The following is a 56,981-nucleotide window of genomic DNA, read 5'->3' on the forward strand; positions in this document are numbered from 1 at the left end:
CAGTGTGCGCAGTGGCGTCGGTACCGAGGACGAACGGAACGCTGTCGGTGCGCTGGCAGTGTTGATCGGAGTCGACGGAAGTACGGCGAACCGGCGGTCGACTTCCGCGAGCTCTGCCATGTACCGGGCGGGATCACCACCGATGTCGGGGTGGTGTTCTCGGGCCACAGCGCGCCGGGCCGCCTTGTACTCGGCGGCCCGGTCGTGCGCTGAATGCTCGTTCACCTGGTCAGACTCGCACAATTCAGACCCGCACGACATCCTCGACTGTGACGTGCACGGGCCCGTCTACCATTGCCGCGACGGTGCTACGCACTGCCTCGGCGGTCTCCCGTACGGCGTAGCCGAACTGGAGAGTGACGTGTACCTCGGTGCCGTCGTCTGCGATCCGGATGCCGGCGACGCGGCGTCCGGGTAGGTAGGTCGCAGCCTCGCCGAACATGCCGCCGTGCAGCCCGACGACACCGTCGATCGCCTGTACGGCGTCGGCGATGTCCTCGGACTTGTCACGGTCCGTCGGGTTCGGGTCGGTCACTGCACTCGGGTGGAGGCGGTCTCGGTGGTCTCCTCTTCGTCCGAGCCGTCGTCCAGGTAGATGTCGTGAACGACGATGTTGACCTCGGTGACCTCGAGGCCCGTCATGCGCTCGACGGCGTTGATGACGTTGCGACGAATGCCTGCTGCGAGGTCTGCGATCGAGACGCCGTAATCGGCGACGATGTCGATGTCGACCGCTGCCTGACGCTCGCCGACCTCGACCGAGACGCCCTGCGACTGGTTGACGCGGGCGCCCGGGATACGCTCGCGCAGGGCACCGATCGCGCGGCTCGCTCCGCCGCCGACGGCATGTACGCCCTGGACCTCACGGGTGGCGATGCCGGCGATCTTCGAGACGACGGTATCGGCAATGGTGGTGCGGCCCTGCGAGCTGACGAGCACGGAATCCGACTTCGTGGTGATGTCGGTCTTGCCTTCGCCTGCTGCGGATACGGTTGCCTTGGTGTCCGTCGTGGAGCTCATGACTGCCTCTCTTCGCTGAGTAGTGGTGCACAGTGTGTGTCAGGAGTTGGTCGTAGCTCGATCACCGAAACGCACGTACAAATAAAGTGACCTACGTCATAGATTACGTCTGGGGGCCCGATGGAGTGGAGAGATGCGTCGGACCGCGTACTCGTCGGCGCAGCCGCGCTCGGCGAGACGGATGCGTTCGAGGAGATCGTGGGCCGATACGGACCGGAGATGTTTCGGTACGCCCGAAACATGCTGTCCGATCAGGGTGCAGCAGAGGAGGTGGTGCAGGACGCGTTCGTCGCAGCGTGGAAGGGGCTCGACAACTTCCGTGGCGATTCGGCTCTGCGCACCTGGCTGTTCTCGTTGGTCTCGCACAAAGTGATAGATCATCGCCGGCGTCGCAGCGTTCCTCCTGCGGAAGACTGGGTATTCGAGCGCAAGAGCACGGGCGCGGGAAGTGATCCAGAGGCGGACGTCGAAGCAGACAGCTTCATGGCCGAATTGGGTTTGGCACTGGCGGAGTTGCCCTATCGGCAACGGGCCTGCTGGTTGCTTCGGGAGGTCGAGGGCCTGACCCATCCGGAGATCGGCGCGATCATGACGTTGTCCGCAGGAGCAGTACGAGGTCAATTGACCAGAGCACGAGCAACATTGAGCGAAAGGTTGGCGTCATGGCGAACCCGGTAGAACCGAATGCGGTTCTCGCGCGTGCTGCCACCGAGCTTCGGGAGGCACCGCAGGAACCGAACTGGGTGGACATCAGCTCGTCCATCCTTGCGAAAGTGCGCAATACGACGCGCCGCACCTGGCCGATCGACAGCGTCTTCCCGGCGGGTTCAGCGGCCGATCCACGGGACTCACTGCGGATCAGCGATCACATCGTCAAGACGACGTTGCGCCGTGCTCTCGCGGGCGTACACGGTGCACAGCCCACCGAGATCGACCTCGATCTCGAGGATCACGCCTGCACAGGTCTGTTCGTCGCGGTGATCGGCGTGTACGGCGACGATCTGCAGGCGGCAGGCGAAGAACTGGCATCGATCGCCATCGACGTGGTTGCGGACCTGCTCGGCGTCACCCTCGGCAGGGATGCGGTCGAAATCCGCGTCGACGACATCGAGGAGCGCTAGCGGATCGCGATTGCCCGAGGAGCGCTAGCGTGGCCAGCGTAAAAACTCCGTCATGACCGCAGGTCGTGAGCGTAGGAAAGCGTAAGGAACGCGTTTTCGTTCGCTGGTGGGATCCAAGATCGAGCAATGACCGAATTGCTCTGTCTCACGGTGGCCGCGTTCGTCGCGGTCTACCTGTTCGTCGCTCTCCTCGATCCGGAGAGGTTCTGACGGCGCCATGAATCCTGCTCTGCTTGCCGGTCTTCAGATCGGCATCGTGATAGTCGTGTTGGCGGCGGCGTACGTGCCGCTCGGTGACTACATGGCCCGAGTGTTCGGTTCTACCCACGACACTCGCGTCGAGAGTCTGCTCTATCGGGTGGCCCGGGTGAACTCGTCGTCGGAACAGACCTGGGTCGGTTATTCCACCAGCCTGCTGGGGTTCTCGTTCGCCGGGGTCGTATTCCTGTTCGTACTGCAGCGAATTCAGGGTGTGCTCCCGCTGAACGGTGGCCTGTCGGGGGTGAGTCCGGCGATGGCGTTCAACACTGCGGCGTCGTTCGTCACCAACACCAACTGGCAGTCGTACGTTCCCGAGACCACGCTGTCGAATCTGACGCAGCCGCTGGGGCTGGCGGTGCAGAACTTCGTCTCTGCTGCAGTCGGTCTCGCGGTGGCGATCGCCGTCGTGCGCGGCTTCGTTCGGGTGTCGACGGGCGGTGAGCTCGGCAATTTCTGGGTCGACCTCACGCGCGGGACGCTCCGTATTCTGCTGCCGCTCTCTGTGCTCGTCGCGGTGATCATGCTGACTCAGGGCACGGTGATGTCGTTCTCGTCCGGCTTCACCTCCACCGGTCTCGATGGGCAGACGGTCACCAATGCGCTTGCGCCCGTTGCCTCGCAGGAGGCTATCAAGGAGATCGGCACCAACGGTGGTGGCATTCTGGCGGCCAACTCGGCGCACCCGTTCGAGAACCCGACACCACTGACCAACATCGTGCAGATCATCTCGTTGCTGCTGATTCCGGTGGCCCTCACTCGTACGTTCGGCACGATGATCGGCAACCGCAAGCAGGGCCTGACTCTGTTGGCGGTGATGGCGACGCTGTGGGCGACGCTGTTGGCGGTGACGTTGTTCGCCGAATCCGGTACCCGTGGAGTGGCAGCAACGGCTGCGGGCGCGATGATGGAAGGCAAGGAAGTTCGCTTCGGCATCCCGGCGTCTGCGCTGTTCGCGGTGTCGACGACCGGAACATCCACCGGCGCAGTCAATTCGGCCCACGACAGTATGTCTGCGCTGGGCGGCGGAGCGGTGTTGCTGAACATGCTGTTCGGCGAGATCGCGCCGGGTGGCGTCGGCACCGGTCTGTACGGATTGCTGGTGCTCGCGGTCATCGCCGTCTTCGTCGGTGGTCTGCTCGTCGGCCGAACTCCGGAATTCCTCGGCAAGAAGCTGGGTCGACGGGCCATCACGATGGCCGCGCTCTCGGTTCTCGTGATGCCGATCCTCGTGCTCGTCGGCACGTCGATCACGGTGATACTCGAATCGACGACGAGCTATCAAGGCAACCCGGGCATCCACGGCTTCACCGAGGTGCTCTACGCCTACGCATCGGCATCGAACAACAACGGCAGCGCGTTCGGCGGCCTGACCGTGACGAGCGACTGGTTCCAGATCTCCCTCGGTATCGCGATGCTGCTCGGCCGCTTTCTGCCGATCGTCTTCGTGTTGGCCCTGGCCGGTTCGCTTGCGACGACCAAACGCAGCGCGCCCAACGCGGGCACGCTGCCCACCGATGGACCGTTGTTCGGCACGCTGCTGATCGGTACCTCCATCCTGGTCGCGGCCCTCACCTTCTTCCCCGCACTTGCTCTCGGACCCATAGCAGAGGCCATGCAATGAACCTGTCACTGAACACCGCTCTACCCGGCGCGTTTCGCAAACTCGATCCGCGTCACCTGGCCCGCAACCCGGTCATGTTCGTCGTCTTTCTCGGCTCGATCGTCACGACGATCCTGTCGATCGCTCAGCCGTCGGTGTTCGCCTGGTTCGTCACCGGCTGGCTGTGGTTCACGGTGCTGTTCGCGAACCTCGCCGAATCCGTAGCCGAAGGCCGCGGCAAGGCGCAGGCGGCCAGCCTGCGAAAGGTGAAGCAGGACACTACTGCTCGACGACGCACGGCGTCGGGTGCCGAGTTCGTGATCACCGAGGTGGCCGGTGCCGAATTGAAGGTCGGCGACGAGGTCGTCGTCTCGGCCGGTGAGGTCATTCCCGGCGACGGCGATGTCATCGAGGGCATTGCGACCGTCGACGAATCGGCGATCACCGGTGAATCGGCTCCTGTGGTCCGTGAATCCGGAGGCGACCGGTCGGCCGTCACCGGCGGCACAATCGTGCTGTCCGACGAGATCGTCGTGAAGATCACTGCAGCACAGGGCGAGACGTTCGTGGATCGGATGATCGCACTCGTCGAGGGCGCGGCGCGGCAGAAGACGCCGAACGAGATCGCCCTGAACATCCTGCTCGCGTCGCTGACCATCGTGTTTCTCTTCGCTGTCGTCGCCATCGGTCCGATGTCGAATTACGCTGGACAGCAACAGGATCCAATCCAGCTGATTGCCCTGCTCGTCTGCCTGATCCCCACGACCATCGGGGCACTGCTCTCGGCCATCGGTATCGCGGGCATGGACCGGTTGGTGCAGCGCAACGTACTGGCAATGTCCGGCCGGGCAGTGGAGGCGGCAGGCGACATCGACACCCTGCTGATGGACAAGACCGGGACCATCACTTTCGGTAACCGCCGCGCCACCGGCCTGCATCCGGCGACGGGCATCGACGCCGCCGAATTGGCTCGCGCAGCTCGGCTGTCGTCGCTGGCCGACGGCACCCCCGAGGGACGCAGCATCGTCGAACTGGTCGAGCGCGACTTCGACTCCGTCACGGCAGAAGGCGAATCCGAGCGCGGGGAGTTCGTGGCGTTCACGGCGCAAACTCGGATGAGCGGGTTGGATCTACCGGGCATGGAGATCCGCAAGGGTGCAGCGGATTCGGTCTACAGTTGGATTCGCGACGGCGGCGGGACGGCCGATCTGGACGGCACCGTGCACGACATCGCGCAGAACGGCGGCACTCCGCTGGTGGTCGCGGTACGCGAAACCGGTTTTGCTGCTCGCGCTCTCGGTGTCGTCGAACTCTCGGACGTCGTCAAACCCGGCATTGCCGAACGGTTCGCTCAGCTGCGGGCCATGGGCATCCGAACCGTGATGGTCACCGGTGACAATCCGCTGACCGCCAAAGCCATTGCTGCCGAGGCAGGTGTCGACGACTACCTGGCCGAGGCCACTCCCGAGGACAAGCTCACGCTCATCCGGCAGGAGCAGGAAGGCGGCAGGCTCGTTGCGATGACCGGCGACGGCACCAACGACGCCCCGGCTCTCGCGCAGGCCGACGTCGGCGTGGCGATGAACACCGGCACCTCGGCGGCCAAGGAAGCCGGCAACATGGTGGATCTCGATTCCGATCCGACCAAACTGATCGAAATCGTCGAGATCGGTAAGCAGTTGCTCATCACTCGAGGAGCACTGACGACGTTCTCGTTGGCCAACGATTTGGCGAAGTACTTCGCGATTCTGCCGGCGATGTTCTCCACCGTCTATCCCCAGCTGGGCGGGCTCAACATCATGCACCTGGCGACGCCGGAATCGGCCATCCTGTCTGCGGTCATCTTCAACGCGCTGGTCATCGTCGCGCTGATTCCGTTGGCACTCAAAGGTGTTCGATACACCCCGGCGTCCGCAGCTGCGTTGCTGCGGCGGAACCTACTGGTCTATGGCGTCGGCGGCGTCATCAGTCCGTTCGTCGGTATCTGGCTCATCGACCTGCTCGTTCGACTCATTCCAGGGATTGGCTGACCATGCGTTTCGTACAGGGATTTCTCCGTCAGGTCGTTGCAGGCTTCGCAGTGCTGCTGGCGCTCACCGTGATCCTCGGCATCGCGTATCCGGCTGTGGTCTGGGGCATCAGCCGCATCGGCACCGACTCCGCCGAGGGGTCGCCGCTGCGTGACGCACAGGGCTGTGTCGTCGGCAGCTCGCTGATCGGCGTCGATCCGCAGGTGGCTCCGGGAGAGCCGGATCCGTTCTTCCACACCCGCGTCACGGGCTCGGTATCGGACGACGACGCGTTCGCGCCGGGAGATCCGGCCGCAGCGCTACCGACCAATCAGGGCCCGTCGAGCGAGGTACTCGCGTCGTTCGTCGAACAGCGCCGAGCCGCCATCGCAGCCCGGGAGAACGTCGACCCGTCCACGATTCCGGCCGACGCCGTCACCGGCTCCGGATCCGGTATCGATCCCGATATCAGTCCCGCCTACGCGGCCCTCCAGGTCGCCCGGGTGGCCCAGGTCAACGGAGCGTCGGTCGACGATGTCGAGGCTCTGGTCGACAAGTACACCCGCGGCCCGCAGTACGGTGTACTCGGTGCCGAAGCGGTGAATGTCCCGGAGTTGAACCTGGCACTGCGGGACGCATACCGGCCGGGTGAGGAGACAGGCTGTGGCGGACAGGGGTGAGCTGCGGATCTACCTCGGTGCCGCGCCCGGCGTCGGCAAGACCTTCGCCATGCTCGGCGAAGCTCGTCGGCTGCAGGATCGCGGACGTGACGTGGTCGCGGCCGTCGTGGAAACGCACGGCCGGGCGCGAACCATCGAGGCGCTCGAGGGCATCGAAGTCCTGCCGATGGCCACCGTCCGTTATCGCGGATCCTCTGCGCAGGAACTCGATCTCGACGCGGTCCTGACTCGTCGCCCCGAGGTGGTGCTCGTCGACGAGCTGGCGCACACCAACACTCCGGGCAGCGTCCACGACAAGCGGTGGCAGGACGTCGAAGTGCTGCTGGACGCGGGCATCGATGTCATCTCCACCCTCAACGTGCAGCACCTCGAATCTCTGAACGACGTGGTGCAGCAGATCACCGGTGTTCCGCAGCGAGAGACGGTTCCCGACAGCGTGGTTCGGGCCGCCGACGAAGTCGAGCTGGTCGACATCACACCCGAGGCGCTGCGGAGCAGGCTGCGGCACGGCAACGTCTACGCCGCCGACAAGGTGGACGCCGCGCTGAGCAACTACTTCCGCGGCGGCAACCTGACGGCTCTGCGTGAGCTCGCACTGCTGTGGATCGCCGACCAGGTCGACGCCGCATTGGTGAAGTACCGCAAGGACAATCGCATCACCGATACCTGGGAGGCGCGCGAGCGGGTGGTGGTCGCGGTGACGGGCGGCCCCGAGTCGGAAACCCTGCTGCGGCGGGCGAGCCGGATCGCCTCGAAGTCCAGTGCCGAACTGATGGTCCTGCACATCGTTCGCGGAGACGGCCTCATGGGCGTGTCCGCACCGCAGATGGGTTCCGTGCGCAAGCTCGCCGCCGGCCTCGGTGCGAGTGTGCACAGCGTCGTCGGGGACGACGTGCCCACCACCCTGCTCGATTTCGCGCGCGGAGTGAACGCCACGCAGTTGGTGATCGGTACCTCGAGAAGGTCACGGGCCGCCCGCATCCTCGACGAGGGTATCGGTGCGGCCGTGGTGCAGAACTCGGGAAAGATCGACGTGCACATGGTCACTCACGCCGAGCAGGCCCGTCGGCGGAGTCTGCAGGTCGATTCGGGGCGTCGACGGGTGATCGCCTGGCTGGCCGCGGTTCTCGTGCCTTGCTTGGCCGCTGCAGTGCTGAGCACGGTCGGTCCGGACTTCGATTCCAGCGGTGAGAGCGCCCTGTTCTTCATGGTGGTGCTGTGTGTGGCTCTGTTGGGAGGTGTTGCACCGGCGGCACTCTCGGCGCTGATCGCAGGATTTCTGCTGAACTATTTCTTCACCACACCCAGATACAGCCTGACGATCGCCGAGCCGGACAACTTCGTCGTGACAGTCGTACTGCTGCTGGTCGCTGTCGCGGTCGCGGCCCTGGTGGACGCGGCTGCTCGGCGGACGCGTCAGGCACGGCGCGCGACGCAGGAGGCCGAACTGTTGACCCTGTTCGCGGGGTCCGTCCTGCGCGGTGCCGATCTGGGCGCGCTGCTCGAGCGCGCACGGGAGACGTACCGCCAGTCCGGCGTCGCATTGTGGGACAACCAGTCCCGATCCATCGTGGGCAGCTCGGGCGAACACCCGCCGACCGATCGCAACGGGGCCGACACCGAGATCGACGCGGGCGATTTCACGCTGCTGCTCGTCGGCGAACGCACCCGCGCCCACGATCGCCGCGTCCTCGCAGCCGTCGCCAACCAAGCCGCGGGCATGGTGCGCCAAGCCCGTTTGGCCGAGGAAGCCAGCCGCGCCAACGCACTGGCCGAGGCCGACGCGTTGCGTCGAGCATTGCTCTCGGCCGTCAGCCACGATCTTCGGACGCCGCTGTCGGCGGTCAAGGCAGCCTCGTCGTCGCTGCGCAGCACCGACGTTCAGTTCTCGCCCGAGGACACCGACGAACTGCTCGCCACGATCGACGAGTCGGCCGACCAGTTGACGGCATTGGTGACCAATCTGCTCGACTCCTCGCGGCTGCAAGCCGGTGTGGTCCAACCCAGTCTGCGTCCCGTCTTCGTCGACGACGTACTGGCAGGCGCCCTGGTGGGGGTCGACGAGCGCGTGCGGGTCGAGGTGGGCGACGTCGAAGTGCTCGCCGATCCGGGTCTGCTCGAACGAGTGCTCGCGAACCTGGTGGCGAACAGTGCCCGCTACGCCCCCACCGGCGAGATCACCGTGCGCGCCGCAGTGCACGGTGACATGGCCGCCATCTCCGTCGTCGACCACGGCCCCGGCATCACCGTCGGGGCCGAAGCGACCATGTTCGACGCGTTCCAACGCCTCGGCGACCGTGACAACTCGGTGGGGGTCGGACTCGGCCTGTCGGTGGTGCGAGGATTCGTGCGGGCCATGGGCGGTACCGTCACGGCGTCGGACACCGTCGGCGGAGGGCTGACGATGACGGTCGAGTTGAAGGCGGCGAGCAGGTGAAGGTACGGGCGCTCGTCGTCGACGACGAACCTCAGATCGTGCGGGCGCTGCGGATCAATCTGAACGTCCGCGGATTCGAGGTCGTCAGCGCGGCTACGGGTGGGGAAGCGCTGCGGGTGGCCGCGAACTTCCACCCGGACATCGTGATTCTGGACCTCGGTCTGCCCGACATCGACGGTATCGACGTCATAGCAGGTCTGCGCGGATGGACCGATGTGCCGATTCTGGTGCTCTCGGCGCGCACCGACTCGGCCGACACCGTCGAGGCACTCGATGCCGGGGCGGACGACTTCGTGACCAAGCCGTTCGGCATGGACGAGCTGCTGGCGCGACTCCGCGCGGCCCTGCGCCGCGGTCCGCAGTCGGTGCCGGACCCCATCGTCGAGACCGCGGACTTCACGGTCGACCTCGCCGCCAAAACCGTTGTTCGACAGGGCGAGAACGTGCACCTGACGCGCACCGAATGGGGCGTCCTCGAACTGCTCGTCCGCAACGAGGGGAAACTGGTGTCGCAGAAAGAGATTCTGCGTACCGTGTGGGGACCCGGGCACGAACGCGAAACGCATTATCTGCGAATCTATCTCGGCCAACTACGCCAGAAGTTGGAACGAGACCCGGCGGCACCGGTGCATCTGATCACCGAGACCGGCATGGGCTATCGATTCGTGAGCTGAGCGCTACCCGCGCCCGCACCTACCCACCCAGTACCTCACCTTCGCGGCGTGGGTCCGCTCCGCCGATCCAGCCACCGTCGGTGCGTTGCAGCGCGCTCAGCCCGCTCGACTGGTCGGCAACCGAGACCTGGTGGCCCTTCTCGCGCAGCGTCACCACGACCGGATCGTTCTCTCCGGTCACGTTGGGATGTTCGCCGCCGTAGTTGGTGGACGGGGTGTTGGCCGCTCCGAAGTCGACCATCGACACCGCCTGCTGCGGGTCCATTCCCCAATCGAGAAGTCCTACCAGTGTTTTGACGACGAACTGGATGATGACAGACCCGCCGGGTGAGCCTGCGACGAGAACGAGATCTCCGCGTGTGCCGTCGTCGCTGCGATCGAACACCAGGGTCGGGGCCATCGAGCTGCGCGGGCGCTTGCCTGGCTCGACGCGGTTGGCCATGGGAGTTCCGTCCTCGGCCACCGGCGCGGCGGAGAAGTCGGTGAGCTGATTGTTGAGCAGGAAGCCGTCGACCATGTGGAACGAGCCGAAGGCCGACTCGACAGTTGTCGTCATCGAGGCCGCGTTGCCCTCGCCGTCGACGATCGAGATGTGGCTGGTGCCGTGCTCGGGATCGGTGGACGAGGCGAATTGCACGGGCCCGAAGTCGCCCGGTTTCGCGGTACCCATCGACTTGCCCTCGTCGATCAGTCCTGCTCTGCTGCTGAGGTACTCGGGGTCGAGCAGGGCGTCGGGCGAGCCGCCGGGTAGGGGTACGAAATCCGGATCGGCGACGTACTTGTCGCGATCGGCGTACGCCAGACGCTCGGCCTCGGAGATCAGGTGCACGGCCTCGGCGGTCGGCTTGCCGCCGTTGGCGTCCATGTCCGTCGGGGCGTATTGCGCCAGATCGAAGTTGGACAGAATGCCCATCGTCGACGCCACCGCGATGCCGCCGGAGGACGGCCCCGGCATTCCGCAGATGTCGTGATCGCGGTACGGCGTGCACACTGCGGTACGGGTCTTCGGCTCGTAGCCGGCTAGGTCGTCCACCGTGATCTGCCCCGGGGTACGGCCGGCGGTGGTATCTGCTGTCGCGTCGACGATCGCCTGGGCAATGTCGCCGGTGTAGAAGGCATCGGCACCGTCGGTTGCGATGGTGGACAACGTCTTCGACATCGCCGGATTGTTCAGCACCGTGCCGGCGGGCTTACCGGTACCGTCGGGCTGCAGGAAGTAGTCCTTGGACGCTGGGTCGAGTGCGAGCTTCGGTGCCGAGTCCGCGATGGACGAGGCCATGCGCGGGCTGATCTCGATTCCGTTGTCGGCGAGCTCGATCGCGGGTCGGAACAGATCCCCCCACGGCTTGTCACCGTGATCCTCGTGCGCCTGCTCGAGCATGCGCACAACGCCCGGCACGCCGATCGATCGGCCACTGGACCGCGCATCGGGTTGCGGCACAGTGCGGTTGACGTCGTCGATGTACCGCAGATAGTCGCCGGTGGCACTCATCGGCGCGGTCTCGCGGCCGTCGTAGCTCTGCACCTCGCCCGACGCGGCGTCGTAGTACATCAGAAAAGCGCCGCCGCCGATTCCCGACGACTGGGGTTCGACGAGCCCGAGCACGGTCTGCGCCACGATGAGGGCGTCGGCCGCGGTGCCGCCGTCGCGTAGTACCTCGCATGCGGCCTCCGTGGAGACCGGGTTGGCGGTGGAGACCGAGTACGACGGCGTCTCCACCGGAGTCATGTTCGACCGATATCCGGTTGCCACTTCCGGATTGGTGGAGATGTCACCCGAGCCGGTGCTCGGGGCCTTCCCTACCGGGGTGCCGCCACTGGCACCGAGTACGCAACTGTCCGCCGCGGCGGTGTCGGTACCGGCGTCGTCGCTACTGCTGCACGCGACGAGCGGCACCAGCAGGAGAGCACAGGCGAGGGCGGTGTAGCGAACAGGGCGCATTCCGGTTGCAGACACCGCTCGACGCTAACACCGTGGTCACCGTTGCTGCGCGGATTCGAGAAGCCAATGCGCGATGGGGGCGGGCCTGCCGTACAGATAGCCCTGCGCGAAACGGCAGTCGAGTTGCTCGATGATCGCGGCCTGTTCCTCGGTCTCGACCCCCTCGGCGACGGTCGTCACGGAAAGCGCGGACGCCATGGCGGTGATGGCGCGAATCAGCTGGACGTCGGAATCGGAGACGCCGATCTCGTGGACGAAGGACTTGTCGATCTTGAGCAGCGCAATCGGCATCTTGCGCAACCGGTTCAGCGAGGAGTAGCCGATACCGAAATCGTCGAGCACGATGAGTACGCCCATGGCGGCGAGCCGATCGAGCACGGTCTTCGCTGCGCCGATGTCGTCGATCAGAACACTTTCGGTGATCTCGAGCGCCAGGTCCGCACCGGTGACGCCGAAGGTATCGAGCACCCGTTGGACGATGCCCGGCAGCGAGTCGTCGCGCAACTGCATCGGCGAGACGTTGACCGACATGGTGACGTCCTGCCCGTTCGCGCGCAGTGTCACCAGATCGGAGATCGCGGTGCGCAGTACCCACTCACCGATCTCCTCGATGAGATTGGTCGATTCGGCGATCGGGATGAACTCGTTCGGCGTCCGTACTCGGCCCTGCCAGTTCCAGCGCACGAGCGCCTCGTAGACAACGGTCTTGCGGGACTTCGTCGCGACGATCGGTTGGTAGTAGACCTCGAGCTCCCCGCGCCGGATCGCGCCGCGAAGTGCGGTGGCGGTCTCGATCGCCGATGTTGCTCGCGCACGCAAGGACTCGTCGAAGAACGCGTAGCGAGACGCCCCGAGAGATTTCGCGTGATACATCGCGGTGTCGGCCTCGCGGATGGCGTCGTGCAGTCGTTCGGCGTCGGCGATGCCCACCGAGGCCGAGACGTAGGCGGTGGCAGCACTGAGCGGGAACGGCTCGCTCAGTCGTTCGATGATGCGGCGCGCCAACAGTTCCGAACCGGAACGGTCGCGGCGGGTGAGCACCACGAACTCGTCGCCGGCATACCGAACGACGGTGTCGGCGGCACCGACGGCCGCGCGGATGCGACGTGCCGCGGCGACGATCAACTCGTCTCCGACGCGGTGGCCGTACGAATCGTTGACCATCTTGAAGTTGTCGAGGTCGACGAACAGAGTGCAGGTGCGTCCGGGTCGCTGAGCGCGTTCGTGTCGGGCGTACTCCGCGTCGAGCGTCGTGCGGTTCGGCAGGCCGGTGAGCAGATCGTGTGCCGCGAGGTATCGGGCATGCTCCTCGCCGGTCTGCACTCGGGCCAGGGCGCGTTCACCGCGCAGGAAGGCACCCACCAGGATCGAGGCGAGCAACAGCGAGCGGACGATCAGGTCGCCGGTGGAGACCGCCGAACCGAGCAGCGGCACGGTCGCGCAGACCACCAACATCAACACCACGAAGACCACCCGACGGCTGCTGTGGGCGGGCGCGGGGGTCTGCCGGTGCGACACCGTGCGCATCGACGGGTCGAGCGCTGCCATCGCCAGCGACAGGTACGCGAACAGGTAGATGCCGTCGAGCAACCCTGAGGACGGAGCGTCGTCGGTCGTCGCCGCGAAGGCGTAGGACACGTCGCCGACGAATGTCGCCACCAGGGCGAGCAGCGCCCAGAACAGCGCGGCGGAGCGGGGTTTCGAGGAGAAGAGCAGATATGTCGTCAACGTGATCAGCGCCGCGTCGATCGCCGGATAAATCCCGTTCACCACCGTCGACACGGACGAACGCGGCAGGTCGAGGGCCGGAGAGATCAGCAGCAACCACGACAGGAACAGCGTGCCGAGGAAGATCAGGCCTGCATCGACGAGTGGGGTGATGTCGTCGATCGATCGGCGGTCTCGGATCCACCGAGACAGGGCGTATCCCACCAGGGCGTACCCGGTGAGAGTGAACAGATCCGGGAGCAGCGAGAACGATCGATCCAGCGCGTTCGGGTCGCTGCGAAACGAGACTCCGAACATGAACAGCACCGAGGCTCCGAACAGAGCCCACCAGCATCGGGCGTCGGTCGGGCGGTAGCGACGAATTGCCGCAGTGATCGCCACGACCGATCCCACGGCGACGACGGCCAGAACGCCGGCACGCACGTCGGCACTGCCCTGGACGAACACCGTCACCGCGATGACGGCCACCGCAGCCAGGAACGCGGTCCGCACCGACGGCACGGCGAAGGGCACAGAGGCCTTCGCATTCATCGAAGGACCCCACTTCCCCTCGCGTGCGGACTCGCACCGTCCCGACTGACGCCTTCATCGGTGAATATACGTCTTTGCCAGCAAAAACGGTGATCAGGGTCACTATTTGCCCCCGAACAAACTTCGACTCCATCGACCATCGGCACAGAGTCGTCAACCGGGGGTTGACGGCAGGTTGGCGTCAACCTAAAGTTGACGTATGACCGAATCGACGAAGATCACCAATCCAGTCCGACTCGACGACCTGATCGCCGCCATCGAGAAGGTGCACACCGACGCACTCGATCAACTCTCCGACGCGGTGATCGCCGCCGATGCGCTCGGCGACATCGCCGACCATCTGATCGGCCACTTCGTGGATCGAGCGCGTCGGTCCGGTGCGTCCTGGACTGCCATCGGCGCGTCCATGGGCGTCAGCAAGCAGGCGGTACAGAAGCGCTTCGTGGCCAAGGGTGGCGACGACCCGGCCGAACTCGACGCCAGTCAGGGCTTCTCGCGCTTCACTCCACGCGCACGAAATGTGGTGGTGGGGGCCCAGAACGAGGCCCGGGCGACGAGCAACGATCACATCACCACCGGCCATCTGATCCTCGGCCTGCTCGGTGAGCCCGAGGGCTTCGCCGCGAAGCTACTGGGTGCGCAGGGGCTCACCGATGAGCAGATCCGTACCGCGGTGACGGCGACGCTGCCCGAACCGGCCGATCCCCTGCCGGCGCTGATCCCCTTCGACGCCGGTGCCCAGAAGGCACTGGAATTGACCTTCCGTGAAGCGCTTCGGTTGGGGCACAACTACATCGGCACCGAGCACATCCTGTTGGCGCTGCTCGAGAACGAGGATGCCACCCTGGCCGAACTCGGGGTTCGCAAAGACGCCATCGAGAGCGGATTGGCAACCGCGCTGGGAAGCTGATGTCCGACGTCAGGAGGCCATTGCTTCGGCCCGTTCCACGGCGAACCGTACGTCCTCCTCGATGAGGTCACCGTTGATCGCGGCACCGGCCTTCACGCCTGCCGCCGACGCCGCGACGACGGTGTCCATGGGTGCCGCCACGTTGCCGGCCACCCACACCCCCGGCACGGACGTCGCGCCGACCGGGTCGGCCTCGATGTAGGTGCCCAAGACGTGACCGTTCATCACCATCTCGGTCGTCTTGAGTCCCAATGACTCGAGAACGTCTGCGCGGGAAGTGAAGTTGGGGCCGACGACCACGGCGTCGAGCGCGACGGCGACGCCGTTCGCCAACGTGACGCCGACGATGGCGTCGTTCTCGACGTCGACTCGCGTGATCTCTTCTTCGACCACGACGATCCCGCGGGCGCGCATCCGCGTCAGCTCCTCGGGGCTCAATTCCGTTGCGGTGTGGGTGAATACGGTGACGTTCTCCGACAGTTGACGCCACATCTGAGCCTGATGTCCGGACATGACGCTGCCGATGATGCCGATCGCCCGGTCTCGGACTTCCCATCCGTGGCAGTACGGGCAGTGCAGTACGTCGCGGCCCCAGCGCTCGGCGAGCCCGGGGATGCTGGGAAGAATGTCGGTGAGACCGGTGGTGACCAGGAGGCGACGGCCTCGAACGACGGTCCCGTCGGCGAGGGACACCTCGAACCCGGAGTCGGTCCGCGCAGCCGAGGTCGCGTTGCCGTGGACGATGCGGACGCCGTAGTGCTCGGCCTCGATACGGCCGAGACGGACGAGCTCGAGCGGAGATTCGCCGTCGCGCGTCAGGTAGTTGTGGGAATGGGCGGCCGGAGCGTTGCGTGGATCGCCGGCGTCGACGATCGCCACGGATCGGCGGGAGCGTCCGAGAGCCACGGCTGCGCTGAGCCCCGCGACTCCGCCGCCGACGATGATCGCGTCGACGGGGACATTCTCGACGGGGGCTGGGTGTGCGTTGTCTGAAGTCATGTCTGCAGTGTGCGGACAGGACTGCATGGTTGGCAAGGAATATTGCCAGGACAGCAACTTGTCGAAGACGAAAATACCGTTGCTCCGACTCGCGCAGACAAAACGAGGTAGCTGCCCTGTTTGTCCCCGCGTCGGCCGAACCGACGGTTGCCATCGGTGGCAGTAAGCGCGGATCTACCGCTTGAACAGGCCGTTCGGGTGCGGTCTACTGATCGGCAGGAAGAATTTGGGGGCGCAATGGGGAATTTCGAAATCGGGGATACGGTCGTCGCAATCAGAAATCTGGGACGCGTGCGTTGGCGAAGCGGCATTCCGAAGGGAACCGTGGGGATCGTCGTAGGCATCGACTGGCTCGGCGACGCCCGAGTGGACTTCACCGCCGACCCGTCGATGCGAGCGCGCGGAGAAGCGGTGGAGCACATCGTGGCCGACGGTGACGTCCGGACGGTGCGGTCGGCACCTCGCCGCTTGTTCGGCTAGCTGCCGTCGGTTCGCTCGTCGTCAATGGCCGGGCCGGTTTCGATGGCCCCACCCTCGCTGGACCAGTCGTTGGTGTCTGCGTCCGCAGCCGGGTCGGACTGCACGTCCTTGTCGGCGTCGGGGGCAGAGTTCTCGTCGTGCTTCGGATCAGTCATGTGTGCGGTGTACCCGTGCGGTGCCGGACGAACCGTCGGCACCGCACGGATGGCGAACTGCCGGTCCTACAGTCCGAAGGGCAGCGTTCCCGGTGCCAGCTCGAAGCCGCTGCTACCAGCAGAAATGGAGCCGAAGCCGGCCAGGATCGCGTTGATGAAGTTGGTGATCATGCGATGTTCCTTTCCTTCGATGTGTAGACGTACTCGTGGGACAACCCGGTCGAGGTTACCGGCCGCGGTAGCGTCGAGCCTGTGAGGAACCCTGGGATCTACGTCGGGATTGTTGTTGCCGTGAGTCTGCTGGCGGCGTGTTCTTCGCCCAGTGCACCCGACGCCGACGTCCCGGACGTCCCGGCCTCGGCCTCACTGAACTATGTGGCGCTGGGTGATTCGGCGGCGTCGGGGCCACGTATCCCGGAGCAGGTGGGCGTACCGGGTTGTGAGCAGTCCGACTCGAACTACCCGCACGTCGTCGCGGCTCAGCTCGAGGTCGCGTCGTTCGTCGACGTCACGTGCGGCGGGGCCGTGACCGAGAACCTCGTCTCGACGCCCCAGAGCACCTCCAGCGGGGATCAGCCCGTCCAACTCGACGCGGTGACGCCCGAGACCGATCTGGTCACGGTGACGATCGGTGGCAACGACATCGGGCTCGTCTCGACCGCGGTGGGTTGCCTGACGTTCGCGAATTCCTCGACAGGCAACGTCTGCAAGGACCGGCTCACCGCCGGCGGTGTCGACACCGTCGCCGCCGCCATCGCGGACAAGGCTCCGGGTTGGGGCGCGATGCTCGACGCGGTGGCCGAGCGTGCGCCCGACGCGCGGATCCTCGTCGTCGGATACGGAACGTATCTCCCCGACGGTGGCTGCTTCCCGACCCAGCCGGTTCTCCCCGAGGACGCCGACTACATCCAGAGCAGCATCACCGCCATGAACCAGGCGCTGAAGACACAGGCCGAGGAGCACGGGGCCGAGTTCGTCGACACCGAGGCACTCAGCGTCGCCCACGATGTCTGTGCGGCAGTCGATCAACGGTACTTCGAGGGCGTCATCCCGGAGAACCCCGCTGCGCCACTGCACCCGACGGCAGCCGGCATGGCCGCCATCGGTGACGAGGTCGCCTCGATCGTGCGAAGCGAATAGGTGTCCACGGGAAGGTAACTGGCTCTACCCGGGCGTTCGACTATCGGGAAGTGTCGACCGTATGGTCTCGTGGTCCGCAGTATTCGGCGTGTTCGCCGTCGCCCTCGTGTTGGTTCTGACACCGGGTCCCAACATGATCTACCTCGTCTCGCGCAGCATTTCGCAAGGCAGGCGGGCGGGGATGGTGTCCCTCGTAGGTGTGGCTGTCGGCTTTCTGGTCTATCTGACGGCCACCAATCTCGGCCTGGCAGCGGTGTTCACGGCCGTGCCCGCGTTGTACATCGCGGTCAAGCTTGCCGGTGCGGTCTACCTCGGTTGGCTTGCCGTACAGGCGCTACGCGGAACGGCCTCCGCTTTCGAGCCGACTGCGCTGCAACAGGACTCGAACCGTCGACTGTTCGCGATGGGTCTGCTGACCAACCTGCTGAACCCGAAGATCGCGATCATGTACATCTCCGTCATCCCGCAGTTCGTCGATCCTGCGGCCGGCCGCCTTCTGCTGCAGGGCTTCACGCTCGGCGGCGTACAGATCGCCGTGGCCGTGGTGGTCAACCTGGCGATCGTGGTGCTCGCCGGATCGATCGCCCGATTCCTCGCCGTCCGGCCCACCTGGCTGAAGATGCAGCGCTACCTCATGGGCACCGTGCTCGGGCTACTGGCTGTCCGCGTCGCCACCGACGGCAGCAGGCCCGTTCCCGCGTGAGCAGTACGTGCGCCACCCGCCGAATTCGGTGATGTCGGTGCCCTTCTCGGCCGCGTCGTGGGCGCAGCAGAACCCGGTGACCCAGCGTCCGTCCGACAACTCGACCGGACCGAGGCCCATCGGCGCGGGCAACCCGGCGAGAAAGGTGCCGAGCGCGGCAGCGGACATCCGGTACAGCTCTCCGGCAATGGGTGCGCCGTCCCCTTCCCGCCGCACCAGACCGGGCTTGGGCGGTGTGGTGTGCAGATCCACGAGTCGGTAGTCCGCAGATGTGGTCACCTCGCCGTTGAACCGTGCGCCCCGATCGGTCAGCTGGCTGTGCACCGGGAACCCGCGTAGGTGTGCCCCTACGGCCAGCACCTCGATGCCGTCGTCGATCAACGAGGGTGACGGCGCTTCGCTCAGCCGAGCAGCCAGGTCGATGGCGATCTGATCCTCGAACGCAGGCACGACGAACATGACTCCGAACGGGTTGCCCTCGGGCGTCGGGGCACCGGGGACGGCCACCGCGGCCATGTCGAGCAGATTGCAGAAGTTGGTGAACGTGCCGAGTCGGCGATTGATGCCGAGCGGATCTGCCTGCACTGCAGCGATGCTCGGGTGTTCGGTGGTGGTGGGCAGCAGCAGACCGTCGACGTCTCGTAGCAATTCGCGGGCAGCAGTCTTGGCCTGGGTGAGTGTGCCCAGATCGTCCACGTACCGGTGCGCGGACGGGCCGGCTGCAGAGCGGACGATGGCAGCGACCGTGGGATCGGCACCGTCCGGCGCGGCGTCGAGAAATTCTCCGACGGCCGAATAGCGCTGCGCCACAATGGCTCCGTCGTACAGCAGTGTCGCCGCATCGAGCAGCCCCGAGATATCGACCTCGATGTGGGTGAAGCCCTTCTCGGCCAGGCCTGCGACCGTCTCCTCGAATGCCCGACGGTACGCCGGGCTCAGCGACACCAGATCCGCGGCACGCGGAACGGCGACCCGGGGTTCCGGTGACGCGGCCAGTCGAACGTCGGCCGGCCAGGCCCGGCTGCGCGGATCGGTGGTGGTCGGACCGGTCATGACTTTGATTGCTGCCGTGGCTCTGTCGAGATCGTGGGCCAGAACGGTGACGCAGTCGTAGTCGGCGCAGGCGGGAACGACGCCGGTGTTCGGCACGATCCCCAGTGTCGCCTTGATGCCGACGAGTCCGTGGAACGCGGCGGGGACTCGCCCGGATCCGGCTGTGTCGGTGCCGATTCCGATGTCCGCGATCCCCAGTGCCACCGCCACTGCCGAGCCGGAACTGGACCCGCCCGAGACCAGCGTGGGGTCCCAGGCGCAGCGCACTGCTCCGTAGGGGCTGCGGGTGCCGACCAGTCCGGTGGCGAATTGGTCCAGGTTGGTCTTGCCGAGTATCAGAGCGCCCTGGCCCGTCAATCGCTCGACGGCGACGGCGGAGATTGCTGGTGTGTAGGCGAATTCTGGGCACGCCGCAGTAGTGGGCAGACCGGCGACGTCAATATTGTCCTTGACGGCAACCAGCACGCCGGCGAGCGGCAGATCTGCACCGGCCGCGAGCGCCTCGTCCAGCGACACCGCCTCGGCCAGTACGTCGTCCTCGTCGCGCAGGGTGATCCACACCTCGGGTCGGTCGACCTCCGCTATTCGCTTGTAGGCCTGCAGAACTCGTTCTCGTACCTCAGGCAGCATCGATCTTGCCTCTCTTGTCGAATTCTCCGGCTGCCGACCACGCGTCCCGCTCGGCCCCGAAGGCCACGGCCTGAGTCGCGCGGAACTCCGCGATGGATTCGGCGTTGGACTCGAGGAAGTTCTCGTGCTCGGCGAGCGAGAACTCACCGTCGGTGATCTCGACTCCACCGCCTCGGCCTGCCGCGAGATCCGCGCGCAGGTCCATCAGCTCCTCGGGTTCGACCGAGTACCAGGAGATTCGGTCGAAGAACCGCAACAGCCACGGGGTTCCTTCCTCGAACGGGCCTCCGCTGTACGTGGCACTGTGGTTCCACACCTGCGTGGTTCGGCCGACGAACTGGTATCCGCCGGGACCCTCCATGCCGTAGATGCAGAGGTATGCCCCGCCGATGCCGACGGCATTCTCCGGCGTCCACGTGCGTGCCGGGTTGTACTTCGTCGTCACCAGGCGGTGACGCGGATCCAGCGGAGTCGCCACCGGGGCACCGAGGTACACGTCACCAAGCCCGAGCACCATGTAGTCCGCCGCGAAAACGGTATCGAAAACGTCTGCGACGGAACCGAGTCCGTTCATCCGCCTGATGAATTCGATGTTCCAGGGACACCACGGGGCGTCGGCACGCACGCCGTGCATGTACCGCTGAATTGCTTCGCGGGTCGACGGGTCGTCCCACGAGAGCGGGAGCCGAACCTGACGGCTGGGGACCACGAGTTCCGAGGCGGCAGGAAGATCATCCTCGACCTCGGCGAGCAGACCCATCAGCGAATCGATCGACAGCACATCGGGATTCACCTTGACCTGCAGTGAGCGGATGCCGGGGGTCAGATCCAACAGGCCTCGGGGCGCGATGGCTTCGACACGCTGATGCAGCGCGTGCACCCGTGCTCGCAGGGTGAGGTCGAGTTTCATGTCGCCGTATTCGACCAGCACGTTGTCGTCCCCAGATCGCCGGTAGGTGACGCAGGTATCGGCGTCACGCCGAGCGATGACGCCGTCGTCCCCGTCACCGCCGGCGGAGAAGACCGCGGGTAGTGATGCGCGCCGAGCGAGGCCAAGCGATCCCAGCGGCGCGGTGGCTGCAGCCCGGACCGGCACGAATCGGATGGTGTCACCGGGCCGAAGCTGGCCGAGCTTCCAGCGTTCGGCCGCGACAACGGTGACAGGACAGACGAATCCGCCGAGACTCGGGCCGTCGGGGCCGAGCAGGATCGGGGTGTCGCCGGTGAAGTCCAATGCCCCGACGCTGTAGGCGTTGTCGTGGATGTTCGACGGGTGCAATCCGGCCTCGCCGCCGTCGGCGCGAGCCCACTGCGGCTTGGGTCCGATCAGCCGAACTCCGGTGCGATCGGAGTTGAAGTGGACCTCGTAGCGGGTGGCGTAGAGGGTGTCGATGTCGTCGCGGGTGAAGAACTCGGGTGCTCCGTGTGGGCCTTCGGTGACGGCGATGTCCCAGTTGGACGTGAGCACCGGCAGGTGTTCCATCGGGATCGGTCCGAGGACGGCGGAGTTGTCGGAGCGGCCGGCCAGTCCGATGATGTCTCCCTCGCCCAGGATGCCGCCGCGATGTCCGCCGAACTTACCGAGCGTGAATGTCGCTGCGCTGCCGAGGTAGTCGTCGACGTCGAGGCCGCCCTGGATCAGGACATACACCCGCAGACCGTGTCCGGTGGTGGTACCCACGTCCAATGTTGCTCCGGCAGGTACCAGAACCGGTTTCCACTGCGCGGCCGATCGGCCGTCGATGCGCACCGGAACGGAGGCACCGGTCACACAGACGTAAATATCGGCGTCGAACGTCAATGCCGGCCCGGCCATGGTCGATTCGAGTCCCGGTGCACCCTCGGGATTGCCGAGCGCGGTGTTGCCGAGCCGGAACGACAGATCGTCCATCGGACCCGACGGCGGCACGCCCACCTTCCAATATCCGACGCGTCCCGGCCAGTCCTGCACCGTCGTGATCATGCCGGGCCGCTGCACGGTCATCTTGGCGGCCGTACTGTTCACAGCGGTCATGATCGCGTCACGATCATCTGCACCGCGGTGGGGTCGAACCCGTTGCAGGGGTTGTTGATCTGCGGGCAGTTGGACACCAGCACCAGCGTGTCGATCTCGGCGCGCAGCGAGAGCGTCTTGCCGGGGGCCGACAGACCGTCGACGATGCCGAGGGTGCCGTCGGCGTCGACGGGGACGTTCATGAAGAAGTTGATGTTGGGGGCCAGATCTCGCTTGCCCAGTCCCCACTTGGAACCCTCGATGAGGAAATTCTCGACGCACGCGTGCTGGTGCTGGGTGTGATGGCCGTAGCGCAGGGTGTTCGATTCCTTGGAGCACGCACCGCCGACGGTGTCGTGGTTGCCGACCTCATCGTCGATGATCGTCATCAGAGGTGTCGAATCATCGCTGCGGAGAACGGTTCCGGTGGTCAGGAACAGGTTCTGTTGCGCGGTGACGGTCGCGGCCGCGGAGTACCGGAGCGAGTGGTCGTGTGCGGCGTACAGCAGGGTGTCGACGGCCTGATTGCCGTAGAGGTCGACGATGGTCAGGATGTCACCGGCCTCGACGATTGCCGACCAGGGGCCGAACGCGGGAGCGATCTCGTCTCTCACTGTCACCGTGTTCACTGTGCTGGTAGTCATTGCGCTGCCTTCCATGCGTTCTCGGTGTTCTGCACTGCGCGCTGGTATTCCGGCTCGGTGTTGTCGAGTGTGAGCAGCTCTTCCGGTGCGCGCCAGGCCAGTACGTCGAGTGTCGTCGTGTCGTACTCGGGACTGGGGTTCAGTGGGTGAGCGGTGTTGGCGAGCAATACGATCACCGGCAGGTGGATGAGCAGATCCACCGAGCAGCCCGGTCCGGCCGAGCCGGTGCTGACGAGGCTCCCGTCCGCCGCGACGGTGACGCCATGGAAGAACGACAGTGACGGTCCGACGTCGCGCGGCTCGAGTCCGTGCTTGGCCGCGGCAAGGGTGAACAGCTCGCGGCCGGCCGGAGCGGACGAATGCGGTCCGCTCACTCCGTATTTGGCGATGTTCGTCGCCGTGGACGTGGTACCGCACAGCGCGTCGTGGTGACCGGAGGTGTCGGCGACGATGGTCGCCAGCACGCGGCCCTGATCCGAGAGCAGGGGGTGGCCCGCGCTCAGGTACGCCTGCCACGGAACCTTGACGGTGTCCGCGGTGTTGAGGCGCTCCCACGGTGCGTCGACGCGATAGAGCAGCAGGTTGGCGCAGGCGGCACCGTCGACGTCGACGAGGCGCAAGCGGGTTCCGCGAGCCAGAACCTTCGTGGTGTAGCTGCCGCCGGGCACCGATTCTGCCCACGTCAGTTCCGACACGCCCTCCGGTGCTGTGGGGGCCGGTGCGAGGGTCGCCTGGGACCGCGCGTGTTCCTTGGCCGAATGGGTGGTTGCTGTGCTCATGGTGGTTCAGGCTCCGATCGTGACGGGCTTCGGGTGGGCTTTGCCGCGGGGCAGGCAGGCGATGCCCACGACGATCACTGCGAGGACGGTCAGGGGTGCGGCCCAGCGCAGCAGTGGGAATTCGCCGGTGGGGTCGAAGATTTCGGCTCGTGGCCACGAGAGGTTGACCACCATGAGCCCGCCGTAGAGAACTGCGGCGATGTTGACCGGCAGGCCGAGGCGGCCGAGGGTGAAGAGCTTCTCGCCGTCGGCGTCGTGCATGATGCCGCCGTGCGGCCAGCCCTTGAGTCGCTGGATCAGCAGCGGGACGGTCACCATCATGTAGGCGAGGTAGATGAGCACGATGCAGACGCTCGACAGGGTCGTGAAGATCGCGGAGTTCCCGACGTTGACGGCGAGGATGGCTACGCAGGCGAGGCCGATCAGCACCGAGGGTGCGATGGGAGTTCCGGTGCGCGAGTTGACCTTGGCCAGTGCAGCGGATGCCGGCAGTCGTCCGTCGCGGGCCATGGAGAACATCAATCGGGAGGCTGCGGTCTGGATGGCGAGGGTGCAGATGAACACGGCGATGGCGACGTCGACGAGCAGGACCTTGCCCCACGGCGAGGTGAGAATCGAATCGATGACGTACGGAAGTCCCTGCGTCGCAAGCTGACCGTCGGTGAGACTGGGTGCGGCCATCAGTGCGCCGACGATCATCAGGCCACCGCCGAGAGCCGATGCCGAGAGGGCAAGGCGGATGGTGCGCGGTGCGACGCGTCGGGGATTGCGGGTTTCCTCGGCGAGCTCGCCCGCCGAGCCGAAGCCGACCATGACGTAGGCGGCCATCAGACCCGAGACGATCCAGGCCCCGATGTAGCCGGGATCGGCTCCGGCACTGCCGGTGTCGAAGACCACCTGCGGGCCGCGCTCGGCATGGGTGAAGAACACCAGCACGAGAGCGATGACGCCGACGATCTCGCAGGTGACGCCGATGCTGTTGATGCGCGACATCCAGTTCACGCCGATGCAGTTGATGGTGGTCGTGAGTACCAGCAGAATCGATCCCAGCACAACGGCATTGGCTGCTCCGCTCGACGAGGTCAGCGCGGTGTCCTCACCGATGAACTGGAATCCGCCCCAGATGCTGGGCAGCACCACCTGCAACGCGATTGCGGCGGCGGAGGCGGTGACGATCTGCGCGATGATCATGAACCACCCGGCGAACCACCCGACCAGTTCACCGCCCATGCGCCGGGACCAGTGGTAGATGGCCCCCGAGATGGGATAGCGCGCGGCGAGTTCGGCGAAGTTCAAGGCGACCATGAACTGGCCGAGGAACACCAACGGCCAGGTGAGGAAGAAGGCCGGGCCGCCGAAGCTGAAGCCGAGGCCGAAGAGCTGGAAGATGGTGGTGAGGATAGAGACGAACGAGAAGCCGGCGGCGAACGACGCGTACTTGCCGAGGCTACGGTGCAGCTGCTGGTCGTACCCGAGGGCAGCAAGATCCGAATGGTCCGTCGTACGAACCGGTTCCGATCCCGCGCCGGGGGCCGGCAGTGTTGTCGAGCTCATGTTCACTCCTACGGGCGAGGTGGGTGGTGAGTGACCGCCCGCTGCATCGCCGAGGCGGGTTTCTGTCAGTTGATAGTTTTCGGCACCGCCGTTCCCGGGTGGTGTCCGTCGTGAAACAAGCTCGTTTCGTCTATTTCGATCAGATGACAGAAATCTCACCGTCACGTGGACCTGACAAGATGCAGTCATGACCGGCGCAGGCAGACCACGGCTGAGCACAAAGAAGCGGGCAGGAGACACCGCTCGCGAGGAAATACTCGACGCCTCGGCTGAGCTGTTCACCACTCGCGGATTCACCAACACCTCGACCCGCGTCATCGCCGACGCTGTCGGACTGCGTCAGGCCTCGCTCTATCACCACTTCGCCACCAAGGACGACATCCTCGACGCACTGCTCAGTGGCACCGTCGACGCGCCGTTGGCCGTTGCGCAGCGAATCCGCGATTCCGGCGCCGAGGCCCCGACCCAGATGTACGCCCTCGCCTACTTCGACGCCGGGCAGCTGGCTGCGTCCACCTGGAATCTGGGTGCGCTCTACCTGCTGCCCGAGTTGCGCAGTGAGCGTTTCGAGGCCTTTCGAGACCACCGCTACACACTGATGAGCCTGTATGCCGCCATCGCGTCGGACACGGTGGTTCAGCTCGGCTCCGAGCGCCGACCGGGCACGGAAGACCTGCCGTTTCGTCTGGTGGAGACCGTGGTGAACGCGCGTGCCGACCGCGAGAACGGACGGCGCGACCCGACGGTGGATGCGGCGGGGATTGCCGAGGCCGCCCTGCGGGTGCTCGGCTGGACCGCGGATGTCACCGCGTTGCACGAGAGTGCGGAAGCCCTGCTCGAGACGGTCGGCGGAATAGTCGAGGATTCTCGCTCCTTGCATTCGACATGACATCGATAGCAATAGTCGGAGCAGGTGCAGGTCTCGGAGCAGCAGTGGCGCGTAAGTTCGGAGCGCAGGGCTTCTCGGTCGGCCTGATCTCCCGCAACCGGTCCCGTGTCGACGCACTCGCTGATCAGTTGGCGGCCGACGGTGTATCCGCGAAGGGATTCGTCGCCGATGTGCGCGATCCGGCCTCGATCGCCGCAGCGCTCGAGCAGGTCACCGAAACGCTCGGCCCCATCGAGGTGCTGCAGTACAGCCCGCTTCCGCAGAAGGACTTCATGCGGCCCGTGCTCGAGACCACCCCGGCCGACATGGTCGGTCCGGTCGAGTTCTCCATCTACGGACCCATCGCCGCGGTCCACCAGGTGCTGCCGGGAATGCGCTTCCTCGGCGAGAACAAAGGCACGATCCTGTTCGTCAACGGCGGCTCTGCCGTCAAGCCCGGTCGTACCGTCACCGGCACATCCATCGCGTTCGCAGGCCAGGCCGCCTATGCGCAGCTGCTCAACGAGGAGTTGGCCGAAGAGGGAATCCAGGTGTCGCAGTTGATCATCGGTGGTGCCATCGACGGTAGCGATCCGAAGAAGAGCCCGGAGGCTCTCGCCGAGCAGCTGTGGAGCCTGCACACCGTGCGCGACCGGTTCCGGGTTCAGGTCGCCACGGACTGACTAGGCTTGCCGGCATGACATCGTTGCCCGACTGGGCTCAGAGCCTGGACCTTGCACCCCACCCGGAGGGTGGATGGTTCAAGGAGACCTGGCGCAGCGAGGTCACGATTCCACAGGCAGCTCTGCCCGACGGCTATCCCGGTCCCCGCGTGGCAGGGACGGCAATTCTGTTCCTGCTCATGCCCGGTCAGCAGTCGGCCTGGCACACCGTTCGCGGCACCGAGATGTGGCTCTATCACCGGGGCAGTCCGGTGCAACTCGACCTGGGCAGTGATGGAACCCAGCCGGGTGAGGTGACTTCGCTGCTGGTTGCACCCGAATCTCCGCAGCAGATCGTGCCACCGTCGGTGTGGCAGCGGGCGCGTCCGATGGGCGAGGAGCCGAGCCTGGTCAGCTGCACCGTCACCCCGGGATTCGATTTCGAGGACTTCCGGCTCGAGGACTCCCATGGGTAGGAAGCGTGAGTCCGCTGGAGGGCTGAAGCCCGGCCTGTTCGAAATCGACTCGGGCACCTGCGAACTGGTGCGCGATACGTTCTCCGACGACGGCTGGGTCGTCAACGTCAACGACGTCCCGAGCTCGCACATCGACATGAACGACCCCACAGTCCTCGAGTTCGAGTACATGCGGTGGATCTCGGGACTGGTTCGAGCGCAATGGGATTCGAGCTTCCCGCTGCGGGCTCTGCATCTCGGGGGCGGAGCGTGCACACTGGCGCGCTCGTTCACCGCCGAATTCCCCGGTGCGCGTCAGGTGGTCGTGGAGCTCGACGGGAAGCTCTCGGAGCTGGTTCGTGAATGGTTCGACCTCCCTCGGGCACCGCTGCTGCGTATCCGCGTCGGCGAGGCACGGGCCGTCACCGAGACGCTGAGCGAGAACAGCCGAGACCTGATCGTGCGAGATGTGTTCTCCGGAGCCACAACTCCGACCCCGCTGCTCACCGCCGAGTTCACCGAGCATGTTCGACGCGTTCTCTCGCCCGGCGGCATGTATGTCGTCAACTGCGGTGATCGACGCGATCTCTCGCTCGCGAAGCAAGAGGCGTCGACCATCGGAAGTATATTTCCGCACACGGCGATCGTCGCCGATCCGGCGATGCTCAAGGGCAGGCGCTACGGCAACATCATCATTGCCGGCAGTGACGTCCCGATCGGGGACTCCCCGGCTCTGGCGCGGGAGCTTCTCGGCGGAGCAGTCCCGGCGCATGTGTGGTTGACCGAGCAGGTGCGGTCTTTCGCCCGCGACGCGAGAGTGTTGAAAGATTAAGGCGCTGGGATGTTGCTCGCGAGATCTTTCGCCAGGCGTTCCGCGGCCGAGATCAGCAGGGGTACGAACTGCTCTGCCGACTCGAGCGTGACCCGAGCGGTGGGCCCAGCAATGGACATCGCCGTGAGCGTCGGAGCGCCGATCACCGGAACGGCGAAGCAGCGCACTCCCACTTCCTGCTCACCGTCGTCGACGGCGTACCCGCGTTCGCGGATCAGTGCGAGATCCTCGAGCAACGCATCGAGTGTGGTGATGGTGTTGACGGTGCGTGGGGCCATGCCGAGGCGGCCGACGATCGCGCGGACGGCGTCGTCGTCCAACTGCGACAGCAATGCCTTGCCGACGCCCGTGGAATGCGGTAACACGCGCTGACCGACCTCGTTGAACATCCGCATCGCGTGTTCCGATGGGACCTGCGCGACGTACACGGCCATGTCGTCCTCGAGAAATGCCATGTTCGAGGTCTCGTGGGTGATCCGCACCAGCTCGGCGAGATATGGCTTGGCCCATCCACCGATGAGCTTGGACGCGCTGTCACCCAATCGAATCAGTTTGGTGCCCAATGCATATCGGCGTGACGGCAAACGCCTGACGTAGCCGAGGGAGACAAGGGTGCCGATCAGTCGGTGCACCGTCGGCATCGGCAGGTCGGTGCCCTCGGCGAGTTCGCTGATGCCGATGGATCCGCCCGAGGAGGCCATGATGTCGAGCAACTCGAACGCTCGCTCCACGGACTGCACCCCGCCGCCTGCCGCCACAGTCCACCTCGCACCGTCGTAGTCGTACCCGTCCCGAAGAACTCTACTGGTGATGCCGCGTCGCCACCGGCGGTGCAGCGGTCACCACCGAGGGCGAGGGCTTCTGACCCTTCGTGATGACGTTGAACAGGATGTTCAGCACGACGGCCACGATGCTCGCGGCGCTGATGCCCGAGTCGAGCACCACGTGGACCCAGTCGGGGAAGGCCGCGTAGAAGCCCGGCACGGCGATGGGAACGACCCCGAACCCGATCGCCACGGCCACGATGACGAGGTTGAGATTGCCGTCGAACTCGACCTTGGACAGCGTCCGGATACCGCTGGCCGCCACCGAGCCGAACAACACGATGCCCGCGCCGCCGAGTACCGGCAGTGGAACCGATGCCACGACGAGCCCGAGGACGGGGAAGAGGCCGAGGAACAGCAGCACCGAGCCGCCGGCTGCGACGACGTAGCGACTCTTGATGCCGGTGACGGCCACGAGTCCGACGTTCTGGGCGAACGCACTGGCCGGGAAGGTGCCGAACACGGGAGCGATGGTGGTGGCGACCATGTCTGCTCGAAGTCCGTCGCCGACGCGTCGGGCATCGACGTCGGTACCGACGATCTCACCGACGGCCAGGATGTCCGCGGTGGTCTCGGTCATGATCACCAGGATGACGACGACCATCGACATGATGGCTGCCACCTGGAATGTCGGTGCTCCGAACGCGAACGGCTCGGGGAAGCTGAAGATGGCACCGTCACTCACGCCGGAGAAATCGGCCTTGCCGACCAGGACAGCGAACAGGGTGCCGACGATGATGCCGATGAGGATCGACAGGCGCGAGAGCGTGCCCTGTACGAGCCGGCTCACGAGCAGAACCACCACGAGGCTGAACGCCGCGAGACCGATGTTGGACATCGAGCCCCAGTCGGCGGCCTGCTGATCACCGCCCATCGCCCACCGAACCGCAACGGGCAGTAGCGAGATCCCGATGACGGTGATGATCGTGCCGGTCACCACCGGTGGGAAGAAGCGAACGATCTTGCTGAAGAACGGGGTGATGAGGATGCCGATGGCACCGGCGGCGATGATGGCTCCGAACACCGAGTTCAGTCCACCCGGGCCGCTTGCGATTGCCACCATCGTCGACACCGATGCAAACGAAATTCCCTGTACCAGAGGTAGCTTGGCACCGAAGTAGGGCACTCCGAGTGTCTGCAGCAACGTGGCCGCTCCGCTGACGAACAACGCGGCCGAGACCAGCAGCGCGATCTCGGTGCCGGTCAATCCCGCTGCGCCGCCGACGATCAGAGGTGGTGCGATGACGCCGCCGTACATCGTCAGGATGTGTTGCAATCCGTAGACGTACGACCTGCCGATCGACAAACGCTCGTCCTCGGGACGGGCGGGGTCGTGCGGCGCATGGGTCTTGGTCGACGCGCGTTTCGTCAGCTTCATGTCGGCTCGCTCCTAGCAGAATCCGGGCACGGTATCCCAGGCGCGGCCTGCGTCCGGGGCATCGTCGCGTTCCACCGTGGCCTCGATCAGACCGTAGGGGCGATCCGCGACATAGAAGACCTCACCGGGGTTGTCGAGTCCGAACGGCTCCAGATCGACGAGGAAGTGGTGGATGTTGGGCATCGAGAACTTGATCTCGCCGATCTCGGGATGCGCCTCGAGTACCTGCTTGCCCATCTGGAACAGGCTCTGCTGCAACGCAAGAGAGTGAGTCGATGCGAAGGCGTCGAGCATGATCGAACGGACGTCGTCGAAGGTCTTGTCGAAATCGAGATCGGTGGTGAGGTACCGCCAGCGGGCGCTGACCGACGTCGCGAGGATTCGGTCGGTGGTTTCCTTCAGCGTGGTGTAGCGGTCCTTCGGGTAACCCCAGAACTCCGACGCCGTCGAGTTGAGGACCACGAGGTCGCTGATTCCGGAGACGATGGAGATGTTGTCGCCGTCGACCGTGACGATGGTGTTCCGCTTCTCGTCGCCGGCCTTGACGAAGGAATGGTCGTAGCCGTCTTGACCGTTCGCGATACGCGACCACTGGTATTGCTCGATTTCCCAGCGACCGCCGGTGATCCAGTGGAAGTTGCCGGTGAAGTGCGCGCCGAGACGGAGTGCGAAGTCCTCGATAGCGCCGATGCCGTCGCGGGCGAAGGCGTAGACGGTGTTCTTCTGAGTGTCGGTCGCGACGACGTGGGCGTTGTCGCCTTCGATGTGGACGGCGTCGAGGTCGCCGCGCAGCTGCGAGGTGACGCTGACGTCGGTGATGCGGTGGCGAGGAGTCTCGCGGTCGATACGCACGAGCCTGCATTCGGCCTTGCCGTACTGGTTTGCTCCGAGCACGATGGTCATGGGTTCTAGCTCCCTCGATAGGTGGTGAAAGCGAACGGGCTCAACAGAAGTGGGATGTGGTAGTGCTGGTCGGGTGCGGTGATCTCGAAAGTGACGACCACCTCGGGGTGAAAGCATTCGGTGTGCTGGGCCGCGAAATACGCGCCGGTTGCGAAGGTGAGCCGGTAGGTGCCCGGCGTCAGTTCGCTCGGTCCGAGTGAGGAGACTCTGCCCTGTTCGTCGGTGACGGCGTGGGCTGTCTGTGTACCTGTAGCGTCGGCCAGGGAGATCGATATCCCTTGCGCGGGGACGCCGTTCGCAGCATCGAGCACGTGAGCGGTCACGTGGCTCCTCGGGTCAGGCATTGCCGAGGCTTCCCGTTGCGCGAATCTCGGCGATCTCCCGCAGTTCGTGTTCGACGACGGCTGCCTCGGTCTCGGGGTCGTTGCCGAGCCTGGTCTGCAAAGCGTCGAGAACTGCGTCGGCATCCCGGCCGGCGGCCCTGATCAGGAAGACCTGCCCGAAGCGGTTCTCGTAGGCCAGATTTCCCGCTCGTAGCCGCTGCTCGACGCTCGCGTCGGAGACGTCGACGCCGGATTGTTCGGCGCTCGCGTAGTCCGCACTCGCATCGTGATTGACGGGTTTCTCGCCGATGCGCGGATGTACCGCAAGTGCGCGGTGTACTTCGTCGGCTGTCAAGGGTGCGGCAGCGTGATGAACGGCGTGACGCAGGGCCTGCATGTCGGTGAACGGGCGGGCGCTGATAACTCCCTCGACCCAGCGAGGCACGTCGAGGCAGAGCGAGAGCGTGCGTACCGCATCGGCCTCGGAGGCCGTGTTCAGATCGGCAACGGCTCCGTGTGCCTCTGATTCCGTATTACGAAATGTTGATTCCACCAAACGAGCGTGACACCGATCACACCGACTGTCAAGGGTTGATCCATGGCAGTCCATGTCGAGCCCTTCGGTGTTGCTGCACTGCGGAACTCGGCGGTTCGCGAGGGCCGCCTGGGCGTACGGGTCTTGACAGAGCGACGTGGTGCACGCCACACTCGAAACACATTACGGAATCAATATTCCGCATGACGGACTTTAGCTATGAATAGTCGTCCCCTAGGAGGCACCACTTCATGACGGAACTCTTCTGCAACGGTGGCGCAATGCGCGGTGGCAGCCTGCACCACAACGTCTCGTCCCACCCGTTCGTGGGGACAGTGCGCACCACACCCAACTACCGGTTCTTCTCCGTGCGGGACGAATTCCCGGCGCTGCTGCTCGACCACACCGCCGGCGCGGCCATCGAGGGAGAGCTGTACGACATTCCGCTCGACGACATCCGTACGGCATTCCTCCCGGACGAACCGCCGGAGCTCGAGCTCACCGTGGTTGCGCTCGAGGACGGGCGTTCCGTCCTCGGCGTCGGTCTCCGCCCCGGGGTGCTCGACGCGCAACCGGACGAGCTGACCGACATCACCTATGCCGGCAGCTGGCGTCGATACCGCGGACTGCCGCAACCTCAGAACTGAAAGGCACTGCGCATGAATATCTTTGCTGATTCTCGACTCCAGTACACCGTCAACTGTTCGATCCTCTTCACCGATATCCCCCTCCTCGATCGCCCGCAGCGTGCCCGCGACGCCGGCTTCGAGGCCGTCGAATTCTGGTGGCCGTTCTCGAACCCGGTCCCGTCCGATGCCGACGTCGATGCATTCGTGTCGTCCGTCCGCGATGCGGGCGTACAGCTGACCGGCCTGAACTTCGCCGCAGGAGACATGCCGGCCGGTGATCGCGGAATTCTCTCCGATCCGGCGCAGGTACAGGCGTTCCGCGACAACATCGACGTCACCGTCGGCATCGGCGAGCAGCTGGGCACCAAAGGATTTAATGCCCTGTACGGCAACCGCATCGACGGTGTGGATCCGCTGGATCAGGACGAGGTCGCGATCGAGAACCTGGCCGCCGCAGGCAGAGCCGCCGCGAAGATCGGCGGCGTCGTATTGGTGGAGCCGGTCAGCGGCGCACCCGCCTACCCGCTGAAGTCCGCCGCCGGTGCCGTCGCGACCATCAGACGTGTCGCCCGTGAGCAGGACGTACACAACCTCCGCCTGCTTGCAGACCTCTACCACCTCGCCGTCAACGGAGACGACGTTCCCGCATCACTCGAGTCCCACCACGACCTGATCGGGCACGTACAGATCGCCGACTCCCCGGGCCGCGGTGAGCCGGGAACCGGCAGCCTCGATCTCGGCGGGCAGCTCACCGGTCTCGCAGCACGGGGTTACGACGGCTACGTCGGACTCGAATACAAGGCCACCCAGCCGGATCCGTTCGCGTGGCTCGAACTGGCCACCACTACCAAGTAGGGATTTCACATGAGCACCATTGCATTCATCGGCCTCGGAATCATGGGCAGTCCCATGTCCGTTCACCTCGCGAAGGCCGGCCACCAGGTGGTCGGCTACAACCTGACCCCCGATCGCACGGGTCCTCTGGTCGAGGCCGGCGGCACCGCTGCCGATTCGATCGCCAAGGCCGTCCACGACGCCGACATCGTCGCGATCATGGTCCCCGACTCCCCCGATGTGCAGGACGTTCTCGCCGGTGAAGGCGGTGTGTTCGACAATGCTCGACGCGACGCGCTGATCATCGACTTCTCCAGCATCCGTCCCGACGTCACCGCCACACTGGCCGCCGACGCGACTGCGCGCGGCTTCCGGATCCTCGATGCCCCGGTCTCCGGTGGCCAGGCCGGGGCCGAGAACGCGACGCTGTCGATCATGGTCGGTGGCAGCGCGGACGACTTCCACACGGCCAAACCAATTCTCGACGTTGTCGGTAAGACCGTCGTGCACGTGGGTCCGAGCGGATCCGGGCAGACGGTCAAGGCGGCCAACCAGTTGATCGTGGCCGGCAACATTCAGGTGCTCGCGGAGGCGATCGCGTTCCTCGAGGCCTACGGCGTCGATCTGGCTGCGTCGGTAGAGGTTCTCGGCGGCGGCCTGGCTGGTTCGGCCGTGCTGAACCAGAAGGCCCAGAAGATGCTCGACCGGTCGTTCGAGCCCGGGTTCCGCATCGACCTGCACCACAAGGATCTCGGCATCGTCACCTCGGCTGCGCGTGAAGCGGGCGTCGTGATTCCCATGGGTGCAGTGCTGGCGCAGCTGATGGCCTCCGCCCGCGCCAACGGCGATGGTGGACTTGATCATTCGGCGTTGTACCGCGGTGTCGCTCGCCTCTCGGGCTCCCCGATCACAAGCAAGGACAACTGACATGGCCAAGATGCGCGCGGCAGATGCCGCAGTGAAGATTCTCGAACTCGAAGGTGCAACGACCGCATTCGGCCTACCCGGTGCTGCGATCAACCCGTTCTACGCGGCGATGCGCAATCACGGTGGCATCCGCCACGTGTTGGCCCGCCACGTCGAAGGTGCCTCACACATGGCGGAGGGCTTCACCCGGGCCGCACCGGGGAACATCGGCATCTGTATCGGCACCTCCGGTCCGGCCGGTACCGACATGATCACCGGGCTGTATTCGGCCATGGCCGACTCGATTCCGATCCTCGCCATCACCGGCCAGGCCCCGGTCGCGCGGCTGCACAAAGAAGATTTCCAGGCCGTCGACATCGCGTCGATCGCGGCACCCGTCACCAAGATGGCGATGACGGTGCTCGAGCCGGCCCAGGTTCCCGGTGCCTTCGCGCAGGCATTCCATCTGATGCGGTCCGGTCGCCCCGGTCCGGTGTTGATCGATCTGCCTATCGACGTGCAGCTGGCCGAGATCGACTTCGATCCCGACACGTACCAGTCGCTGCCCGTGCACAAGCCCGTCGCCTCGCGTGCTCAGGCCGAGAAGGCCATCGACATGCTCCTGGCTGCCGAGCGCCCGTTGATCGTGGCCGGCGGCGGCATCATCAACGCCGATGCGTCGGACCTGCTCGTGCAGCTCGCCGAGATCCTCGACGTGCCGGTCATCCCGACGCTGATGGGCTGGGGCACCATCCCGGACGATCACCGCCTCGCGGCGGGCATGGTCGGTCTGCAGACCGCGCACCGATACGGCAACGCAACGCTGCTGGCCTCGGACTTCGTGCTCGGCATCGGAAACCGTTGGGCCAACCGGCATACCGGCGGACTCGACACATACCGCAAGGGCCGGAAGTTCGTCCACGTCGACATCGAGCCGACCCAGATCGGACGCGTCTTCGCACCGGACTACGGCATCATCTCCGACGCCAAGGCAGCCCTCGAGCAGTTCGTCGCCGTCGCCGAAGAGCGTCGTGCTGCAGGGTCACTGCGCGATCTGTCCGGTTGGGTGGACGACTGCGCAACCCGCAAGCGCACGATGCATCGGCGCACGCACTTCGACAACGTGCCGATCAAGCCGCAGCGCGTGTACGAGGAGATGAACAAGGTCTTCGATCGCGATACCCGCTACATCAGCACTATCGGGCTCTCGCAGATCGCGGGCGGTCAGTTCCTGCACGTGTACTCCCCTCGAAACTGGATCAACTGCGGGCAGGCCGGCCCACTCGGCTGGACCATTCCCGCGGCACTGGGTGCGGTAGCTGCTGATCCGACTGCGAATGTCGTTGCCCTGTCCGGCGATTACGACTTCCAGTTCATGATCGAGGAGCTGGCTGTCGGTGCGCAGTTCAATCTGCCGTACGTGCATGTGGTGGTGAACAACTCGTACTTGGGGCTGATCCGGCAGGCGCAGCGCGCCTTCGACATGGACTTCTGCGTGCAGTTGGGATTCGACAACATCAACCACCAGGACACGTTGGACACTGAGCCCGGCATCCCCAAGGGCTACGGCGTCGACCACGTGCAGGTGGCAGAAGGGTTGGGCTGCAAAGCGCTCCGTGTTACCGAGCCCGAACTCATCGGTGAGGCACTCGTGCGGGCCAGGACTCTGGCGAACGAGCACAAGGTCCCCGTCGTCGTGGAAATCATCCTGGAGCGAGTCACCAACATCTCGATGGGTACCGAGATCGACAACGTCGGCGAGTTCGAGGAATTGGCCAACACGTCGGCGGACGCGCCCACTGCACTGCTCCTGCTGGACTAGAGATGACGCGAATTCTGCTGGCTCCCGACAAGTTCAAGGGCTCGCTGTCCGCGGCCGAGGTCGCTCGGGCGTTGGCCGAAGGTCTGGTCGCGGGCGATGCGTCCCTCGAGACGGTGTGCCTACCCGTCGCCGATGGGGGTGACGGCACTGTCGACGCAGCCGTTGCCGCCGGCTGGGACCGGATCGCAGTTACGTGCTCGGGACCGACCGGTGAGCCGGTCGAGACGTCGTACGCCCGTCGCGGTGATACCGCCGTCGTCGAACTGGCATCTGCAGTCGGACTCGAGCTCCTGCCGGACGGACGGCCGGATGCGCTGGGAGCCAGCACGTTCGGACTGGGGACTGTCATCGCGCATGCTCTCGGTGCCGGCTCTGTTTCAGGTGCGCGGCGTATCGTCGTCGGGCTCGGCGGCAGCGCATCCACCGACGGCGGTGCCGGAATGCTCGTCGCACTCGGTGCGCGGATCCTCGATGCCGACGGCAACGACGTCGCGCTCGGCGGTGGTCCACTGCGCGGTGCAGTTCACCTCGATCTGTCCGGCCTGGTGCCTTCGGCTCGGAATGCGGTGTTCGAGTTGGCGTGCGATGTCGACAATCCGTTGCTAGGCCCTACCGGAGCAGCAGCGGTATACGGACCACAGAAGGGTTCCGGACCGCAGGAGCTGCTGTATCTGGAACACGGGATGCGGCAGTGGGCGCATCTTGTGCGCAACGCGATCGGCCGGGATGTCAGTGGGCTCGCCGGCACCGGCGCAGCAGGTGGAACTTCGTTCGGTGCCATGGCTGTACTCGGTGCGGTTGCCAAGCCAGGGATCGAGACGGTGCTCGAGCTGATCGACTTCGGCAGCGCTCTGGCGTCGGCCGATCTGGTCGTCACCGGCGAGGGCTCGCTGGACGAGCAGAGCCTCTACGGCAAGGCACCCATCGGAGTCGCGCACGCAGCGCGCGAAGCGGGTGTTCCGGTGATCACCATAGCCGGGCGCAGCGTCATCGGCCTGGACCGGCTGCGCACTCACGGGATCGTTGCCTCCTATGCGTTGGCCGATCTAGAGCCGGACCCTCGAATCTCCATGCGCGACGCGGCCGCGCTGCTCCACGAGGTAGGCAAAACGATGGCCACCACACACATTTCGGAAGGAATATCATGAGTACCACTCATTTCACCTCCCTGACCGATCTCGCATCGCGGGCACTCGGCGGCAGCGTCTCGGCGGCGAACGACGAACTGTTCGCGCAGCGCGAGAACCTGATCAAGCCCGACGCCCCGCTGTTCGATCCGGCGGACTTCGGCCACAAGGGAAAGGTGTACGACGGCTGGGAGACTCGACGCCGACGTGATGAGGGCGGCCACGACTGGGCGATCGTCCGGCTCGGTGCGCCGGGAATCGTCCACGGTGTAGTGGTCGACACCGCACACTTCACCGGAAACTACCCGCCGTTCGTCTCCGTCGAAGCCGCGTCGATCGAGGGCTACCCGTCCATCGACGATGTGCTGAAGGCAGAGTGGCACACCATTGTCGACAAGTCTGCGGCAGTGGGTGATACAGCGAATACCTACGAGGTAGCCGATCGGCACCGGTGGACGCATGTGCGTCTGTCGATCTACCCCGACGGCGGTGTGGCCCGGTTCCGTGTGCACGGTGAGGTTGTGCAGGATCCGCGCTTCCTCGGCGGCACCATCGATCTGCTCGCCGCCGAGAACGGTGCCAGGCTCACCGACTGCTCCGACGCCTTCTACTCTTCCCCCGCCAACATCATCCTGCCCGGGCGGGCACGCAACATGGGTGAGGGATGGGAGAACTCCCGCCGACGTGGCGGCGGAAACGACTTCGCAGTGTTCGAGCTTGCGGCACCTGGCGCTCCGCGCTTCGTCGAGGTCGACACCAGCTACTACGTCGGCAACGCCCCGGGGTGGGTTCGGCTCAGCGCCATAGATTCTCGTCGCCGACACACCTCCGACCCGACGGCGTGGACCGAGATCCTCGAGCGCACCGCGGTGCAACCGGACACGCGTCACCGCTTCCTGCTCAACGCGAACGAGGCCTACACACACCTGCGGCTCGACGTGTATCCCGATGGCGGCTTGTCCCGATTGCGACTGTTCGGCGAACTGGACGCCGATGCCCTCGACGCGGCAGATGTCGCATGGAAATCCGCCGAGCTCCAGAGTGCCTCCAGTGCAGTCTGATCTGGTCATTCGGGCTGCCCGCGCGGTGATCGATGGGCGTGAGGTGGCGGCGACTGTGTCTGTCTCGAACGGCCGGATCGTCGCAATCGACTCCCTGGATGCCGGCGTATCTGCGAAGACGGTGGTCGAGCTCGGGCCGGGCGAGGTGTTGCTGCCCGGGCTGGTCGACACCCACGTGCACGTCAACGATCCGGGCCGAACCGAATGGGAAGGCTTTGCCAGCGCAACCCGAGCTGCGGCCGCGGGAGGGATCACGACCATCGTCGACATGCCGCTCAACAGCATTCCGCCGACGGTCGATGTTGAGGCGTTGGAGATCAAGCGCAGGGTGGCGGTCGAGAAGTCGGTCGTCAACGTCGGATTCTGGGGTGGGGCAGTTCCTGGCAACGTCGAGCAGCTGCGACCGCTGCACGACGCAGGAGTCTTCGGTTTCAAGTGCTTCCTGTTGGCATCGGGCGTGGACGAGTTCCCACCGCTGACGCTGCCGGAACTGGAGAAGGCGCTGATCGAGATCGCGTCGTTCGACGGGCTGATGATCGTGCATGCCGAGAACGCCGAGGTCATAGCCGAGGCTCCGGCGGCAGTGGGCCGTGAGTACTCGGGATTCCTCGAATCGCGTCCTCGGGCGGCCGAGAACCGGGCCATCGAGCAGGTGATCGAGCTATCCCGTCAGACAGGGTGTCGGGTCCACATTCTGCACTTGTCGAGCGCGGATGCCCTGCCGATGATTGCGGCGGCGAAGCGGGACGGCGTGCGGGTGACCGTCGAAACTTGCCCGCACTACCTGTGTTTCGACGCCGAGGGCGTGCCGGCGGGCGCGACTCAGTTCAAATGCTGCCCGCCGATCCGCGAGGCCGGTAATCGCGAGGCGTTGTGGCAGGGTCTTCACGACGGCACGATCGACACGATCGTCACCGACCACTCCCCCTGCACGCCCGACCTCAAGCGATTCGATACCGGTGACTTCGGCGATGCCTGGGGTGGGATTGCGTCGTTGCAGGTCTCGCTTGCTGCGGTGTGGACCGAGGCGCGTGCCCGTGGGTTCGCGCTGACCGACATCGTGCGGTGGATGGCCACGAACACCGCCGATCAGGTGGGCATGACTGATCGCGGACGCATCGAGGTCGGTTGCGCTGCAGACCTTGTGGTGTTCGCGCCCGACGAGACGTTCACCGTCGACGTGGATCGCCTGTACCACCGCAACCCGGTGAGTGCCTACGATCGGCTTGGACTGTCGGGTGTGGTGAGACGGTCGTGGATCGCAGGTTCGGAATTTTCGACGGGTAGATTGCTGTCGCGATAGACCTCTCTTCTTGGTGTGAACCCGTTCAAAATGGTGGAGGCCCTTCGCTATTCGGGTCCGGCACCGGCTCCGGCTCGAGATTGTCGGGTGGGTCGGGATAGGCGATGATGCCGGATCGTCTGGGTTTGGTAGGGATGCAGGGCCGGAGGCCGTTGCCGAGGATAGGTACGGATGTTCCGTTGGCGGACAGAGTGATTCGAGTGTTCTTCGATGTCGATGTCCACAAGATGGCACCGCCGGGGAGCATGACTGCCTTCCAGTAGCCTGCGGTCTTGACGCTGTGGTGGAACTCGCACAGGCATTGAAGGTTGTTGACGGTGGTCCAGCCGCCGCCCAACGGGTTGGCGTGGTCGAACGGGATCACGTGGTCGAGTTGGCAGCGGTCCGCGGGTCGGTGGCAGCCGGGAAAGCGGCAGTGCCGATCGCGCAGGCGTACTGCGGCGGCGGTGAGGGCGTCGGGCCGATAGATCAGGGCGCGGTCGGTGAGTGGGTCGCGTCGGACGGACTTTCCGAGGGCCGGGTCAGCGGCGATGGCGGCTTCGAGGGCCGCGGCGAGGGACGCGTTGCCGAGGTAGATGCCGGAGGGCGTGCGGTTGGCGGGTGCGTGGCCTGCTGCGGGGGTTGTCCGGTTGCTGCGCTGGATCGCGGAGGGCAGATCGAGGGCAGAGCTGTGCCGTGTGCCTTTGCCGACGGGTGTGTGGGTGCAGAACAGGGCTGCAGCGGAGGCCAGCGATGCCTGGCGGCGCTGGTCGGACGACGCAGCTCCCTCATGGCCGGTCTCCGATGTTGCCTCCGCTAGCGGGTCGGTCACCTGTGCCCCTGCGCGTGTTGCTGCGTGCTTCCGTACAGGATCGGCCGCACCTGCGTCGGGAGTCATCGATGGGTCGGCTGCAGGTACGGGTGCGGACTCGTCGGACTCGTTGCTTACCCCAGCATCGCCGAACTCGTCGACATCGTCTGACAGTGCCGGTGATGAAGTGCTGTCTGTTGCAGGGGCAGGTGAACTGGCAGAAGTCGGTTCGGTCGAGGAATCAGCCTGCCTACCCGAATCCGTGGCCGACCGCATTCCCTCATGAGCATCAGCATTTGCAGCCGAGTCCGCGTCCGCGTCTTCGTCGGTTTCCGCCACTGTTCCCGTCTCGGGTCCTGTTGCAGCTCCCGCCTTCTCACTGTTCGATCGTCGTTCCCACTCCCCGGTCTCCGAGTTCTGCACCGCCAGTCCGAGTTTCTCTGCAAGGGTCACTGCTTCGGTGAGCAGGATCTGCCACTGGCTGTTGCGGGCCAACTCTCGTGCCAGATCAGGATCGATGGAACCGTGCCCGGCCAGATACGCAGGATTCGCCAACAGTCCGATGAGAGTGGCGATGTCGACGGTGATCATCGTCAACGGCACCCGACGATCCGGCAATATGGTCTCGGTCTCGGTCTCGGTCTCGGTCTTCGGGCAGTCCGCGCGTTGGCACAGGCATGCCAGCCGGGGTTCTCCGTGCATCCGGGCCATGAACGCATCGCACAGTCGTTCCTGTTTGCCGCGGGGGTCTTTCGGGCAGAGCGTGTCGGCCATTTCCTCCAGGAGCTGCCATGCGGCTGCGGCTTCGGGGGCGGTCAATTCTGCTCGGATCCGGGCCAATTCCCCAGCTGGGGCGTACGAAACATTGCGGAACTTCTTCGCGAACTCCCGCAACGCTGCCGCTTCCTCCGGTGCGACCCGGAGCAGAATGTCCCAGATCTCCTTCTCCAGTGGACCCGGTGACGACCGGCGGGCCGCCTCGACGATCTCGTCCTCGACCGACTTCACGATGTCGTCGGAGAGGTTGTCGAGAATCCGGCACGCCACCCTCACTCGCGGAAGGTCGATCTCCCCGGCCTCGAATTCTCCCCGAAGCTTCGGCAGACGGGTGCGCAGGGCAACCCCGGCAGAGATGTAGGCCTCGGCGACCGTCGCCGAGCATCCCAACGCGACAGCGAGTTCGGTGCGTCCGTACCGGCTGTACTGCCGATGCTTCGCATCCTGCGCGATGCAGGTGAGGTGGAAGTCGTAGCAGGCAGCGATCTTTCGGGCCGCATGCCGATTCTCTTCCCGCGCGGCAGCGGTCAACGCCTCCAGCGACACGGTCGGTACTGCACCCATTTTTCACCCCCCGGTGAGCAACAATTAAGAACATGTGTTCGAACTGGGGAAAGCGTATCTCGACCTACCGACAAGAAACAGATTTGCCTGACTCAGGCCTTTGAGCAGGCGCTCTGTCCGGGCGGAGTGCGTGGGGGTGTGATGTGGGCCTAAGCGTATTCGGCAGTCTCGGCGTCGTGGTGGATCGGGCCGGCGGTGTGCGTCAATGGCAGCGCACTACCCCCGCGTCTGGCCGCGACGAATTCCGCCGCGATGGCCAGCGCAGTTTCCTCGGGCGTTCGGGCTCCCAGGTCCAAGCCGATGGGCGACTTCAATCGTGCGAGCTCCTGCTCGGTCAATCCGACGTCACGCAATCGGGCCGCGCGATCCTCATGGGTCCGACGCGATCCCATTGCCCCTACGAACGCCACCGGCAGGCGCAGGGCCACCTCGAGCAGCGGCACATCGAATTTGGCGTCGTGAGTGAGTACGCAGATCACCGTGCGGGCATCGACAGTCGTACGTGCCAAGTAGCTGTGCGGCCATTCGGTGACCACCTCGTCGGCATCGGGAAATCGTGCAGCAGTGGCGAATACTGGTCGTGCATCACAGACCGTGACGAGGTATCCGAGAAACTTTCCGACACGCGCCAGCGCTGCGGCGTAATCGATGGCTCCGAAGATCAGCAGCCGCGGGGCGGTGGCGTAGGACTGCACGAACACGTCGAGATCCGGCCGACACCGCACCGAGCGGATGCCGGTACCCCCGGACTCCAGCATCGCCAACGCCTCGCCGACGACAACTGCATCGACGTCCGAAAAACCGGTGGTACCCATGGTTGCCGAGGACGAGACCGCAAGCGACTGCCCGGCCCCGGCGAGCATCGTCACCGTCGCCACTGCAGTGTCCGACGCAACGGCTGCCAACACGGCCCGCGGAGGCCCGAGGCGAACGAACACCTCGATCACTCCCCCACAAGTCAGCCCGACCGCAAAAGCGTCGACGTCGCTGTAGCCGAACGACTCTCGCTTGGACTCGCCGGTTTCGAGAACCTCGCGACACAGCTCGTACACAGCGCCTTCGACGCAGCCACCGGAGACACTGCCGACTGCCTCCCCGTCGGCGCACACCGCCATCGCGGCACCCGGAAGCCGAGGGGCACTTCCGGATACCGCGATGACCGTCGCCACCGCGTAGGCAATGCCTGCGTGGTCCCAGGCGGTCAGACGATCGACGATCTCTTTCACGTTACGAGATTCCCAACGCTTCTTCGATGGGATGCAGGGCGAAGTAGACCAGGAAGATTCCCGACATCAGATACAGCAACCAATGCGTCTCGCGTGCTTTGCCTTTGGCGAGCCGGACGACGGTGTACGAGATGACGCCAGCGGCAACTCCCACGGTGATCGAGTACGTGAAGGGCATCAGCACGATCGTCAGGAAGGCAGGAATCGCGATATCGGTGTTCTGCCAATCGATCTTGCGGACGTGCGTCATCATCAGTGCACCGACCAGAACCAGAGCAGGAGCGGCTGCACCCACCGGTACGACCCCCGCCAGTGGCGTGAAGAAGATCAAGCTAGTCAGCATGCCACCGGTCACGATACTGGCGAGACCGGTTCTCGCACCCTCGGTCACACCGGCCGCGGATTCCACCACGGCGGTGTTCGCCGAACCGTTGATCGCACCGCCGACGATGGCTCCGATGCCGTCGACGGTCAGAATGCGGCTCAACCCTGGCATCTTGCCCTGCTTGTCGACCAGGCCCGCTTCTTCCCCGACTCCGAGGATAGTGCCCATGGCGTCGAAGAATCCGGAGAGTACGAGCGTGAACAGGACGACCGAGGCCGTCACGACACCTGCTCGGGCGAACCCGCCGAACAAGTCGACGTTGAACAACAGATCGAATTGTGGTGTGGCGACGACGGAATCGGGCACCTTGGGCACGACCGGCCCCCACGCCTTCGGATCGATGTCGAAGACGGCATTGAGTACGATCGCCAGATTGGTGGCGACGAAGATCCCGATCAGCATCGCACCGGGCACTCGGCGGACGAACAACATGATCATCAGGATCAGACCGACGCAGAACACGAACACGGGCCACCCGGCCAACTTGCCGAACGTGCCGAGAGTGACTGCGGTGGAGGCGGCTTCGTGATGACCGACGAAACCGGCGTCGACCAGTCCGATAAGGGCGATGAACGCACCGATGCCGACCCCGATCGCCTGCTTGAGCACCAGGGGAATTGCGTCCATGATGAGCTGCCGGACCCCGGTGAGTGCGAAGACGACGATGACGACGCCTTCCAGCACCACCAGACCCATCGCCTGCGGCCACGTCATGTACGGCGCTGCCTGGAACACCACGATGGGCGTCACACCGAGTCCGGCTGCCATCGCGAGGGGCGCGTTTCCGACAACTCCCATCAGGATCGTCGTCAGGCCGGCGGACAGAGCGACCATCGTCGACAGTTGTGCCGCATCGAGCGTCGCACCCGTGACGTCACGGGCATCGCCGATGATCAACGGAATGAGAACGATCAGGTACGCCATGGCCACGAATGTGGTCACACCACCGCGGATCTCGCGCGAGATGGTGGAGCCACGTCCCGTGATGTCGAAGAACTTGTCGATCTGGGATCGACCTCGTCCGCTCCGACGGGTGCTGGGTATGTGTACATCGGTCATGATCGGCCCTCCCAGGGCGTGATCAACCTTGCCGGGCGTCGGGCCGGGCCGACGTGCCGGGGGAGTTGGCGTCGGTGCGGTTGTGCCCTGGAAGGTTTCGTCGAATGAATCAGGGGTTGATGATGTGTTCGGGTCGAACAGGAACGCGCGTCAACGCGAGCCCGGTGGCGTTTCGGATGGCAGCGACGACGGCCGGCGTCGACGAGAGGGTGGGTGGCTCGCCCGCACCGCGAAGACCATACGGTGCCAATGGATCCGGATTCTCGAGGATGTCCAGCTTCATGGGCGGCATGTCGAGAATCGTCGGGATGAGGTAGTCGGTGAACGACGGGTTCTTCACCAAACCGTCGACGACGACGATCTCCTCCATCACCGCAAGACCGAGTCCCTGGGCTGTGCCGCCGTGGATCTGGCCTTCGAGCGAGAGTCGGTTGAGGATCTTGCCGACGTCCTGGACGGCGGCCATCTCGACCACCTTCACGAGCCCGAGATCGACGTCGACGTCCACCACGGCGCGATGCACACACAGGGCGAGCTGGGTGTGGCTCGCGCCCTGCCCGGTCACCGGATTCATTCCGCTGGTGGGGCGATGGTGGAATTCGCGCGTCTGCTCGATGACGCGGTCGCCGAGTACATCCTCGATCGTCGCCAGCACGCCGTCGGTGGTCGAGACGATCTTGCCGCCGTCGAGGCTCAGGTCGGCCACAGCACGTCCGAGGTAGAGGCCGGCGAGGACGAATACCGCCTCGCGGACGGCCTCGCACGCGGTCTTGACGGCACCGCCGGTCATGTACGACTGGCGCGATGCCGAGGATGATCCCGCGTTGCCGACCTTGGTGTCGGCCGGGTGGATGACGACCTTCGTGACGCCGAGTTCGGTGCGCGCGATCTGCGCTTCCAGCGTCACGAGTCCCTGGCCCACCTCGGCGGCAGCGGTGTGGACCAATGCTGTTGCCTCACCGCCGATCACCTCCAGTCGAACGCGGGCGGTGGAGTAGTCGTCGTAGTTCTCGGAGAAGCAGATGTTCTTGATGCCGACGCCGTATCCGATCCCGCGCACGACGCCTTCGCCGTGGGTGGTCTGCGATGCCCCACCCGGCAGATTACGGATGTCCGACGCATCCACGGGGGCAGGCAGTTCCATGGCCTCGGCTCGCGCGAGCATCTCGGCCAGTGGGGCTGGTGCTTCGATGACCTGGCCGGTGGCCAGGATCGATCCCTGGCTGACGGCGTTGATCTGCCGGATCGCCACGGGTCCGATGCCGCAGGCCTCACCGAGCTTGTCCATCATCGACTCGTACGCGAAACATGCCTGCACTGCGCCGAATCCGCGCATCGCGCCACACGGCGGGTTGTTGGTGTACACCCCGTACGCGTCGATCTCGATGTTGGGGATGACGTACGGTCCGACGCCCAGCGATGCCGCATTGCCGACGACGTTGAGGGTAGCGGAGGTGTACGCCCCGCCGTCGAGGATGATCTCGACGTCGGCGAACAGGAGCTTGCCGTCACGGGTGGCGCCGTACTCGTAATGCATCTGCGCCGGATGCCGGTGTACGTGCCCGAAGAACGACTCGTAACGGTTGTAGACGATCTTGACGGGCTTGCCGGTGTGCATGGCGAGCATCGCCGCATGGATCTGCATCGAGAGGTCCTCGCGGCCACCGAATGCTCCGCCGACACCGGCGAGCGTCATCCTGATCTTTTCCTCGGGCAGTCCGAGGCACGGGCCGATCTGGGCGAGGTCGTTGTGCATCCACTGGGTCGCGACGTACAGGTCGATTCCGCCGTCCTCGGCCGGAACAGCCAGTCCCGATTCGGGTCCGAGGAATGCCTGATCCTGGATCCCGACGGCGAAGTCGCTGCTGACGATCACATCCGCGCGGGCACGGGCGGTGGCGACGTTGCCGACGCGCACCGGCTGATGGCGCGCCACTCCGCCGCGCTCTTGCACCTTCGGGTAGTTCGGATCCAGAGCGGCGCGGCGAGCATCGGTGAGTGGCTCGAGCACGTCGTAGACCACGACGATCTTTTCCATTGCGCGCCTGGCGGTTTCGGGATGATCGGCCGCAATCAGAGCAATGGGCTCACCCTCGTGCCGTACCTCGTCGAAGGCCAGTACCGGCTGGTCCCACGTGTGGTCGAGTCCGAAGCACTTGCGTCCCGGTACGTCTTCGTGGGTGAGCACCGCCTCGACGCCGGGCGTTGCCAACGCCTTCGAGATGTCGACCGAAACGATCTTCGCACGCGGATGTGGGCTGCGAAGCGTTGCGCCCCAGAGCATGCCGTCGATGAACAGATCCGAGGAATATGCGAACTCGCCCTTGACCTTCAACGTTCCGTCGGGCCGGAGCGGGCTGTCGCCTACGCGACCGCGGCCCGGGGCGGGGATATCGGCGGGTACTTGCCGGGGTGTAGTGGTCGGGGCGCTCACAGCACGTCCTCCGCGAGTTTCATGAGGCGACGGTGCGCATCGGCACCGGCGCGGCCTATTTCGTCCTGCGGGGCGCTGGTCAGAACATCGTTCTCGACGATCGTTCGACCGCCCACCATCAACCGAGCCAGTGGAGGTGTCTGCCCGTACGCGAATGCCACGACGGGATCGTCGACGGCCGAGTAGAACCCGTCGGTGCGCCAGATCGCGATATCGGCCAGCTTGCCGACCTCGAGCGAACCGATCTCGCTCTGACGGCCCAGTACCGTTGCCCCGCCGATAGTTCCGATCTCGAGTGCCTGACGCGCGGTCAGTGCTGTCGGACCGTACTTGGCTCGCTGCATGTACATCGCCTGGCGGACCTCGCCGGCAAGCGGCACCATCTCGGCCGAAGCGGAACCGTCGACACCGAGGCCGACGGGTGCGCCGGCCGCGAGCAGGTCCGAGATCCGCGCGATGCCTGCGCCCAGACGTGCATTGGAACTCGGGCAGTGCGCAGTGCCGGTGCCGGTGGCCGCCATCTTCGCGATGTCGGAGTCGTGCAGGTGGACCGCGTGGGCGAACCACACGTCGTCACCGAGCCAGCCGACCTGCTCCATGTATTCGACCGGGGTGCAGTTCATCTGGGCCAGGCAGTGCTCCTCCTCGTCGAGGGTCTCGGCCAAGTGGGTATGCAGCCGAACACCTTTCGCGCGAGCGAGCCCGGCGGACTCCACAAGTAGCTCTTTGCTGATGGAGAACGGCGAACATGGCGCGACCGCGATGCGCAGCATCGAACCGAAGGAGGCATCGTGATAGGTGTCGATGGCGTCGGAGGTAGCGGTGAGGATGTCGTCGAGCGACTCGACCACCTCGTCCGGCGGCAATCCGCCGTCGGACACACCCCGGTCCATCGAGCCGCGGCACGGTTGGAACCGCACACCGATGCGCTGGGCCGCGTCGATCTCGGCGGCGAACAGGTCGCCTCGTCCCTGGGGGAAGATGTAGTGATGATCGGTACTGGTGGTACAGCCCGATTTCGCGAGCCATCCCAGCCCGGCTGCGGCAGCACCACCGACCACCTCGGCGTCCATCTTGGACCATGGCTTGTATAGTGCGACAAGCCATTCGAAGAGAGTGTTGTCCTTGGCCAGGCCCTGGGACGCCCACTGGTACAGGTGATGGTGAGTGTTCACCAGGCCGGGGGTGACGAGACAGCCGGAGGCGTCGATCGTCTCGGCCCCGGGGATGATCGGTGCCGTGCCCGATCCGATGGCGCTGATCGTGGTGCCCTCGACGACGAGGTAGCCGTTCGGGATTTCGTCACCGACGATGGGTGCGATGTACGCACCCGAGATGACAGTGGTCATTTTGCCTCGGCCTTTCGTGTCGCAGCGAGCCGAACTGCATCCAGAATCTTCTCGTATCCCGTACAGCGGCAGAGGTTTCCGGCGAGAGACTCACGAATCTCGACGTCCGACGGGTTGGGAACACGCTCGATGAGATCGTGCGCCTGGACTACGAGTCCGGGGGTGCAGAAGCCGCACTGGACGGCTCCGCACTCGACGAACGCCTCCTGCATCGGGTCCAGCTTGTCGCCGTCGGCGAGGCCTTCGACGGTACGGATCTCGCGGCCCTCGACCTGTCCGGCGGCCACCAGGCAGGCGCACGCCGGGATACCGTCGAGATAGACCGTGCACGAACCGCATTCCCCTTGTTCGCACGCGTTCTTCGATCCGGGCAGTCCCATGCGCTCGCGCAGTAGGTACAGCAGACTTTCGCCCTCCCAGACGTCGTCGGCTTCCATGTCTCTTCCGTTGATGGTGCAGTTGACTCGCATGTTCAGGCCACCTTCCGTGCGGCTGTCAGGTCTCGCCATGCCCAGCCCAGCGTTCGCCGGGCCATCACGGACAGGGCGTGCTTGCGGTAATCGGCAGTGCCACGTACGTCGTCGATGGGACTTGCTGCCGCACTGACCAACCGACCGAACCCCTCCGATACCCGAGGATCGAGGGCACCGTCCCACTCGAGTTCGGCCGCGAGGTAGTTCTCGGCATCGTAAGCCCGCCGCGGCGTCGGCGCAGCGGAGCCGAGACCGGTGCCGACGCGGCCGTCCTGTGGAAACAGTGCGATGGAGAACGAGCACACGGCGATGACCATCGCGTTACGGGTGCCGATCTTCGAGAAGTATTGCGGCCCAGCAGCCGGCGCAACGTGAAAGGCTCGGATCAACTCGTCCGGCTCGCACGAATTGCGCTTGACGCCGACGTAGAACTCGGTGGCAGGGATCATCCGCACCCCGCGCTCGGCCGATTCCACTTCCACAGTCGCGCCTGCAGCGAGCAGGGGCGCGTGCAGATCGCCTGCCGGTGACGCGCCCCCGAGATTGCCGCCGACGGTGCCACGATTGCGGATCTGCGGAGATCCGACGGTGCGCGACGCCTGCGCTATCCCGGGAAGGCGATCGCCGAGCTCGGCAATGATGCGGACGTACGGCACGCCTGCCCCGACGCGCAGGGTGCCGTCGGCGAGCTCTTCCCATTCGGTGAGTTCGGTGATCGGGTTCAGGTCGAGCAATCCGCCCGGCCGGTGCAGGTCGAAGTTCATCTCGACCATGACGTCGGTGCCGCCCTGAATAGGGACGACGTCGACGTCGTCGGCTTTGGCGGCCAACGCGTCGCTCCAGGTCTGTGGTCGTAGAAATTCCATCGTGCTGCTCTCCGCTCACGTGTCTTTCGGTCGTGTTCACCCAGTACAGCCGCCGGAGGTGCTGCGAACGAGGGACAGGAACGACGAAGTATGACGACGATCACAGTGCTACTTTTGGAGGATCCTACGAAGAGCGAGGTCGATGTCACCGTGCGGTTGCGTGATCTGGCCGATTTGCCCGACCTGATGCTCCAGCCGATCGTCACACCGGATCATTTCGACCCGACGATCCGGTGGGTCGTCACCACCGACATGCTCGATCCGAGTCGGTACCTCAACGGCGGAGAACTGGTGCTGACCGGGTTGATGTGGCGGACCGGGCCCGCGGATTCGCAGACCTTCGTCCGGGCGGTCTCCAAGGCGGGCGTGTCGGCACTGGCGGCCTCCGACGGCGGTGTCGTTCCCGACGACTTGGTCGCCGCATGCCGCGAGCACGGACTGCCGCTGTTCCGGGTCCCGGCCGACATCGCGTTCGCGACGGTCACCGAGAGCGTCGTCCGGCAGCTGTCCACGGCACGAGCATCCGATCTGAGCCTCGTGCTGGATCGGCATCGTCGCCTGGTGGCGAGCGCCGGGCCAGGTGGAGGCCTCGGTCCGCTGCTGGACATGGTGAGTTCGGATCTGGGCATGAAGTGCTGGGTCGTCACGTCGTCGGGACGCGTCCTCGCCGGATCGGACGGCCCACCCGACACCGAGGCGCTCGCGCAGGAGTTCATGACCGCCGCTCGGCTACCGAAATTCAGCCGAGAGCATCGTGTGTCGATCTTTCCGGTCGACGGGGAGGCGTCACCTCGGGTGGTGGACTGGTTCGTCGCCTTCGAAAGTGATTGGCAGACATGGGATGCGCCGAGGATCTCGCTGGCCGGGCAGCTGGCGGCGATCGTCGCGGTCGAACGCAGCCGGGCCGATGACCGTCGCACCGGTTCGGCCATCCTGGCGCAGGAGTTCGTCAAATCGATCGTCGGTGGCGCGTTGCCCACCGACATCGTGGCGCAGATGGGCATCATCGGTCTCGACGTCGAAACTCGGTATGCGGCAATCGCTGCCGCAACATCGGGAGAGACGGTTCGGCTGGGTGAGCTGCGACCGCTGCTCGGCGAAATCGTGGCTCCGCTCGACATCACCGTCGCCACTGTCGACGGTGAGGCGATCGCGCTGATCGACGCCGCAGCCGACCGGACCGAAGCGGTCAGGTCGGCGGTCCGTGCTCTGATGCCAGGGTTGGCCGGAAGCGGCATCTCGATCGGTGTCAGTGCTCCCGCCGCGCCCGGTGATCTGCGGAGCGCGATCGAAGAGGCACGCTACGGCCGCCGCCTCGCCGAGCGTCGGGGCGGCGACTGCGCCGTCGTCGGGCACGACGAACTCGCCACGTTGACAATACTTCTCGCCAACGTCCCCGACGACGTTCGACGCATGTTCACGGCTCGCCTGCTCGCCCCGCTCACCGAGTACGACGCCCAACACCACACCGATCTCATCGCCACGCTGTCGATGTATCTCGACACCAATGGTGCGTGGACACGGTGCGCCGAGCACCTGCACATGCACGTCAACTCGGTCCGATACAGAATCGCGCGCATCGAGGAACTCACCGGACGGGACCTGTCGCGCCTCGAGGACCGGATCGAGTTCTATCTGGCACTGCGATTGAGATGAGTCTGCGACGCGTTCGCGGAGCGGGTCTAGGGTGACGGTATGGCTCTCATTGCACTGTTGGATCTGACGTTCAAGCCCGAATCCCTTGCCGAAGCACGGGCGCTGCTGCGGACCGTTCTCGCGGACACCCGCGCGTTCGAGGGGTGCCTCGGTGTCGAGGTGTGGGTCGACGAAGAGAACGAAGCGCACGTCGTCGCGCACGAGACGTGGGAGTCGGCGGAGGCCGACGCGAAGTACCGCGAGTTCCGCGCCGGACCGGGCAAGATCGTCGAATTGCCGCCGCTGCTCGCCGCAGCACCGTCGTTGACGAAATTCACCGTCGATTCCTCGGTGTAGCGGGTTCGTCGATCCGGCCACCGGCCACGGTGGCCGGTTGTGGTCGACCGGTGAGGAACCCCTGCACCATGTCGGCACCGAGATCGGCCGCCACCCGTAATTCCGCGTCGGTCTCGACACCCTCCATGATCACGCCGGCACCGATCTGTCGGGCGAAGTCGATGATCGCCGTGGCCGCGGCGCGACGGAACGAGTCCCGGTCGATTCCGTGCACGAGTGCGTAATCGATTTTGAGGGTGTCGGGCCTGAGCTCGACGATGTGGCGCATACCGGCGAATCCGGCTCCGACGTCATCGATGGAGATTTGAACCCCCGCGTCGCGCAGATTCTCGATGGCGCGGGTCACCGCACGGTAGTCGTCGACGCGTTCGTGCTCGGTGATCTCGAGGTGGAAGGTTCGGGTTGCCAGATGCGGACGCAACCGGTCGAGTAGGTCGGTCGTGCGGATGGTGTCGGCCGACGCATTGAGCGACACGAACGGCCCCGGTGGCAGCAGGTGAACATCCGCCAGTGCCTGTTCCAGCGCTGCGCGTTCGAGCCGTGGACCGACGCCGGCCTCGGCTGCGTCGCGGTACCACGACAGGGGCGATCCGTGGCCGAACGGGAACCGCGACAGTGCCTCGTAGCCGACGGTCGAACCGGTGACCGTGTCGCAGATGGGCTGGAAGAAAATGTCGGGACCGCCGGATTCGATGAGCGCATCGATTCTGTGCCTGGCCTGTTCGCGGGCATCCGCTGCGGACAGGCCCGTCTCCGGAAACTTTCCCGAGGTCCGTGCTTTGAAGCGATACATCTCGATGTCGGCGAGAGCGATCAACCGTCGTACCAGTACGTGTAGGCCGGTGTCGGCGGGTGGCGTCTCCACGGCCGAGCCCACACTGGTGGTGAACGGCGGGCCGTCGAACGATTCCTCCAGCGATGCGCGAATCCTGTTGTCCGATTCGGCGATCGACTCTCTGGTTCCAACGCTGACGACCACGAACTCGTCGCCGCCGAGTCGTGCGACCGCGGACTTGTCCCCCACCGCATAGGACAGGCGACGGGCGACCTCGACGAGCACGGCGTCACCGGAGGGATGGCCGAACTTGTCGTTGATGTGCTTGAACCGGTCGATGTCGAGGACGGTCACTCCGACCGCTTGCTGTGCGCGATCCTCTGCTGGGGACAGGCGCAACGAGTCGACGGTATCGAGCAGCCCACGTCGGTTCCACAGGCCGGTCAACGGATCTCGTAATGCTCTCGCCGCGCTCGTTCGCAGCTGACCGATGTACGACTTGATCATGAAGGGTGCGGCGTAGAGGGATCCGATGGTGACCATTCGAGAAGTGGTGGACCATGGATCGGCGCCCTCCGAGACAGCCAGAGCGGCGAGGCCCGCAAGGGTGAGTGCGCCGATTGCCAAGTGAATCAACATGACACGGTGCGAGCTCGCGACGACGATGAACGCTGCGACGATCGAGAACATCGCACAGCCCGGCATCGCGTCGAAGTGGGTTTGGAAGGCGAACAGAACGGTCACGATACCGACGTCGGCGTAGAGGATGTAGACGATCGCCATTCTCGGGGATGCCCACGGCCGGAGGTACCAGGCAATCGCCACCGGCACCGTGGTGACGGACGCCAGGAGCACGGCGATCGACATGGGGTTGGAGAACTGACCGGCGGGGACCATCAGGGCCCCGGCGAGGCCGAATGTGAGCGTCATTCCGCTGATGAACAGCCGCACCCAGCGTTCCTCCGCGGTGGGTGCGAAGTCTCCCGGTTCGGAAATGGTGACGCCCTCCGTAGAACCAGCCACTAACCTGCGTGAACGCTAGCACCCACACCTGGTCCCGTAGTGGGGATACAGCCGTTCAGACCATGTCGTGCTTGGTGAGCCAGCGCAACGTCGGCCAGCCGAGAAACACCGGTAACCAGCAGGTCAGTACGCGGTAGAGCAGCACGGACGGGACTGCGATGGAGGCAGGGAGACCGAACGCGGCAAGCCCACCGATGAGGGCTGCTTCCACGGCCCCCACACCGCCCGGCGTCGGGGCGGCCGAGGCCAATGTGCCACCGATCATCGTCACCACTGTCACCGTCACGAACGTCGTTCCGCCGCCGAACGCCTCGACACTCGCCCACAGGGCGAGCGCAGCACCCAAAGTGGTTGCGGCGCAACCCAGGATGATGATCGAGAACCGTTTCGGGTCGCGGGCGAGTTCGCCGAGCTCGGTGAGCACTTCGGCAACCTGGGGCCGGACGGCCACTTTCAGCCACAGTCGCAGCTTGGGCACGAACATGAAGGTCCCGACGACTCCGAATGCGACGCCGGCGATGAGGTACAGCACGGTGTTGCCCGGCACCATGTTGGACAGCCCCGACGACGTTCCGGCGACGACGCTGAAGAAGATCAACAGGCTGACATGGGTGATCACCTGAACCGACTGTTGCAGTGCCACAGCGGCCGTCGCGCGGACGGTACCCAATCCACCCTTTTGCAGAAAGCGAACGCTCAGGGCCAGGCCGCCGACACCCGCAGGTGTCGTGGTCGCGGCAAAAGTATTCGCTACCTGCATGATCGTCAGATTCCTGAAGCTGACCTTGCCGAATGCGCAGGCCCACAATGCGGCACCCGCACCGATGTAGGTCAGTGCGGAAACGGCCAGACCGAGAAGTGCCCACCACCAGTCGACCGAGCCCAATTCGACGACGAACGCGGGAACTGCACTGATGAACGGGTACGCGACGTAGACCAATCCGATCAGCAACACGAGCGAGATGATCTGGTTGCGGCTGAATCGAGTGACCTGCTCGGCCTCGATCCTCGCGGCACCGGTCTGTTCGAGCACTTCGAGCCGGACGGACTTCATCGTCTTTCCGGCATCGGCAACCGACTGACGCACCCGAAGGGGGATGGCGGACTTGGTCAATCGACCGGACGCCGCGATCACGACGTCGATTCCCAGTACCTCGACGGCCGTGGCCACGGCGCGATGGGAGCCGAAAAGGTCTGCGGTGGTGAGTAACAGCTGTGCGACGTCGGATTGCATCTGGGCGTCCGACGCGCCGAGTTCTGCGTGCCCGAACCCACAGAACAGTGCGGCACCGTCGTGGAGCCGCAGTTCACCCCGATGCAGGTCACCGTGCGAGATCTGGTTCTCGTGCAACGTGTTCAGAGCCGACCAGAGAGCTCTGAGCGCGGCATCGTCGAGCTCGGCCTCGATGGGATCGCCGATGGGCTGGCTGTGCGCGTACAACGTCCAGCCGCGGTCGAGTGCTGCTACCGCCAACGGGTCGCTGCCTGCGGCGTTCATACTCTTGATGGCCAGGCCCATCAATGCGCGATGCTCGACGGCACGGCGCATGGACGCGTGCAACGGCGCTGTCTCGCTGCCGCGGCGGGTGATCCATCGCCAGAACTGGCGCAGCGCACCACCACTGCGTTGGTTCTGCCCGTAGAGCTCGACCACCACATCGGCGTCCGGGGTGTGTGCGTTCAACACCAACGGGCCCGGGCCCGCAGGGCGCACGACGGTGAAGCTGCGGACGTCGACGCCCCGGCTGCGGAACAGGCGCACGGCCGCGTCGAGTGGAACCTCCAGTGCCGGAGTGCCGACCAGCAGCACGATGATCGCACCGACGAGCCAACCGACGGCCAGCCCGAGCAGCGAACGGGCCGGGACCACCGTGGACACCACCAGGTGTATCGGTACGAAGGCGAGCAGCAGTGCCCACCATGCTCGACGCCACCGCGCGGGCAGGCCCGGGCCCGACACCGTGAGTGCCGCGGCGAGCATGGCGATCCAGCGCGAATCGTCGAGGAATTGTGACAGGAACGTGTCGAGTCGCTCGGGCACGTCCAGGTCCCACGTCGGAGTCGAGATTCCGGTACCGGTGATGGACAGAGCCAGCGCGGCGATCAGAGCTGCTGCCGCATACCCGGCCAACAGTTTCCATTTGCGTCCGGCGATCAGCCCGATCAACACTCCGAACGGGAGGGCGAGGATCGCGACGCCGTACACGATGTAGACGGCGTTGGACTGATCGGGGCTGAGCACGCCGACGATGTTGGACACCGATTGTTCGAGTGCGTCCCACTGATTTCGGGTGATGAGCGAGCCGGCGATGACCAAGCTCAAGAACACCGAGGCGGCAACGACCCGAATGATGTCACTGGTTCTTCTCACCAGCGGCTGCAGCAGGTTTCCCGCTACGGGAACGTCCCGCCCATCCACGCGCATGGGCTCAACTTACCGTGCGGTACGTCGACGGAGTTCGTTGCGCACGGCGGGCCATTCGGATTCGATGATCGAGAACACGACGGTGTCGCGCAGTGAACCGTCGGCCATGCGTTGGTGATTGCGCAGAATGCCGTCCTGCTTGGCTCCGAGTTTCGCGATGGCCGTCCGCGATTGGAGGTTCATCCAGTGGGTGCGGAATTCCACCGCGATACAACCGAGTTCCTCGAAAGCGTGCGTCAGCAACAGCAGTTTGCTCGACGCGTTGGTACCGGTTCCGTGGGCGGAGCGCGCATTCCAGGTGTACCCGATCTCGACGCGACGGTTGTTCGCATCGACGTTGCAGAAGGTCGTCGCGCCGAGAATCTGCCCGGTATCGTTGCGCCGCAAAGTGAATGGAAGCATGGTTCCCGCGTCGAGCAGTCCCAGCCGGCGATCGATCTCTGCGGCCATGTCTTCCGGTTTCGGAACGCTCGTGTACCAGAGATTCCAGAGCTCGCCGTCGCGGGCGGCATCGCACAGCCCCTCGAGGTGATCGCGGCTCAGCGGCTCGAGGGTCACGAGGTCGTCAGTGAGGGTCACCGGTTGCAGAAAGGACATTGGCCGACGATACGTCCCGGCGTGGTGTTCGCAACAGCGAGAAGATCACCGCCGCGGTCACGACGAGAGCTACGACGACGATCGACACGACCTCGGTGTAGGCGTGTGCGTAGGCGTCGGCAAACCCGGGGCGTCCGGCTGCCGCGGCGTCGGCGTCGGCTCGGTCGGGTAGCTCGCCGCGGACCAGGACGGTCAGCAACCAGGCATATCCGGCCACCATGAGTGCCTCGCTGCCGATGCGAAACAGGTTCAGCACGCCCGCCGCGGTACCGCTGCTGTGCGGCGGCACCGCAGCCAGTGCCTCGCCGTCCACCAAGCCGATCGGGAGTCCGAATCCGAGCCCCAACGCGATCATCGGGACCACGACGGCACCGAGCGGGACACCCGGTTGCAGCGCCAACATGCCCAGATTGCCGAGTACGAGGCAGCCGAGGCTGACCAGCACGACGCGAGTGGGGGTGACGGCGTCGAACATGCGGCTCAGGCGGGCAACGGTCAGCGGAGCGAGCAGAACGGGGATGGTCATGGCCAGCATGAACACTCCGGCAAGCCCCGGCGTCAGCGACGCGACAGCGCTCAGCGCAGCGGGCAGATACGTGAGCAGCGTGACGAATCCGATGGCGCCGGCCACCGGAACGAGGCACAGGGCCAGGAATCTGCGGTTGCGCAGCAGCGAGAAATCGAGCAGGCGCTGCGCCGTCGATTCGGTTCGCAGAACCGGCAGAGCGACAGTTCCGATGG

53 protein-coding genes (2 of these 53 only partly in view) are annotated in these 56,981 nt (G+C 65.3%); 25 read left to right on the top strand and 28 right to left on the bottom strand.

What is annotated here, in order from left to right; genetic code table 11:
- The 3 genes in view from CH268_RS03325 to CH268_RS03335 are tightly spaced (at most 19 nt apart) and all read right to left on the bottom strand, a layout consistent with a single transcriptional unit that may run on beyond the window.
- Positions 1 to 225: the 5' portion of a hypothetical protein gene (locus CH268_RS03325; RefSeq protein ID WP_176457821.1), read on the bottom strand. 60 nt of this gene lie to the left of the window's left edge; 225 of the gene's 285 nt are visible here — the first part of the coding sequence; its start codon is at positions 223 to 225; its stop codon lies beyond the left edge, outside the window.
- Between the two features lie 19 nt (positions 226 to 244).
- Entirely contained in the window at positions 245 to 535 is a 291-nt protein-coding gene (locus tag CH268_RS03330) for an Asp23/Gls24 family envelope stress response protein (RefSeq protein WP_027495127.1), read from the bottom strand.
- Entirely contained in the window at positions 532 to 1,020 is a 489-nt protein-coding gene (locus CH268_RS03335) for an Asp23/Gls24 family envelope stress response protein (RefSeq protein ID WP_027495128.1), read from the bottom strand. Before CH268_RS03335 ends, CH268_RS03330 begins: the two co-directional genes overlap by 4 nt.
- 120 nt (positions 1,021 to 1,140) lie before the next feature.
- Between CH268_RS03335 and CH268_RS03340 the strand changes: the two genes are divergently transcribed.
- From CH268_RS03340 to CH268_RS03375, 8 genes are all read left to right on the top strand, one after another.
- Positions 1,141 to 1,698: an RNA polymerase sigma factor gene (locus CH268_RS03340; RefSeq protein ID WP_094662327.1), complete on the top strand. Its 558-nt coding sequence runs from the start codon at positions 1,141 to 1,143 to the stop codon at positions 1,696 to 1,698.
- Positions 1,683 to 2,141: a hypothetical protein gene (locus tag CH268_RS03345; RefSeq protein WP_032385180.1), complete on the top strand. Its 459-nt coding sequence runs from the start codon at positions 1,683 to 1,685 to the stop codon at positions 2,139 to 2,141. The genes CH268_RS03340 and CH268_RS03345 overlap by 16 nt, the downstream gene beginning before the upstream one ends.
- A 126-nt stretch (positions 2,142 to 2,267) precedes the next feature.
- Positions 2,268 to 2,351 carry a potassium-transporting ATPase subunit F gene (locus tag CH268_RS03350; RefSeq protein WP_072691966.1) on the top strand — a complete coding sequence of 28 codons (84 nt, stop codon included), beginning with the start codon at positions 2,268 to 2,270 and terminating at the stop codon, positions 2,349 to 2,351.
- A 7-nt stretch (positions 2,352 to 2,358) separates the two neighbouring features.
- Positions 2,359 to 4,023, top strand: a complete 1,665-nt coding sequence (gene kdpA, locus CH268_RS03355) for a potassium-transporting ATPase subunit KdpA (protein WP_032367713.1) — start codon at positions 2,359 to 2,361, stop codon at positions 4,021 to 4,023.
- Entirely contained in the window at positions 4,020 to 6,032 is a 2,013-nt protein-coding gene (kdpB, locus tag CH268_RS03360; protein WP_094662325.1) for a potassium-transporting ATPase subunit KdpB, read from the top strand. Before kdpA ends, kdpB begins: the two co-directional genes overlap by 4 nt.
- 2 nt (positions 6,033 to 6,034) lie before the next feature.
- On the top strand, positions 6,035 to 6,691 hold the full coding sequence (locus CH268_RS03365) for a potassium-transporting ATPase subunit C (protein WP_032367715.1): 657 nt from the start codon (positions 6,035 to 6,037) through the stop codon (positions 6,689 to 6,691).
- Positions 6,675 to 9,128 carry a sensor histidine kinase gene (locus CH268_RS03370; protein ID WP_094662323.1) on the top strand — a complete coding sequence of 818 codons (2,454 nt, stop codon included), beginning with the start codon at positions 6,675 to 6,677 and terminating at the stop codon, positions 9,126 to 9,128. The genes CH268_RS03365 and CH268_RS03370 overlap by 17 nt, the downstream gene beginning before the upstream one ends.
- On the top strand, positions 9,125 to 9,802 hold the full coding sequence (locus tag CH268_RS03375; protein WP_032369992.1) for a response regulator: 678 nt from the start codon (positions 9,125 to 9,127) through the stop codon (positions 9,800 to 9,802). The genes CH268_RS03370 and CH268_RS03375 overlap by 4 nt, the downstream gene beginning before the upstream one ends.
- 19 nt (positions 9,803 to 9,821) lie before the next feature.
- Here CH268_RS03375 and ggt read toward each other — a convergent pair whose 3' ends face one another.
- The gene (ggt, locus tag CH268_RS03380) at positions 9,822 to 11,744 is read right to left on the bottom strand and encodes a gamma-glutamyltransferase (protein WP_094662321.1); all 1,923 of its coding nucleotides are present in this window, start codon (positions 11,742 to 11,744) and stop codon (positions 9,822 to 9,824) included.
- A 36-nt stretch (positions 11,745 to 11,780) separates the two neighbouring features.
- On the bottom strand, positions 11,781 to 14,003 hold the full coding sequence (locus CH268_RS03385) for a putative bifunctional diguanylate cyclase/phosphodiesterase (protein WP_094662319.1): 2,223 nt from the start codon (positions 14,001 to 14,003) through the stop codon (positions 11,781 to 11,783).
- 199 nt (positions 14,004 to 14,202) lie between these two features.
- Here CH268_RS03385 and CH268_RS03390 point away from each other — a divergent pair, with 199 nt between their 5' ends.
- On the top strand, positions 14,203 to 14,913 hold the full coding sequence (locus CH268_RS03390) for a Clp protease N-terminal domain-containing protein (RefSeq protein ID WP_176457827.1): 711 nt from the start codon (positions 14,203 to 14,205) through the stop codon (positions 14,911 to 14,913).
- Between the two features lie 9 nt (positions 14,914 to 14,922).
- On the opposite strand, the gene CH268_RS03395 is transcribed toward CH268_RS03390, so the two are convergent.
- Positions 14,923 to 15,912, bottom strand: a complete 990-nt coding sequence (locus tag CH268_RS03395) for an NAD(P)/FAD-dependent oxidoreductase (protein WP_094662455.1) — start codon at positions 15,910 to 15,912, stop codon at positions 14,923 to 14,925.
- 237 nt (positions 15,913 to 16,149) lie between these two features.
- Between CH268_RS03395 and CH268_RS03400 the strand changes: the two genes are divergently transcribed.
- Positions 16,150 to 16,392 carry a hypothetical protein gene (locus CH268_RS03400; protein ID WP_094662317.1) on the top strand — a complete coding sequence of 81 codons (243 nt, stop codon included), beginning with the start codon at positions 16,150 to 16,152 and terminating at the stop codon, positions 16,390 to 16,392.
- Here the strand turns inward: CH268_RS03400 and CH268_RS27720 are convergent.
- Positions 16,389 to 16,547 carry a hypothetical protein gene (locus CH268_RS27720; protein WP_176457826.1) on the bottom strand — a complete coding sequence of 53 codons (159 nt, stop codon included), beginning with the start codon at positions 16,545 to 16,547 and terminating at the stop codon, positions 16,389 to 16,391. The genes CH268_RS03400 and CH268_RS27720 overlap by 4 nt on opposite strands.
- Before the next feature lie 252 nt (positions 16,548 to 16,799).
- Between CH268_RS27720 and CH268_RS03410 the strand changes: the two genes are divergently transcribed.
- Positions 16,800 to 17,687, top strand: coding sequence for an SGNH/GDSL hydrolase family protein (locus CH268_RS03410; RefSeq protein WP_176457825.1), 888 nt, complete (start codon positions 16,800 to 16,802; stop codon positions 17,685 to 17,687).
- A gap of 61 nt (positions 17,688 to 17,748) precedes the next feature.
- Positions 17,749 to 18,390 (top strand): LysE family translocator, encoded by a 642-nt coding sequence (locus CH268_RS03415; protein ID WP_094662313.1) that lies wholly within the window; start codon positions 17,749 to 17,751, stop codon positions 18,388 to 18,390.
- On the opposite strand, the gene atzF is transcribed toward CH268_RS03415, so the two are convergent.
- Genes atzF through CH268_RS03440 form a run of 5 tightly spaced genes read right to left on the bottom strand, consistent with a single transcriptional unit; the run spans position 18,340 to position 25,043 of the window.
- Positions 18,340 to 20,073: an allophanate hydrolase gene (gene atzF / locus CH268_RS03420; RefSeq protein WP_094662311.1), complete on the bottom strand. Its 1,734-nt coding sequence runs from the start codon at positions 20,071 to 20,073 to the stop codon at positions 18,340 to 18,342. The genes CH268_RS03415 and atzF overlap by 51 nt on opposite strands.
- On the bottom strand, positions 20,063 to 22,087 hold the full coding sequence (locus CH268_RS03425; protein ID WP_094662309.1) for a 5-oxoprolinase/urea amidolyase family protein: 2,025 nt from the start codon (positions 22,085 to 22,087) through the stop codon (positions 20,063 to 20,065). The genes atzF and CH268_RS03425 overlap by 11 nt, the downstream gene beginning before the upstream one ends.
- Complete coding sequence (locus CH268_RS03430) at positions 22,084 to 22,710, bottom strand: urea amidolyase associated protein UAAP2 (protein WP_094651324.1); 627 nt, start codon at positions 22,708 to 22,710, stop codon at positions 22,084 to 22,086. The genes CH268_RS03425 and CH268_RS03430 overlap by 4 nt, the downstream gene beginning before the upstream one ends.
- On the bottom strand, positions 22,707 to 23,489 hold the full coding sequence (locus tag CH268_RS03435; protein ID WP_094662307.1) for an urea amidolyase associated protein UAAP1: 783 nt from the start codon (positions 23,487 to 23,489) through the stop codon (positions 22,707 to 22,709). The genes CH268_RS03430 and CH268_RS03435 overlap by 4 nt, the downstream gene beginning before the upstream one ends.
- A gap of 6 nt (positions 23,490 to 23,495) precedes the next feature.
- Complete coding sequence (locus tag CH268_RS03440) at positions 23,496 to 25,043, bottom strand: amino acid permease (RefSeq protein ID WP_094662428.1); 1,548 nt, start codon at positions 25,041 to 25,043, stop codon at positions 23,496 to 23,498.
- A 187-nt stretch (positions 25,044 to 25,230) separates the two neighbouring features.
- Between CH268_RS03440 and CH268_RS03445 the strand changes: the two genes are divergently transcribed.
- Genes CH268_RS03445 through CH268_RS03460 form a run of 4 tightly spaced genes read left to right on the top strand, consistent with a single transcriptional unit; the run spans position 25,231 to position 27,860 of the window.
- Positions 25,231 to 25,932, top strand: a complete 702-nt coding sequence (locus tag CH268_RS03445) for a TetR/AcrR family transcriptional regulator (RefSeq protein WP_094662305.1) — start codon at positions 25,231 to 25,233, stop codon at positions 25,930 to 25,932.
- The gene (locus CH268_RS03450) at positions 25,929 to 26,594 is read left to right on the top strand and encodes an SDR family NAD(P)-dependent oxidoreductase (protein ID WP_094662303.1); all 666 of its coding nucleotides are present in this window, start codon (positions 25,929 to 25,931) and stop codon (positions 26,592 to 26,594) included. Before CH268_RS03445 ends, CH268_RS03450 begins: the two co-directional genes overlap by 4 nt.
- 14 nt (positions 26,595 to 26,608) lie before the next feature.
- Positions 26,609 to 27,049: a cupin domain-containing protein gene (locus tag CH268_RS03455; protein ID WP_094662301.1), complete on the top strand. Its 441-nt coding sequence runs from the start codon at positions 26,609 to 26,611 to the stop codon at positions 27,047 to 27,049.
- Entirely contained in the window at positions 27,042 to 27,860 is an 819-nt protein-coding gene (locus CH268_RS03460) for a spermidine synthase (RefSeq protein ID WP_057474529.1), read from the top strand. Before CH268_RS03455 ends, CH268_RS03460 begins: the two co-directional genes overlap by 8 nt.
- On the opposite strand, the gene CH268_RS03465 is transcribed toward CH268_RS03460, so the two are convergent.
- The 5 genes from CH268_RS03465 to uraD are packed head-to-tail and all read right to left on the bottom strand — an operon-like array spanning position 27,857 to position 31,841.
- Positions 27,857 to 28,618: an IclR family transcriptional regulator gene (locus CH268_RS03465; protein WP_032385163.1), complete on the bottom strand. Its 762-nt coding sequence runs from the start codon at positions 28,616 to 28,618 to the stop codon at positions 27,857 to 27,859. The genes CH268_RS03460 and CH268_RS03465 overlap by 4 nt on opposite strands.
- Positions 28,619 to 28,661: 43 nt before the next feature.
- Positions 28,662 to 30,062: a nucleobase:cation symporter-2 family protein gene (locus tag CH268_RS03470; protein ID WP_094662299.1), complete on the bottom strand. Its 1,401-nt coding sequence runs from the start codon at positions 30,060 to 30,062 to the stop codon at positions 28,662 to 28,664.
- Positions 30,063 to 30,074: 12 nt separating this feature from the next.
- Positions 30,075 to 30,965, bottom strand: coding sequence for a factor-independent urate hydroxylase (gene pucL / locus CH268_RS03475; protein WP_094662297.1), 891 nt, complete (start codon positions 30,963 to 30,965; stop codon positions 30,075 to 30,077).
- Between the two features lie 5 nt (positions 30,966 to 30,970).
- Complete coding sequence (uraH, locus tag CH268_RS03480) at positions 30,971 to 31,309, bottom strand: hydroxyisourate hydrolase (protein ID WP_094662295.1); 339 nt, start codon at positions 31,307 to 31,309, stop codon at positions 30,971 to 30,973.
- On the bottom strand, positions 31,302 to 31,841 hold the full coding sequence (gene uraD, locus CH268_RS03485; protein WP_255182274.1) for a 2-oxo-4-hydroxy-4-carboxy-5-ureidoimidazoline decarboxylase: 540 nt from the start codon (positions 31,839 to 31,841) through the stop codon (positions 31,302 to 31,304). The genes uraH and uraD overlap by 8 nt, the downstream gene beginning before the upstream one ends.
- Positions 31,842 to 32,074: 233 nt before the next feature.
- Between uraD and CH268_RS03490 the strand changes: the two genes are divergently transcribed.
- From CH268_RS03490 to allB, 7 genes are read left to right on the top strand one after another with little or no spacing between them, the layout of a single operon-like run.
- Positions 32,075 to 32,470: an allophanate hydrolase-related protein gene (locus CH268_RS03490; RefSeq protein WP_032385160.1), complete on the top strand. Its 396-nt coding sequence runs from the start codon at positions 32,075 to 32,077 to the stop codon at positions 32,468 to 32,470.
- Between the two features lie 12 nt (positions 32,471 to 32,482).
- The gene (locus CH268_RS03495) at positions 32,483 to 33,307 is read left to right on the top strand and encodes a hydroxypyruvate isomerase family protein (protein ID WP_094662293.1); all 825 of its coding nucleotides are present in this window, start codon (positions 32,483 to 32,485) and stop codon (positions 33,305 to 33,307) included.
- Between the two features lie 9 nt (positions 33,308 to 33,316).
- A complete protein-coding gene (locus tag CH268_RS03500) occupies positions 33,317 to 34,213 on the top strand; it encodes a 2-hydroxy-3-oxopropionate reductase (protein ID WP_094662291.1) in 897 nt (298 codons plus the stop codon).
- Position 34,214: 1 nt separating this feature from the next.
- Positions 34,215 to 36,014 carry a glyoxylate carboligase gene (gene gcl / locus CH268_RS03505; protein ID WP_094662289.1) on the top strand — a complete coding sequence of 600 codons (1,800 nt, stop codon included), beginning with the start codon at positions 34,215 to 34,217 and terminating at the stop codon, positions 36,012 to 36,014.
- Positions 36,015 to 36,016: 2 nt separating this feature from the next.
- Positions 36,017 to 37,162, top strand: a complete 1,146-nt coding sequence (locus tag CH268_RS03510) for a glycerate kinase (protein WP_094662288.1) — start codon at positions 36,017 to 36,019, stop codon at positions 37,160 to 37,162.
- A complete protein-coding gene (gene alc, locus CH268_RS03515) occupies positions 37,159 to 38,202 on the top strand; it encodes an allantoicase (protein WP_094662286.1) in 1,044 nt (347 codons plus the stop codon). The genes CH268_RS03510 and alc overlap by 4 nt, the downstream gene beginning before the upstream one ends.
- Entirely contained in the window at positions 38,153 to 39,505 is a 1,353-nt protein-coding gene (allB, locus tag CH268_RS03520) for an allantoinase AllB (RefSeq protein WP_094662284.1), read from the top strand. The genes alc and allB overlap by 50 nt, the downstream gene beginning before the upstream one ends.
- 25 nt (positions 39,506 to 39,530) lie before the next feature.
- Here allB and CH268_RS03525 read toward each other — a convergent pair whose 3' ends face one another.
- The 7 genes from CH268_RS03525 to CH268_RS03555 all read right to left on the bottom strand — a co-directional run bounded on the left by CH268_RS03525 (position 39,531) and on the right by CH268_RS03555 (position 49,428).
- Positions 39,531 to 41,636, bottom strand: coding sequence for an HNH endonuclease signature motif containing protein (locus CH268_RS03525; protein ID WP_094662282.1), 2,106 nt, complete (start codon positions 41,634 to 41,636; stop codon positions 39,531 to 39,533).
- Positions 41,637 to 41,785: 149 nt separating this feature from the next.
- A complete protein-coding gene (locus tag CH268_RS03530; RefSeq protein WP_217900892.1) occupies positions 41,786 to 42,862 on the bottom strand; it encodes an XdhC family protein in 1,077 nt (358 codons plus the stop codon).
- A 1-nt stretch (position 42,863) separates the two neighbouring features.
- Complete coding sequence (locus CH268_RS03535) at positions 42,864 to 44,306, bottom strand: NCS2 family permease (RefSeq protein WP_094662280.1); 1,443 nt, start codon at positions 44,304 to 44,306, stop codon at positions 42,864 to 42,866.
- A gap of 109 nt (positions 44,307 to 44,415) precedes the next feature.
- Positions 44,416 to 46,740, bottom strand: a complete 2,325-nt coding sequence (locus tag CH268_RS03540) for a xanthine dehydrogenase family protein molybdopterin-binding subunit (protein WP_255182273.1) — start codon at positions 46,738 to 46,740, stop codon at positions 44,416 to 44,418.
- Positions 46,737 to 48,089 (bottom strand): 8-oxoguanine deaminase, encoded by a 1,353-nt coding sequence (locus CH268_RS03545; protein WP_094662278.1) that lies wholly within the window; start codon positions 48,087 to 48,089, stop codon positions 46,737 to 46,739. Before CH268_RS03545 ends, CH268_RS03540 begins: the two co-directional genes overlap by 4 nt.
- Entirely contained in the window at positions 48,086 to 48,559 is a 474-nt protein-coding gene (locus CH268_RS03550) for a (2Fe-2S)-binding protein (RefSeq protein ID WP_032402213.1), read from the bottom strand. The genes CH268_RS03545 and CH268_RS03550 overlap by 4 nt, the downstream gene beginning before the upstream one ends.
- A gap of 2 nt (positions 48,560 to 48,561) precedes the next feature.
- A complete protein-coding gene (locus tag CH268_RS03555; RefSeq protein WP_094662276.1) occupies positions 48,562 to 49,428 on the bottom strand; it encodes an FAD binding domain-containing protein in 867 nt (288 codons plus the stop codon).
- Positions 49,429 to 49,518: 90 nt separating this feature from the next.
- Here CH268_RS03555 and CH268_RS03560 point away from each other — a divergent pair, with 90 nt between their 5' ends.
- Positions 49,519 to 51,084, top strand: a complete 1,566-nt coding sequence (locus CH268_RS03560) for a PucR family transcriptional regulator (protein WP_094662274.1) — start codon at positions 49,519 to 49,521, stop codon at positions 51,082 to 51,084.
- 39 nt (positions 51,085 to 51,123) lie between these two features.
- Positions 51,124 to 51,420, top strand: coding sequence for a putative quinol monooxygenase (locus CH268_RS03565; RefSeq protein WP_032367731.1), 297 nt, complete (start codon positions 51,124 to 51,126; stop codon positions 51,418 to 51,420).
- Here CH268_RS03565 and CH268_RS03570 read toward each other — a convergent pair.
- The 4 genes in view from CH268_RS03570 to CH268_RS03585 are tightly spaced (at most 55 nt apart) and all read right to left on the bottom strand, a layout consistent with a single transcriptional unit that may run on beyond the window.
- Positions 51,398 to 53,218 carry a bifunctional diguanylate cyclase/phosphodiesterase gene (locus CH268_RS03570; RefSeq protein WP_255182272.1) on the bottom strand — a complete coding sequence of 607 codons (1,821 nt, stop codon included), beginning with the start codon at positions 53,216 to 53,218 and terminating at the stop codon, positions 51,398 to 51,400. The genes CH268_RS03565 and CH268_RS03570 overlap by 23 nt on opposite strands.
- 55 nt (positions 53,219 to 53,273) lie before the next feature.
- Positions 53,274 to 55,643 carry a lysylphosphatidylglycerol synthase transmembrane domain-containing protein gene (locus tag CH268_RS03575; RefSeq protein WP_094644083.1) on the bottom strand — a complete coding sequence of 790 codons (2,370 nt, stop codon included), beginning with the start codon at positions 55,641 to 55,643 and terminating at the stop codon, positions 53,274 to 53,276.
- Between the two features lie 9 nt (positions 55,644 to 55,652).
- Positions 55,653 to 56,240, bottom strand: a complete 588-nt coding sequence (locus CH268_RS03580; RefSeq protein ID WP_032367733.1) for a GNAT family N-acetyltransferase — start codon at positions 56,238 to 56,240, stop codon at positions 55,653 to 55,655.
- Positions 56,209 to 56,981 carry the 3' portion of an MFS transporter gene (locus tag CH268_RS03585; RefSeq protein ID WP_094662272.1) on the bottom strand. Its footprint extends 511 nt past the window's final position, so only the last 773 of its 1,284 coding nucleotides appear in the window; the start codon falls outside the window, past its right edge; it ends in the stop codon at positions 56,209 to 56,211. Before CH268_RS03585 ends, CH268_RS03580 begins: the two co-directional genes overlap by 32 nt.

The sequence above is a fragment of the Rhodococcus sp. 06-1460-1B genome, from assembly GCF_002258475.1.
GTDB lineage: Bacteria > Actinomycetota > Actinomycetes > Mycobacteriales > Mycobacteriaceae > Rhodococcoides > Rhodococcoides fascians.

Excerpts from the sequence above, each read along its gene's own strand:
- CH268_RS03335 (WP_027495128.1), bottom strand. The coding sequence starts at position 1,020 with ATGAGCTCCACGACGGACACCAAGGCAACCGTATCCGCAGCAGGCGAA.
- CH268_RS03340 (WP_094662327.1), top strand. The coding sequence starts at position 1,141 with ATGGAGTGGAGAGATGCGTCGGACCGCGTACTCGTCGGCGCAGCCGCG.
- CH268_RS03345 (WP_032385180.1), top strand. The coding sequence starts at position 1,683 with ATGGCGAACCCGGTAGAACCGAATGCGGTTCTCGCGCGTGCTGCCACC.
- CH268_RS03350 (WP_072691966.1), top strand. The coding sequence starts at position 2,268 with ATGACCGAATTGCTCTGTCTCACGGTGGCCGCGTTCGTCGCGGTCTAC.
- kdpA (WP_032367713.1), top strand. The coding sequence starts at position 2,359 with ATGAATCCTGCTCTGCTTGCCGGTCTTCAGATCGGCATCGTGATAGTC.
- kdpB (WP_094662325.1), top strand. The coding sequence starts at position 4,020 with ATGAACCTGTCACTGAACACCGCTCTACCCGGCGCGTTTCGCAAACTC.
- CH268_RS03365 (WP_032367715.1), top strand. The coding sequence starts at position 6,035 with ATGCGTTTCGTACAGGGATTTCTCCGTCAGGTCGTTGCAGGCTTCGCA.
- ggt (WP_094662321.1), bottom strand. The coding sequence starts at position 11,744 with ATGCGCCCTGTTCGCTACACCGCCCTCGCCTGTGCTCTCCTGCTGGTG.
- CH268_RS03385 (WP_094662319.1), bottom strand. The coding sequence starts at position 14,003 with ATGAATGCGAAGGCCTCTGTGCCCTTCGCCGTGCCGTCGGTGCGGACC.
- CH268_RS03390 (WP_176457827.1), top strand. The coding sequence starts at position 14,203 with ATGACCGAATCGACGAAGATCACCAATCCAGTCCGACTCGACGACCTG.
- CH268_RS03395 (WP_094662455.1), bottom strand. The coding sequence starts at position 15,912 with ATGACTTCAGACAACGCACACCCAGCCCCCGTCGAGAATGTCCCCGTC.
- CH268_RS03400 (WP_094662317.1), top strand. The coding sequence starts at position 16,150 with ATGGGGAATTTCGAAATCGGGGATACGGTCGTCGCAATCAGAAATCTG.
- CH268_RS27720 (WP_176457826.1), bottom strand. The coding sequence starts at position 16,547 with ATGACTGATCCGAAGCACGACGAGAACTCTGCCCCCGACGCCGACAAG.
- CH268_RS03415 (WP_094662313.1), top strand. The coding sequence starts at position 17,749 with ATGGTCTCGTGGTCCGCAGTATTCGGCGTGTTCGCCGTCGCCCTCGTG.
- atzF (WP_094662311.1), bottom strand. The coding sequence starts at position 20,073 with ATGCTGCCTGAGGTACGAGAACGAGTTCTGCAGGCCTACAAGCGAATA.
- CH268_RS03425 (WP_094662309.1), bottom strand. The coding sequence starts at position 22,087 with ATGACCGCTGTGAACAGTACGGCCGCCAAGATGACCGTGCAGCGGCCC.
- CH268_RS03430 (WP_094651324.1), bottom strand. The coding sequence starts at position 22,710 with ATGACTACCAGCACAGTGAACACGGTGACAGTGAGAGACGAGATCGCT.
- CH268_RS03435 (WP_094662307.1), bottom strand. The coding sequence starts at position 23,489 with ATGAGCACAGCAACCACCCATTCGGCCAAGGAACACGCGCGGTCCCAG.
- CH268_RS03440 (WP_094662428.1), bottom strand. The coding sequence starts at position 25,043 with ATGAGCTCGACAACACTGCCGGCCCCCGGCGCGGGATCGGAACCGGTT.
- CH268_RS03445 (WP_094662305.1), top strand. The coding sequence starts at position 25,231 with ATGACCGGCGCAGGCAGACCACGGCTGAGCACAAAGAAGCGGGCAGGA.
- CH268_RS03450 (WP_094662303.1), top strand. The coding sequence starts at position 25,929 with ATGACATCGATAGCAATAGTCGGAGCAGGTGCAGGTCTCGGAGCAGCA.
- CH268_RS03455 (WP_094662301.1), top strand. The coding sequence starts at position 26,609 with ATGACATCGTTGCCCGACTGGGCTCAGAGCCTGGACCTTGCACCCCAC.
- CH268_RS03460 (WP_057474529.1), top strand. The coding sequence starts at position 27,042 with ATGGGTAGGAAGCGTGAGTCCGCTGGAGGGCTGAAGCCCGGCCTGTTC.
- CH268_RS03470 (WP_094662299.1), bottom strand. The coding sequence starts at position 30,062 with ATGAAGCTGACGAAACGCGCGTCGACCAAGACCCATGCGCCGCACGAC.
- pucL (WP_094662297.1), bottom strand. The coding sequence starts at position 30,965 with ATGACCATCGTGCTCGGAGCAAACCAGTACGGCAAGGCCGAATGCAGG.
- uraH (WP_094662295.1), bottom strand. The coding sequence starts at position 31,309 with ATGCCTGACCCGAGGAGCCACGTGACCGCTCACGTGCTCGATGCTGCG.
- CH268_RS03490 (WP_032385160.1), top strand. The coding sequence starts at position 32,075 with ATGACGGAACTCTTCTGCAACGGTGGCGCAATGCGCGGTGGCAGCCTG.
- CH268_RS03495 (WP_094662293.1), top strand. The coding sequence starts at position 32,483 with ATGAATATCTTTGCTGATTCTCGACTCCAGTACACCGTCAACTGTTCG.
- CH268_RS03500 (WP_094662291.1), top strand. The coding sequence starts at position 33,317 with ATGAGCACCATTGCATTCATCGGCCTCGGAATCATGGGCAGTCCCATG.
- gcl (WP_094662289.1), top strand. The coding sequence starts at position 34,215 with ATGGCCAAGATGCGCGCGGCAGATGCCGCAGTGAAGATTCTCGAACTC.
- CH268_RS03510 (WP_094662288.1), top strand. The coding sequence starts at position 36,017 with ATGACGCGAATTCTGCTGGCTCCCGACAAGTTCAAGGGCTCGCTGTCC.
- alc (WP_094662286.1), top strand. The coding sequence starts at position 37,159 with ATGAGTACCACTCATTTCACCTCCCTGACCGATCTCGCATCGCGGGCA.
- allB (WP_094662284.1), top strand. The coding sequence starts at position 38,153 with ATGTCGCATGGAAATCCGCCGAGCTCCAGAGTGCCTCCAGTGCAGTCT.
- CH268_RS03525 (WP_094662282.1), bottom strand. The coding sequence starts at position 41,636 with ATGGGTGCAGTACCGACCGTGTCGCTGGAGGCGTTGACCGCTGCCGCG.
- CH268_RS03535 (WP_094662280.1), bottom strand. The coding sequence starts at position 44,306 with ATGACCGATGTACACATACCCAGCACCCGTCGGAGCGGACGAGGTCGA.
- CH268_RS03545 (WP_094662278.1), bottom strand. The coding sequence starts at position 48,089 with ATGACCACTGTCATCTCGGGTGCGTACATCGCACCCATCGTCGGTGAC.
- CH268_RS03550 (WP_032402213.1), bottom strand. The coding sequence starts at position 48,559 with ATGCGAGTCAACTGCACCATCAACGGAAGAGACATGGAAGCCGACGAC.
- CH268_RS03555 (WP_094662276.1), bottom strand. The coding sequence starts at position 49,428 with ATGGAATTTCTACGACCACAGACCTGGAGCGACGCGTTGGCCGCCAAA.
- CH268_RS03560 (WP_094662274.1), top strand. The coding sequence starts at position 49,519 with ATGACGACGATCACAGTGCTACTTTTGGAGGATCCTACGAAGAGCGAG.
- CH268_RS03565 (WP_032367731.1), top strand. The coding sequence starts at position 51,124 with ATGGCTCTCATTGCACTGTTGGATCTGACGTTCAAGCCCGAATCCCTT.
- CH268_RS03575 (WP_094644083.1), bottom strand. The coding sequence starts at position 55,643 with ATGCGCGTGGATGGGCGGGACGTTCCCGTAGCGGGAAACCTGCTGCAG.
- CH268_RS03580 (WP_032367733.1), bottom strand. The coding sequence starts at position 56,240 with ATGTCCTTTCTGCAACCGGTGACCCTCACTGACGACCTCGTGACCCTC.